Origin of the sequence: Microbacterium sp. A8/3-1, assembly GCF_040267695.1 — a bacterium.
In the GTDB taxonomy this organism is placed as follows: domain Bacteria; phylum Actinomycetota; class Actinomycetes; order Actinomycetales; family Microbacteriaceae; genus Microbacterium; species Microbacterium luteolum.
The window spans coordinates 3,385,490-3,441,301 of record NZ_CP158357.1 but is presented as its reverse complement, the minus strand read 5'-3'; the positions used below and the strand labels follow the sequence as shown (position 1 = coordinate 3,441,301).

At 68.6% G+C, this 55,812-nt stretch carries 56 protein-coding genes (2 of these 56 only partly in view); 22 read left to right on the top strand and 34 right to left on the bottom strand.

Annotated elements, in window-relative coordinates:
• The 3 genes from ABS642_RS16850 to ABS642_RS16840 all read left to right on the top strand — a co-directional run.
• Positions 1-249, top strand: the 3' portion of a protein-coding gene (locus tag ABS642_RS16850; RefSeq protein WP_350351022.1) for a glycosyltransferase. The gene continues 1,236 nt to the left of window position 1, outside the view; the window shows 249 of its 1,485 coding nt (coding positions 1,237-1,485); the start codon falls outside the window, past its left edge; it ends in the stop codon at positions 247-249.
• Between the two features lie 82 nt (positions 250-331).
• A complete protein-coding gene (locus ABS642_RS16845; protein ID WP_282215681.1) occupies positions 332-919 on the top strand; it encodes a nitroreductase family protein in 588 nt (195 codons plus the stop codon).
• A gap of 57 nt (positions 920-976) precedes the next feature.
• Positions 977-3,256, top strand: a complete 2,280-nt coding sequence (locus ABS642_RS16840; RefSeq protein WP_350351021.1) for an excinuclease ABC subunit UvrA — start codon at positions 977-979, stop codon at positions 3,254-3,256.
• Here the strand turns inward: ABS642_RS16840 and ABS642_RS16835 are convergent, their stop codons facing one another.
• Entirely contained in the window at positions 3,257-3,976 is a 720-nt protein-coding gene (locus ABS642_RS16835; RefSeq protein WP_350351020.1) for an FCD domain-containing protein, read from the bottom strand.
• 78 nt (positions 3,977-4,054) lie between these two features.
• Here ABS642_RS16835 and ABS642_RS16830 point away from each other — a divergent pair, with 78 nt between their 5' ends.
• Genes ABS642_RS16830 through ABS642_RS16815 form a run of 4 tightly spaced genes read left to right on the top strand, consistent with a single transcriptional unit; the run spans position 4,055 to position 8,860 of the window.
• Positions 4,055-4,948 (top strand): proline iminopeptidase-family hydrolase, encoded by an 894-nt coding sequence (locus ABS642_RS16830; RefSeq protein ID WP_350351019.1) that lies wholly within the window; start codon positions 4,055-4,057, stop codon positions 4,946-4,948.
• A gap of 34 nt (positions 4,949-4,982) precedes the next feature.
• Positions 4,983-6,392, top strand: coding sequence for an APC family permease (locus ABS642_RS16825; RefSeq protein WP_282215677.1), 1,410 nt, complete (start codon positions 4,983-4,985; stop codon positions 6,390-6,392).
• Positions 6,389-7,318, top strand: coding sequence for an acetamidase/formamidase family protein (locus ABS642_RS16820; protein ID WP_350351018.1), 930 nt, complete (start codon positions 6,389-6,391; stop codon positions 7,316-7,318). The genes ABS642_RS16825 and ABS642_RS16820 overlap by 4 nt, the downstream gene beginning before the upstream one ends.
• 30 nt (positions 7,319-7,348) lie before the next feature.
• The gene (locus ABS642_RS16815) at positions 7,349-8,860 is read left to right on the top strand and encodes an amino acid permease (protein WP_350351017.1); all 1,512 of its coding nucleotides are present in this window, start codon (positions 7,349-7,351) and stop codon (positions 8,858-8,860) included.
• Positions 8,861-8,864: 4 nt separating this feature from the next.
• Here the strand turns inward: ABS642_RS16815 and ABS642_RS16810 are convergent, their stop codons facing one another.
• The 16 genes from ABS642_RS16810 to ABS642_RS16735 form a co-directional block, all read right to left on the bottom strand.
• Positions 8,865-10,328 (bottom strand): nucleobase:cation symporter-2 family protein, encoded by a 1,464-nt coding sequence (locus ABS642_RS16810; protein WP_350351016.1) that lies wholly within the window; start codon positions 10,326-10,328, stop codon positions 8,865-8,867.
• Between the two features lie 48 nt (positions 10,329-10,376).
• Complete coding sequence (locus tag ABS642_RS16805; protein ID WP_282215674.1) at positions 10,377-11,744, bottom strand: 8-oxoguanine deaminase; 1,368 nt, start codon at positions 11,742-11,744, stop codon at positions 10,377-10,379.
• A 184-nt stretch (positions 11,745-11,928) separates the two neighbouring features.
• Positions 11,929-14,109 (bottom strand): AAA family ATPase, encoded by a 2,181-nt coding sequence (locus ABS642_RS16800; RefSeq protein WP_350351015.1) that lies wholly within the window; start codon positions 14,107-14,109, stop codon positions 11,929-11,931.
• Between the two features lie 126 nt (positions 14,110-14,235).
• A complete protein-coding gene (locus ABS642_RS16795; RefSeq protein WP_350351014.1) occupies positions 14,236-14,865 on the bottom strand; it encodes a hypothetical protein in 630 nt (209 codons plus the stop codon).
• Positions 14,841-15,272 (bottom strand): hypothetical protein, encoded by a 432-nt coding sequence (locus ABS642_RS16790; RefSeq protein WP_350351013.1) that lies wholly within the window; start codon positions 15,270-15,272, stop codon positions 14,841-14,843. The genes ABS642_RS16795 and ABS642_RS16790 overlap by 25 nt, the downstream gene beginning before the upstream one ends.
• 83 nt (positions 15,273-15,355) lie before the next feature.
• Complete coding sequence (gene allB / locus ABS642_RS16785) at positions 15,356-16,744, bottom strand: allantoinase AllB (protein WP_350351012.1); 1,389 nt, start codon at positions 16,742-16,744, stop codon at positions 15,356-15,358.
• Positions 16,745-16,826: 82 nt separating this feature from the next.
• The gene (locus tag ABS642_RS16780) at positions 16,827-17,552 is read right to left on the bottom strand and encodes an aspartate/glutamate racemase family protein (protein WP_350351011.1); all 726 of its coding nucleotides are present in this window, start codon (positions 17,550-17,552) and stop codon (positions 16,827-16,829) included.
• Positions 17,553-17,567: 15 nt separating this feature from the next.
• On the bottom strand, positions 17,568-19,097 hold the full coding sequence (locus ABS642_RS16775; protein ID WP_350351010.1) for an NCS1 family nucleobase:cation symporter-1: 1,530 nt from the start codon (positions 19,095-19,097) through the stop codon (positions 17,568-17,570).
• A gap of 80 nt (positions 19,098-19,177) precedes the next feature.
• Positions 19,178-20,323 carry a glycerate kinase gene (locus ABS642_RS16770; protein ID WP_350351009.1) on the bottom strand — a complete coding sequence of 382 codons (1,146 nt, stop codon included), beginning with the start codon at positions 20,321-20,323 and terminating at the stop codon, positions 19,178-19,180.
• A gap of 9 nt (positions 20,324-20,332) precedes the next feature.
• Complete coding sequence (gene gcl / locus ABS642_RS16765) at positions 20,333-22,120, bottom strand: glyoxylate carboligase (RefSeq protein ID WP_350351008.1); 1,788 nt, start codon at positions 22,118-22,120, stop codon at positions 20,333-20,335.
• Positions 22,121-22,166: 46 nt separating this feature from the next.
• Positions 22,167-23,042 carry a 2-hydroxy-3-oxopropionate reductase gene (locus ABS642_RS16760; protein WP_282215669.1) on the bottom strand — a complete coding sequence of 292 codons (876 nt, stop codon included), beginning with the start codon at positions 23,040-23,042 and terminating at the stop codon, positions 22,167-22,169.
• A complete protein-coding gene (locus ABS642_RS16755; protein ID WP_350351007.1) occupies positions 23,039-23,839 on the bottom strand; it encodes a TIM barrel protein in 801 nt (266 codons plus the stop codon). Before ABS642_RS16755 ends, ABS642_RS16760 begins: the two co-directional genes overlap by 4 nt.
• Before the next feature lie 173 nt (positions 23,840-24,012).
• Positions 24,013-24,573: an SHOCT domain-containing protein gene (locus ABS642_RS16750; protein ID WP_350351006.1), complete on the bottom strand. Its 561-nt coding sequence runs from the start codon at positions 24,571-24,573 to the stop codon at positions 24,013-24,015.
• Between the two features lie 36 nt (positions 24,574-24,609).
• Positions 24,610-25,437: a bifunctional allantoicase/(S)-ureidoglycine aminohydrolase gene (locus tag ABS642_RS16745; RefSeq protein WP_282215666.1), complete on the bottom strand. Its 828-nt coding sequence runs from the start codon at positions 25,435-25,437 to the stop codon at positions 24,610-24,612.
• Positions 25,434-26,726, bottom strand: a complete 1,293-nt coding sequence (locus ABS642_RS16740; protein WP_350351005.1) for an aldolase — start codon at positions 26,724-26,726, stop codon at positions 25,434-25,436. Before ABS642_RS16740 ends, ABS642_RS16745 begins: the two co-directional genes overlap by 4 nt.
• A gap of 5 nt (positions 26,727-26,731) precedes the next feature.
• Entirely contained in the window at positions 26,732-28,138 is a 1,407-nt protein-coding gene (locus ABS642_RS16735) for an NAD-dependent malic enzyme (RefSeq protein ID WP_350351004.1), read from the bottom strand.
• A gap of 141 nt (positions 28,139-28,279) precedes the next feature.
• Here ABS642_RS16735 and ABS642_RS16730 point away from each other — a divergent pair, with 141 nt between their 5' ends.
• Positions 28,280-29,047: an IclR family transcriptional regulator gene (locus ABS642_RS16730; protein WP_282215663.1), complete on the top strand. Its 768-nt coding sequence runs from the start codon at positions 28,280-28,282 to the stop codon at positions 29,045-29,047.
• A 16-nt stretch (positions 29,048-29,063) separates the two neighbouring features.
• A complete protein-coding gene (locus ABS642_RS16725) occupies positions 29,064-29,810 on the top strand; it encodes an SDR family oxidoreductase (protein ID WP_350351003.1) in 747 nt (248 codons plus the stop codon).
• Between the two features lie 31 nt (positions 29,811-29,841).
• Here the strand turns inward: ABS642_RS16725 and pucL are convergent, their stop codons facing one another.
• The 5 genes from pucL to coaBC all read right to left on the bottom strand — a co-directional run bounded on the left by pucL (position 29,842) and on the right by coaBC (position 33,462).
• Positions 29,842-30,735: a factor-independent urate hydroxylase gene (gene pucL / locus ABS642_RS16720; protein ID WP_350351002.1), complete on the bottom strand. Its 894-nt coding sequence runs from the start codon at positions 30,733-30,735 to the stop codon at positions 29,842-29,844.
• A gap of 7 nt (positions 30,736-30,742) precedes the next feature.
• Positions 30,743-31,084, bottom strand: a complete 342-nt coding sequence (gene uraH, locus ABS642_RS16715; RefSeq protein WP_282215660.1) for a hydroxyisourate hydrolase — start codon at positions 31,082-31,084, stop codon at positions 30,743-30,745.
• Positions 31,081-31,584 carry a 2-oxo-4-hydroxy-4-carboxy-5-ureidoimidazoline decarboxylase gene (uraD, locus tag ABS642_RS16710; protein WP_350351001.1) on the bottom strand — a complete coding sequence of 168 codons (504 nt, stop codon included), beginning with the start codon at positions 31,582-31,584 and terminating at the stop codon, positions 31,081-31,083. Before uraD ends, uraH begins: the two co-directional genes overlap by 4 nt.
• A gap of 147 nt (positions 31,585-31,731) precedes the next feature.
• Complete coding sequence (gene bcp / locus ABS642_RS16705) at positions 31,732-32,199, bottom strand: thioredoxin-dependent thiol peroxidase (protein ID WP_282215658.1); 468 nt, start codon at positions 32,197-32,199, stop codon at positions 31,732-31,734.
• Positions 32,200-32,247: 48 nt separating this feature from the next.
• On the bottom strand, positions 32,248-33,462 hold the full coding sequence (gene coaBC, locus ABS642_RS16700) for a bifunctional phosphopantothenoylcysteine decarboxylase/phosphopantothenate--cysteine ligase CoaBC (RefSeq protein ID WP_350351000.1): 1,215 nt from the start codon (positions 33,460-33,462) through the stop codon (positions 32,248-32,250).
• Between the two features lie 56 nt (positions 33,463-33,518).
• On the opposite strand from coaBC, the gene ABS642_RS16695 reads away from it, so the two are divergent.
• From ABS642_RS16695 to ABS642_RS16670, 6 genes are all read left to right on the top strand, one after another.
• On the top strand, positions 33,519-34,217 hold the full coding sequence (locus tag ABS642_RS16695; RefSeq protein WP_350350999.1) for an NRDE family protein: 699 nt from the start codon (positions 33,519-33,521) through the stop codon (positions 34,215-34,217).
• A 127-nt stretch (positions 34,218-34,344) separates the two neighbouring features.
• Positions 34,345-34,497 carry a hypothetical protein gene (locus ABS642_RS16690; RefSeq protein WP_350350998.1) on the top strand — a complete coding sequence of 51 codons (153 nt, stop codon included), beginning with the start codon at positions 34,345-34,347 and terminating at the stop codon, positions 34,495-34,497.
• Between the two features lie 84 nt (positions 34,498-34,581).
• A complete protein-coding gene (locus ABS642_RS16685) occupies positions 34,582-34,911 on the top strand; it encodes a DHCW motif cupin fold protein (protein ID WP_350350997.1) in 330 nt (109 codons plus the stop codon).
• A gap of 251 nt (positions 34,912-35,162) precedes the next feature.
• Positions 35,163-35,537: a hypothetical protein gene (locus tag ABS642_RS16680; RefSeq protein WP_350350996.1), complete on the top strand. Its 375-nt coding sequence runs from the start codon at positions 35,163-35,165 to the stop codon at positions 35,535-35,537.
• Between the two features lie 404 nt (positions 35,538-35,941).
• Positions 35,942-36,193 (top strand): hypothetical protein, encoded by a 252-nt coding sequence (locus ABS642_RS16675; RefSeq protein ID WP_350350995.1) that lies wholly within the window; start codon positions 35,942-35,944, stop codon positions 36,191-36,193.
• A gap of 331 nt (positions 36,194-36,524) precedes the next feature.
• Positions 36,525-37,130, top strand: a complete 606-nt coding sequence (locus ABS642_RS16670) for a hypothetical protein (protein WP_350350994.1) — start codon at positions 36,525-36,527, stop codon at positions 37,128-37,130.
• A 261-nt stretch (positions 37,131-37,391) separates the two neighbouring features.
• Here ABS642_RS16670 and ABS642_RS16665 read toward each other — a convergent pair whose 3' ends face one another.
• The 7 genes from ABS642_RS16665 to ABS642_RS16635 form a co-directional block, all read right to left on the bottom strand.
• On the bottom strand, positions 37,392-38,762 hold the full coding sequence (locus tag ABS642_RS16665; protein WP_350350993.1) for a reverse transcriptase family protein: 1,371 nt from the start codon (positions 38,760-38,762) through the stop codon (positions 37,392-37,394).
• A 256-nt stretch (positions 38,763-39,018) separates the two neighbouring features.
• Positions 39,019-39,858 carry a xanthine dehydrogenase accessory protein XdhC gene (gene xdhC / locus ABS642_RS16660; protein WP_350350992.1) on the bottom strand — a complete coding sequence of 280 codons (840 nt, stop codon included), beginning with the start codon at positions 39,856-39,858 and terminating at the stop codon, positions 39,019-39,021.
• 12 nt (positions 39,859-39,870) lie between these two features.
• Positions 39,871-42,243, bottom strand: a complete 2,373-nt coding sequence (gene xdhB / locus ABS642_RS16655) for a xanthine dehydrogenase molybdopterin binding subunit (protein WP_350350991.1) — start codon at positions 42,241-42,243, stop codon at positions 39,871-39,873.
• Entirely contained in the window at positions 42,240-43,727 is a 1,488-nt protein-coding gene (locus ABS642_RS16650; protein WP_350350990.1) for an FAD binding domain-containing protein, read from the bottom strand. The genes xdhB and ABS642_RS16650 overlap by 4 nt, the downstream gene beginning before the upstream one ends.
• 34 nt (positions 43,728-43,761) lie before the next feature.
• Positions 43,762-45,276 carry an NCS2 family permease gene (locus tag ABS642_RS16645; RefSeq protein WP_282215644.1) on the bottom strand — a complete coding sequence of 505 codons (1,515 nt, stop codon included), beginning with the start codon at positions 45,274-45,276 and terminating at the stop codon, positions 43,762-43,764.
• Positions 45,277-45,300: 24 nt separating this feature from the next.
• On the bottom strand, positions 45,301-45,813 hold the full coding sequence (locus ABS642_RS16640) for a nucleoside deaminase (RefSeq protein ID WP_243408775.1): 513 nt from the start codon (positions 45,811-45,813) through the stop codon (positions 45,301-45,303).
• Between the two features lie 220 nt (positions 45,814-46,033).
• Positions 46,034-47,008, bottom strand: coding sequence for a helix-turn-helix domain-containing protein (locus ABS642_RS16635; protein ID WP_282215643.1), 975 nt, complete (start codon positions 47,006-47,008; stop codon positions 46,034-46,036).
• 87 nt (positions 47,009-47,095) lie between these two features.
• Between ABS642_RS16635 and ABS642_RS16630 the strand changes: the two genes are divergently transcribed.
• The 3 genes from ABS642_RS16630 to ABS642_RS16620 all read left to right on the top strand — a co-directional run bounded on the left by ABS642_RS16630 (position 47,096) and on the right by ABS642_RS16620 (position 48,556).
• Entirely contained in the window at positions 47,096-47,257 is a 162-nt protein-coding gene (locus ABS642_RS16630; RefSeq protein ID WP_350350989.1) for a hypothetical protein, read from the top strand.
• A 31-nt stretch (positions 47,258-47,288) separates the two neighbouring features.
• Positions 47,289-47,921, top strand: coding sequence for a LysE family translocator (locus ABS642_RS16625; RefSeq protein ID WP_350350988.1), 633 nt, complete (start codon positions 47,289-47,291; stop codon positions 47,919-47,921).
• Between the two features lie 62 nt (positions 47,922-47,983).
• A complete protein-coding gene (locus ABS642_RS16620; RefSeq protein WP_350350987.1) occupies positions 47,984-48,556 on the top strand; it encodes a hypothetical protein in 573 nt (190 codons plus the stop codon).
• Positions 48,557-48,572: 16 nt separating this feature from the next.
• Here ABS642_RS16620 and ABS642_RS16615 read toward each other — a convergent pair whose 3' ends face one another.
• Positions 48,573-49,808, bottom strand: a complete 1,236-nt coding sequence (locus ABS642_RS16615; RefSeq protein ID WP_350350986.1) for a glycosyltransferase — start codon at positions 49,806-49,808, stop codon at positions 48,573-48,575.
• A gap of 14 nt (positions 49,809-49,822) precedes the next feature.
• Positions 49,823-51,037, bottom strand: a complete 1,215-nt coding sequence (locus ABS642_RS16610; RefSeq protein WP_282215638.1) for a glycosyltransferase — start codon at positions 51,035-51,037, stop codon at positions 49,823-49,825.
• Between the two features lie 121 nt (positions 51,038-51,158).
• Between ABS642_RS16610 and ABS642_RS16605 the strand changes: the two genes are divergently transcribed.
• Positions 51,159-51,746 carry a hypothetical protein gene (locus ABS642_RS16605; RefSeq protein ID WP_350350985.1) on the top strand — a complete coding sequence of 196 codons (588 nt, stop codon included), beginning with the start codon at positions 51,159-51,161 and terminating at the stop codon, positions 51,744-51,746.
• A gap of 6 nt (positions 51,747-51,752) precedes the next feature.
• Here ABS642_RS16605 and ABS642_RS16600 read toward each other — a convergent pair whose 3' ends face one another.
• Entirely contained in the window at positions 51,753-52,727 is a 975-nt protein-coding gene (locus ABS642_RS16600) for a WYL domain-containing protein (protein ID WP_350350984.1), read from the bottom strand.
• Positions 52,728-52,831: 104 nt separating this feature from the next.
• On the opposite strand from ABS642_RS16600, the gene ABS642_RS16595 reads away from it, so the two are divergent.
• Genes ABS642_RS16595 through ABS642_RS16585 form a run of 3 tightly spaced genes read left to right on the top strand, consistent with a single transcriptional unit; the run spans position 52,832 to position 54,416 of the window.
• Positions 52,832-53,233 carry a RidA family protein gene (locus ABS642_RS16595; RefSeq protein WP_350350983.1) on the top strand — a complete coding sequence of 134 codons (402 nt, stop codon included), beginning with the start codon at positions 52,832-52,834 and terminating at the stop codon, positions 53,231-53,233.
• Positions 53,234-53,286: 53 nt separating this feature from the next.
• Positions 53,287-53,745: a MarR family transcriptional regulator gene (locus tag ABS642_RS16590; RefSeq protein WP_350350982.1), complete on the top strand. Its 459-nt coding sequence runs from the start codon at positions 53,287-53,289 to the stop codon at positions 53,743-53,745.
• Entirely contained in the window at positions 53,742-54,416 is a 675-nt protein-coding gene (locus ABS642_RS16585; RefSeq protein ID WP_350350981.1) for a hypothetical protein, read from the top strand. The genes ABS642_RS16590 and ABS642_RS16585 overlap by 4 nt, the downstream gene beginning before the upstream one ends.
• 11 nt (positions 54,417-54,427) lie before the next feature.
• On the opposite strand, the gene ABS642_RS16580 is transcribed toward ABS642_RS16585, so the two are convergent.
• Positions 54,428-55,105, bottom strand: coding sequence for an NAD(P)-binding domain-containing protein (locus tag ABS642_RS16580; RefSeq protein ID WP_350350980.1), 678 nt, complete (start codon positions 55,103-55,105; stop codon positions 54,428-54,430).
• Positions 55,102-55,812, bottom strand: the 3' portion of a protein-coding gene (locus tag ABS642_RS16575) for an LLM class flavin-dependent oxidoreductase (RefSeq protein WP_350350979.1). It continues 363 nt past the right edge of the window; the window shows 711 of its 1,074 coding nt (coding positions 364-1,074); its start codon lies beyond the right edge, outside the window; the stop codon is at positions 55,102-55,104. Before ABS642_RS16575 ends, ABS642_RS16580 begins: the two co-directional genes overlap by 4 nt.

Sequence of the window (55,812 nt, the reverse complement as noted above, 5' to 3'; positions counted from 1 at the left end):
GCCATGGCGCGGCGGATCGTCGAGCTGCAGTCGATGCCGCCCGCGCAGATCGAGGGCATGCGTCGGCGCGCGATCGCCAAGGCCGCCGAGTTCTCGGATGCGGCGGTGACGGGCCGCTGGTCGCGAGAGCTGCGCGCGGCATACGACGCCAAGCTCCTCGCCGCCGCACGTGACCAGCCTCTCTCGGTGCGTCTGCGGCGGCGCGCCGGCATCCTGCGTCGAAAGGTCCTCTGGACACTCGGTCGCTGAGGAATATACATGCGCATACATGTGTTCTGACCCCTGTAAGCCGGACGACGGAGTCCGATCGACTCCTTCGAAAGGCATCACCGTGAGCACTCCCGTCATCGATCGCACCGCGCCGACCGAGCACCCCGTCCTCGACGTCCTGGCCGGGCGCTGGAGCCCCCGCGCGTACGACGCGCAGAACGCGATCGACGAGGCCAAGCTCGCCACCGCGCTCGAGGCCGCCCGCTGGAGCCCGTCCGCGAACAACTCCCAGCCGTGGCGCTTCATCGTCGCCCGCCGAGGCACCGCCCTGCATGCCCAGGTCGTGAACGCGCTGATGGGCTTCAACCAGACATGGGCCGGCAACGCGGGCGTCCTCGTCGTCGCGATCGCCGAGACCGCGGCAGCCGACGGCACGCCGATCACCCACGCCGTCTACGACCTCGGTCAGGCCGTGGCCCACTTCTCCGTGCAGGCTCACCACGACGGTCTCGTCGTGCACCAGATGAGCGGCTTCGACGCCGAGGCCGTGCGCGAGTTCGCCGACCTCGAGGCCCGCTTCGTGCCGATGACCGTCATCGCCGTCGGCGAGTTCGGCGACGTCGAGAGCCTCCCCGAGGTCCTGCAGCAGCGTGAGGTCGCCCCGCGCGTGCGCCGTCCGATCGACGAGACGGTCCTGCTCAGCGCCTGATCGCCCCGCCAGCGAGGCCCCCGGACCGATGTCCGGGGGCCTCGTTAGCGTGAGGTGATGGACTCCTTCCTCCGCATCACCGGAGCGCGGACCAACAATCTGCGCGACGTATCGCTCGACGTCCCGAAGAAGCTGATGACCGTGTTCACCGGCGTCTCCGGATCGGGCAAGTCATCGCTCGTGCTCGACACGATCGCCGCCGAGGCGCAGCGCCTCGTGAACGACTCGTACTCGACCTTCATCCGCTCTCGGCTGCCGCAGATGCCGGCTCCGGATGTGCAGGCGATGGACGGCCTGACCTTCACGGTGCTCATCGACCAGCGGCGGTTCACCGGGAACGCCCGCTCGACGGTCGCGACCGCGACCGACCTCGCCTCTCTGGTGCGGCTGGTGTTCTCGCGGATCGGATCCCCGTCCGCCGGCTACTCACCGGCGTACTCCTTCAACGACCCCTCCGGCATGTGCCCCACCTGCGAGGGACTCGGCACGGTGTACGACATCGACCTCGATGCGCTCATCGATCAGGAGAAGAGCATCGACGAGGGGCCCGTGCGCTTCAGCCTCTTCCGGCCCGGCGTGTACCGCTGGAAGCGATTCGCATACGCCGGCCTTTTCGATCGACAGAAGCCGCTGAAGGACTACACCGCCGAGGAGATGAACCTCTTCCTCTACGCGGATCAGCTCAAGCTGACCGACCCCGATCCGCGGTTCCCGCAGAGCGCGCGGTTCGACGGCGTGGTCACCCGCATGCGCGCGGTCTTCCTGAAGCAGCGCCCCGTGAAGATGTCCGCGCAGGTGCGCGAGGAGCTCGACCGCCTGGTGACCCACCACACCTGTCCCGACTGCCAGGGCGCCCGCGTGAACGCCGCGGCGCAGGCGAGCCTCATCGACGGGCACTCGATCGTCGACTGGATGCGGATGCCGGTGGCCGAGCTGCGCGCGCTGCTCGACGATCTCGCCGACGCCAGGGTCGCGCCGGCCATCGACGGCATCCGTCATGTGCTCGACGCGCTCCTCTCCGTCGGGCTCGGCTATTTGACGCTCGGCCGCGAATCATCGACGCTGTCGGGTGGAGAGGCCCAGCGGGTGAAGATCGTTCGGCACCTCGGGAGCGCACTGACCGACGTCACCTACGTGTTCGACGAGCCCAGCACCGGACTCCACCCCGCCGACATCCAGCGCCTGGTCGCGCTGCTGCAGCGCCTGCGCGATGCCGGCAACACGATCCTCGTCGTCGAGCATCATCCGCAGGTGATCGCGGTCGCCGATCATGTCGTGGACCTCGGTCCCGGCGCCGGCTCCACGGGCGGCCTGGTGCAGTTCGAGGGTTCCCCCGCCGCGCTGCGCCGGAGCGACACCCTGACCGGACGGCTGCTCGCGGAGCCGCTGCGCCCCGCGGAGACGGGCCGGGAGCCGCGAGACCGCGTCACCGTGCGCGACGCCCGCTCCCACAACCTTCAGGGCTTCGACGTCGACGTCCCCGTGGGCGTGCTCACCGCGATCACCGGGGTGGCCGGTTCCGGCAAGAGCTCGTTCGCGACGGTGGAGCTGCCGCGGCAGCATCCGGAGTTCACCGTCGTCGGCCAGGATCCGCTGCGCGGCGGCATCCGCTCGACCACGCTGAGCATCCTGCGCATCGCCGACACCGTCCGGGAGGTGTTCTCCGCAGCATCGGGCCTCGACCCGTCGTGGTTCAGCTTCAACGGCAAGGGCGCCTGCCCGACGTGCCGCGGACGCGGGCACATCACGACCGAGCTCGCGTTCCTCGACGACGTCTCGCTGCCCTGCGACGCCTGCGGGGGGCTCCGATTCAACGACACGGCGCTCGAGGTCCGCGTCGGCGGCTCGTCGATCGCCGATGTCCTCGCCTCGACCCCGGAGGCGGTCAGCGAGCTGCTGAGCGATCACCCCGACGTCGTGGCGGCGCTCGACTGGGTGCAGCGCACCGGACTCGGATACATCCCGGTCGGTCGCTCGCTCGACACCCTGTCCGGGGGCGAGAAGCAGCGCCTGCTGCTCGCGCGGCACCTCAGCGACCCGCATCGCGATCCCGCCGACCGGATCATCCTCGACGAACCGACCTCCGGGCTCCACCCGAACGACGTCGACACGATCAACCGCCTTTTCGACGATCTGCTCGACGACGGCGCGACGCTGGTCGTGGTGGAGCACAACATGCGGGTCGTCGCGCGCGCGGATCACGTGATCGACATCGGCCCGGGAGCGGGCTCCGACGGCGGGCGGCTGATGTTCGCGGGGACTCCGGCCGCACTCGCGGCCGACCGGGACTCGCTCACCGGACGCGCGCTCGCTTCGAGCTCTGTGCGTGCCGGCTGATCAGCGGGTGAGGGCGCGGCGACGGGCGGCGTCGAGGAGCTCCAGGTCGATCTCGACGTGGCGCTGCGCGATCCGCCCGGCATCGTCGACGCGGCTGTCGACGATCGCCGCGACCAGCTCGCCGTGCTCGCGTCCGGCGCGCTCCTCCATCGCCGGACGGCTCGCCGAATCGCCCCAGGGGTGGGCAGGCGCGATGATCGTGAACCGACGTTCGTGGTCGAGCACGATCGCGGACAGCGTCTCGTTGTGCGCGGCGGCGATGATCGCCAGGTGCAGAATGCTGTCGGCCTGCTGACGAGCGGCCCCGCTCTCGGCCTGCCGGAAGTCGTCGAGGCGCTTCTCGAGCCGCTCGATGTCGTCGTCGGTGCGGTTGCTCGCCGCGAGACGAGCGATCGCGCCGTGGAGGTGCGTCCCGGCGATCGCGGCGTCGACGAGCTGCGGCCACTGCTCTTCGAACCAGCGGGCGACGGCGGCGACCTCGGAGCTCGGCCACTCCTCCGTGACGAAGGAGCCGCCCGACCTCCCCCGCTGCTTCTCCAGGATGCCCCTGCCGACCAGACGTTCCAGGGCGGCTCGCGTGGTGGTGCGGCCGACTCCGAGCGAGCGAGCGAGATCGCGTTCGGCCGGCAGACGGGCTCCGGGGAGGAATTCACCGATCGCGACGGCGGTGATCAGCCGGTCGGTGATGCGATCGATCAGGGTCTCGTCGGTCTCCGTCATGGCCCTCCCAGTGTTTCATCAACGTTAACTTGTCGGCAAATGGTTTACTCGCGGACCTTTTATCGCCAACATGTGTTCATGCACGTTCATGAGTCCACCGTCCCGTTCCACGACGGCTTCACCTGGTTCCGCGTCACGACGCCCGAGGAGAGCCGCGACCTCGCTCCCGTCTTCGTTCTGCACGGCGGCCCCGGCATGGCGCATGACTACGTGCAGAACATCGCCGACCTCGCCGACGTCACGGGGCGAACGATCATCCACTACGACCAGATCGGCTGCGGACGGAGCTCCCACCACCCCGATGCCCCGGTCGAGCGCTGGACCCCCGCGTACTTCATCGAGGAGTTCGACGCGCTGCGCGCGCATCTCGGCATCGACGACTACCACGTGCTCGGTCAGTCCTGGGGCGGCATGCTCGGCGCCGAGATCGCCGTCCGTCAGCCCGAGGGACTGCTCGGTCTGATGATCTGCAACTCCCCCGCGTCGATGCCGCTGTGGGTGAGCGAGGCCGGGAAGCTGCGCGATGCGCTGCCGGATGCCGCTCGCGACGCCCTCGCAGAGCACGAGGGTGCCGGCACGCTGGATCACCCCGACTACGTGGCCGCGACCCAGCTCTTCTACGAGCGGCACGTCTGCCGCGTCGTGCCGATGCCGCAGGGCTTCGTCGACAGCGAGGCGCAGATGCTCGCCGATCCGACCGTCTATCACACGATGAACGGGCCGAACGAGTTCCACGTCATCGGCACTCTCCGCGACTGGTCGGTCATCGACCGCCTGCGCGACATCCAGGCCCCGACGCTCGTCGTCGCCGGCGAGTACGACGAAGCCACGCCGGCGACCTGGCAGCCGTTCCTCGACCGCATCCCCGGCGCCGTCGGACACGTGTTCCCCGGAGCCAGCCACTGCACCCACCTCGAGCAGCCGCAGGAGTTCCGCGGCGTGATCGCCGACTTCCTCGCACAGCATCCCTGACACCCGCAGTCCTGAACCGAACCCAGGAGACACCATGACCACCACCGCCGCCTCCGACGGCCAGCCACGGCTGGAATCCTTCGGCTACAAGCAGGAGCTCAAGCGCTCCGTCTCCACCTTCGACCTCGTCGTGTACGGCCTGGTCTTCATGGTGCCCATCGCACCGTGGGCGATCTTCGGGGTCGTGTTCAACGAGTCGAAGGGGATGGTCCCACTCGTCTACCTCGTGGGTCTCGTCGCGATGATCTTCACCGCGCTCGGATACTCGCAGATGGCGAAGTCCTTCCCGCTGGCCGGCTCCGTGTTCTCGTACGTCGGCCGCGGCACTCACCCGATCGCCGGCTTCTTCGCGGGCTGGGCGATCCTCCTGGACTACCTGCTCGTGCCCACGCTGCTCTACGTGTTCGCCGCCTCGTCGATGCGCGGGATCTTCCCCGACAGCCCCGAGTGGCTGTGGGCGATCCTGTGCGTGGCGGTCAACACCGTCATCAACGTGCTCGGCATCGGCTCGATCACCGTGGCGAACCGCGTCTTCCTCGCCATCGAGCTCGTCTTCGTCGCGATCTTCGTCATCATCGCCGTCTCCGCTCTCACCGGGCAGACGATAGAGGGCTCCTCGTTCTCGCTCGCGCAGCTCTGGGATCCGGCGAAGGTCGACCCGACCCTGATCGCCGCCGCACTCTCGATCGCGGTGCTGAGCTTCCTCGGCTTCGACGGGATCTCGACCCTGTCGGAGGAGACCACCGGCAAGAAGAACCCCGCGGGCCGCGCCATGATCATCGCGCTGTTCATCGTCGCGACGCTCTTCATCCTGCAGACCTGGCTCGCGAGCGCCCTCGCAGCGGGCACCGTCTCGTTCCCCGACGACGAGGTCAACAACGCGTTCTTCTCGATCGTCGCGCAGGCGGCAGGCAGCGGCTGGGCGACCGCGTTCCTCGCGGTCAACGTCATCGCCGTCGGTATCGCGAACGCGGTGGCGGCACAGGCGGCGACCTCGCGTCTGCTCTACTCGATGAGCCGCGACCGGCGTCTTCCGGCCTTCTTCTCGAAGATCAACGCCCGCCAGGTGCCCGTGTACGCGATCCTCTTCGTGAGCGCGCTGAGCACCGTGCTCGTGCTGTTCTTCGTCGGTCAGATCGACCTGATCTCGTCGCTGGTGAACTTCGGCGCCCTCTTCGGCTTCCTGCTGCTGCACGTCGCCGTGTTCTGGCACTACATCGTGCGCCAGCGGTCGCGCAACTGGCTCCTGCACCTCGTCGTGCCGCTGTGCGGATTCCTCATCATCGGCTTCGTGCTGATCAACGCCTCCGATCTGGCCAAGATCGGCGGAGTAGTCTGGCTCGCGATCGGGGTCATCGTTTTCGTGGTCTTCCGCATCCGCAACGGCGCCAACCCCGAACCGCTCTCGGAGCACGCCGCCACCAGCGAGGGAAGAGCCGAATGAACGGGATGGATCACTTCCTCGGCAAGAAGCTCGGCCGCCCCGGATTCCGCGCGGACGCCGAACCGGTCCTGCGCATCCACCCCGGCACCGGCGAGCGCATCGGCTTCGAGACGGATGACGCGGTCTACCGCGAACTTCACGACCACGGCGACCTGGCGGCGCTCTCGGCGCCGATCAACCCGGTCACCGGTCCGGTCTGGATCGAGGGGGCCCGGCCGGGCGACACCCTCGCGGTGACGATCCACGAGATCCGTCTGAAGGAGTGCGGATGGTCGCAGAGCCTTCCCGGCATCGGAGCCCTGCGCCATCGGATGGGCGACACCGTGGCATCGCGGCGCATCCCGATCGACGAGGACGGCGTGCATCTCACCGACCGGCACGTCGTCGCGCCGCGGCCGATGATCGGCTGCATCGGCACGGCCCCGGCATCCGGTGTCAACTCGACCGTCATGCCCACCACCGCGCTCGGCGGCAACATGGACGTCACCGAGGCGCGGCCGGGATCGATCGTGTACCTGCCGGTCGAGGTCGATGGGGCTCTGCTCTCGATAGGCGACATCCACGCGATCATGAGCGAGGGTGAGTCGTCCTTCGTCGCGATCGAGGCCGAGGGCATCGCGATCGTGAGCGTCGACCTGGTGCCCGGTCTCTCGCTGCGCGCGCCCCGCATCGAGACACCCGACGAGTGGGTGTTCGTCGGGCTCGGCGACCCGGTTCAGGAGAGCATCACCCGCGGCTACGAAGACGCGTTCGACTTCCTGGTGACCACGCACGGGTGGGAGGCGATGGATGCGTTCGCGGTGATGAGCGCGCTGGTCGACTCCGCGCTGGGCGGCCCGACAGGATCGAGCGAGCCCGACCCGCTGCATCCGTTCGCCGCGATCGGTGCGGTCACGCTGCATCGACTCCCCAAGTCGGTGCTGTAGCCGGCGGCCCGTCCTCCTAGAATCGTCCGCATGGCGATTCAGCGAAGGATCAAGTCCGTCGAGCAGTCGATGGCCGAGACCCACGACGAGAAGCGGTCGCTGAAGCGATCGCTCGGCGTGTGGGATCTGGCCGTGATGGGTGTCGCTGTGGCAGTCGGCGCCGGCATTTTCTCGGTCGGTGCCGAGGCATCCGCTCGTCATGCAGGCCCCGCCGTGATCGTCTCCTTCATCATCGCGGCCTCCGTCTGCGCGCTCGCGATCCTCTGCTACGCCGAGTTCGCCTCGTCGATCCCGGTCGCCGGCTCCGCCTACACGTTCACGTACTCGACGCTCGGCGAGTTCCTTGCCTGGATCATCGGCTGGGACCTGATCCTCGAGATGCTGATGGCCTCGGCCGTCATCGCGAAGTACTGGGGCGTGTACCTCGGGGATGCCGTGTCGCTGTTCGACCTCGACATCCCGATGACGCTCATGATCGGACCACTCTCCTTCGACTGGGGCCCTGTCGTCATCGTCGCGATCTTCACGACGCTGCTCGCTCTCGGTACCCGCCTGTCGAGCCGGGTGAACAGCGTCTTCACGGTGATCAAGGTCGCGATCGTGTTGTTCGTCATCGTGGTCGGGCTCTTCTTCATCAACGGCGCCAACTACACCCCCTTCGTCCCGCCCGCCGAGGCCGGTGCGGCATCCGAGAGCGCCTGGACGCAGTCGCTCTTCTCGCTCATGACCGGGGCCGACCCGACGATGTACGGCGTCTTCGGCATCCTCAGCGGCGCCGCACTCGTGTTCTTCGCCTTCATCGGTTTCGACGTGGTCGCCACGAGCGCCGAGGAGACGAAGGACCCCAAGCGCACGGTCCCGCGCGGCATCATGCTCGGCCTCGTCATCGTGACGGTGCTGTACGTGCTGGTGGCGATCGTGATCACCGGCATGGTGTCGTACACCGAGCTCGCGAAGCTCGACGAGCCGTCGCTGGCGAGCGCATTCGAGCTCGTCGGTGCGACGTGGGCCGCGCAGGTGATCGCCATCGGCAGCCTCATCGGTCTGACGACCGTCGTGATGGTGCTCCTCATGGGTCTCGCCCGCGTCGTGTTCGCGATGAGTCGCGACGGCCTGCTGCCGCGCTCGCTGAGCGTGACGGATGCCAAGCGCGGCACGCCCGTGCGCATCCAGGTGATCGTCGGCGTCGTGATCGCGATCATCGCCGGCTTCACCGACGTGCAGGTGCTGGGCGACATGATCAACATCGGCACGCTCTCAGCCTTCGTCCTGGTGAGCATCGGCGTGCCGATCCTGCGCAAGAGCCGACCCGACCTCGAGCGCCCCTTCACCGTGCCGTTCTCTCCGTGGCTGCCGTGGATCTCAGCGATCGCCTGCTTCTGGCTGATGCTGAACCTCAGCTCCGAGACGTGGCTGCGGTTCGCGATCTGGCTGGCCCTGGGCCTGGTGATCTACTTCGCCTACTCGCGTCGGCACTCGATCATCGGGCAGGAGCTCGCGGCCGACGCGATCGCCGGCCGCGGAACCCGTCCGCTGCGTTAGCCGATCAGTGCTCGGGGCGCTGGACCTCGACCTCTTTGCCCTCGCGGTCGACGATCCTGCCGTCGACGATCGAGTCGCCGTCCTCGAACGCGTCGAGGTAGGCGATCGGGATGCTGCGAGTGGGCGCGGCGGCCAGGACCGAGGCGTCCTTGCCCGAGGGCTTCCCGAGGTGGTTGAAGAGCAGGTTCAGCAGGATCGCCGCCACCGCGGCCGAGCTGATGCCGGAGTGGAAGATCGTGATGAACCACGCGGGCATCTGGTCGTAGATCGTCGGTGCGGCGATGGGCAGCATGCCGATGCCGATCGATGAGGCCACGATGACCAGGTTCATGTTGCCGCGGTAGTCGACCTTGGCGAGCGTGCGGATGCCGCTCGCCGCCACGCTTCCGAACAGCACGATGCCGGCGCCTCCCAGCACCGGAGCGGGCACTGCGGCGACGACGCGTCCGAGCACCGGGAGCAGGCCGAGCACCACGAGGACGACACCGCCCGCGGTGACCACGAACCGGCTCTTGACCCCGGTGATCGCCACGAGTCCGACGTTCTGCGCGAAGGCCGACTGCGTGAACGAACCGAACACGGGCGAGACCGCGCTCGAGAGCATGTCGGCGCGGAGGCCGGCGGCGATGCGCTTGGAGTCGACCTTGGTGCCGACGATCTCGCCGACGGCCAGGATGTCGGCCGTGGTCTCGGTGAGCGTCACCAGGATCACGATGAACATCGAGATGATCCCGGCGATCTCGAACGTCGGCATCCCGAAGCCGAAGATGCTGGGCAGGGCGAAGATCGGACCATCCCCCACGGCGCCGAAGTCGACGCGGCCGAGGATGACCGCCAGGATCGTGCCGAGCACGATCGCGAGCAGGATCGCGAGGCGAGAGATGGCGCCGATCCTGACCTTGCTGAGCACCAGGACGATCACGAAGGTGATCGCCGCGAGCAGCAGGTTCTGCGGGTCTCCGAAGTCCTCGGCCTGACTGTTGCCGCCCATCGCCCAGCCCGCGGCCACCGGCAGGAGGGTCAGACCGATGATCGTGATGACCACCCCGGTGACGACCGGTGGGAAGAACCTGATGATCGTGGCGAACACCGGGGCGATCAGCAGCCCGATGATCGACGCGACGATGACAGCGCCGAAGACCGCTGGCAGGCCGCCCCCGCTCGTGACGATCGCCCCCATCGTCGCCACACCCGCGAACGAGACGCCCTGCACGAGGGGCAGCTGCGATCCGAAGAACGGGATGCCGACGGTCTGGAGGATCGTGGCGAGACCGCCCATGAAGAGGCAGGCCGTGATCAGCACGCCGATCTCGGCGCCGTCGAGTCCCGCCATCGAGCCGATGATGAGCGGTGGGGCGATGATGCCGCCGTACATCGTCAGCACATGCTGGATGCCATAGGCGATGGTGCTGCCGAGCGGCATCCGCTCGTCTTCGGGTCGCGTCGCGACCGTCTTCGTCTTGTTCATGTCGACCTCTTCGTCGTCTGGGGGATGTTGCGGATTCGGGGGCGTGATTCAGGAGTGTCGGGCGAGGAGGCTGCGTGCCGCCTCGCTGTGGTGGGCGATGAGCTGGGGGACGTCGAGTCCTGTGATCTGACCGTCGAGCACGCGCCAGGTGCCGCCGACCATGACGCGGTCGGCCCGTTCCGCGCCGCACAGCAGCAGCGCGGCGACCGGGTCATGACTGCCCGAGAACCGCAGCTCGTCGAGCGTGAACATCGCCAGGTCGGCCTGCTTGCCGGGAGCCAGGATGCCGATGTCGGTGCGGCCGAGGGCACGCGCCGATCCCGCCGTCGCCCAGCCGAGTGCGCGCTCCGGTGTGACGGCCGCGGCGCCGTAGCGCAGGCGCTGCAGGTAGAGGGCTTGACGCACCTCCTGGATCATGTTCGAGCCGTCGTTCGATGCCGAGCCGTCGACACCGAGGCCCACGGGCGCTCCGGCCTGCTCGAGCTCGATGGCACGGGCGATGCCCGAGGCGAGGCGCATGTTGGAGGTCGCGCAGTGCGACACGGCCGTCCCGGCCGCTCCGAGCCGCGCGATCTCGGCATCGTCGAAGTGGATGCCGTGCGCGAGCCAGGTGCGGTCGGAGAGCCAGCCGACGCTCTCGAGGTAGTCGACCGTGCGCAGGCCGAACATCTCGCGGCAGAAGTCCTCCTCGTCGAGGGTCTCGGCGAGGTGCGTGTGCAGACGGACATCCAGTCGTTCGGCGAGTGCGGCCGTGTCGCGCATGACGCCGGTGGTCACCGAGAACGGCGAGCAGGGCGCGAGGGCGATCTGCACGAAGGCGCCGTCGCCGCGCTCGTGGTGCGCCGCGATGAGCCGCTCGCTGTCGGCGAGGATCGTGTCGGCATCCTGCACGGTCGACTGCGGCGGGAGCCCGCCGTCCTCTTCGCCGAGCGACATCGACCCGCGGGTCAGGGTCGCCCGCATGCCGAGCTTCTTCACGACGTCGACCTGCACGTCGATCGCGTCCTCGAGGCCGTTCGGGAAGAGGTAGTGGTGGTCGGCGGCCGTGGTGCACCCGGAGAGCAGCAGCTCGGCAAGGGCCGCGGTCGTCGCCAGTTCGAGATCGCGTGGCGTGAGCCCCGCCCACACCCCGTAGAGGCCCTTGAGCCACGGGAACAGCTCCGCGCTGACGACGGGCCGCCAGGCCCGGGTGAGGGTCTGGTAGAAGTGGTGGTGCGTGTTGATCAGGCCCGGGATGATCACGTGACGCGAGGCATCGACGACCTCGTCGACGGGGACCGTCGGCGCGCCGCCCGCGGGGATGACCTCGCGGACGACAGAGCCTTCGACGACGATGCCTCCCGAGGCGTCGGCGTCGCTCCCGGTGTAGATGCCGAGGGGGTTCTTCAACCACACGCTGGTGGGGTGCTGTGACATGAGCAGACTCCGTCCGTCGAGGTGGAGTCGAACGGCCGACCCCACCAGGGGGTCAGCTCAGTTTTTCCCTGTCTGCTGATCCAGGTGCTCCGACTTTGGAACACTCCAGATCTATCACGGCGCCACGAACGCGGTCAAGGATTTTTCCGAATATCGGAGTTGCACTTCCGCAATGCGGAATCAACTACCCCTCGTCGACGGTCTCTGTCGGGCTCGACGCCGTGAGCACGAGACCCGCACCGTCGGCCGCGACGTCGACCCGGACGGTGTCGCCGTCATGCACCCCGCCGGACAGCAGCGCGGTCGCCAGCTTGTTCTGCACCTCGGACTGGATGAGGCGGCGCAGCGGCCGCGCACCGAACATCGGGTCGTAGCCGCGCTCCGCCAGCCAGGACCGAGCATCCGGGGTGACAGCAAGCGTGAGCCTGCGGTCGTGGAGCCGGTCGTGCAGCTGATCGACGGAGAGCTCGACGATCTGCGCGAGGTCGTCTTCGGTGAGGGCGGCGAACATCACGATGTCGTCGAGGCGGTTCAGGAACTCCGGTCGGAACGCCTGACGCACGAGCGCCATCACCTGCTCGCGCTTCTCGTCGGGTGGGAGCACGGGGTCGATCAGGATCGGCGAACCGAGGTTCGAGGTGAGGATCAGGATCACGTTCGAGAAGTCGACCGTGCGGCCCTGACCGTCGGTGAGGCGCCCGTCGTCGAGCACCTGCAGGAGCACGTCGAACACCTCGGGGTGCGCCTTCTCGACCTCGTCGAGCAGGATCACACTGTAGGGGCGCCGACGCACGGCCTCGGTGAGCTGCCCGCCCTGCTCGTAGCCGACGTATCCGGGAGGGGCCCCGACGAGCCGCGAGACCGAGTGCTTCTCGCCGTACTCCGACATGTCGATGCGCACCATCGCGTGTTCGTCGTCGAACAGGAACTCCGCGAGGGCCTTCGCGAGCTCGGTCTTGCCGACGCCCGTCGGGCCGAGGAAGAGGAACGAACCGGTCGGACGCCCCGGGTCGCTGATGCCGGCGCGCGAGCGGCGCACAGCATCCGACACGGCCTTCACGGCCTCCTTCTGCCCGATCAGCCTCTTGCCCAGCTCGTTCTCGAGGTGCAGCAGTCGTTCGGACTCGCCCTGCAGGAGCCGTCCGACCGGGATGCCGGTCCACGCGGCGATCACTCCGGCGATGTCCTCGTCGGTGACCTGCTCGTTGACCATGCGTCCCTCGGAGGAGGTCGCCGCCTCGGCCTGCTCCGCCTCGGCGATGTCGCGCTCCAGGCGCTTGATGGTCTCGTACTCGAGCTTCGACGCCCGCGTGTAGTCGGCCTCGCGCATGGCGAGGTCGCGCTGTGTGACGGCGTCGTCGAGCTGCTTCTTCAGATCGCCGACGCGGTTGAGGCCCTGGCGCTCGCGTGCCCAGCGCTCCTCCAGGGCGGCGAGCTCCTTCTCGAGTCCGGTCAGCTGCTCGCGGAGGGTGCTCAACCGCTCCTTGGACGCGGCATCCTTCTCCTTCTTCAGCGCGAGCTCCTCGAGCTTCATGCGGTCGACCTGGCGCTTGAGCTGGTCGATCTCGACCGGCGAGGAGTCGATCTCCATCTTCAGCCGGGACATGGCCTCGTCGATGAGGTCGATGGCCTTGTCGGGCAGCTGGCGGGAGGGGAGGTAGCGGTTGGACAGGGCGGCCGCGGCCACCAGCGCGCTGTCGGCGATGGTCACTCCGTGGTGTGCCTCGTACCGCCCCTTGAGCCCGCGGAGGATCGCGATGGTGTCCTCGACGGTCGGCTCGCCGACGTAGACCTGCTGGAAGCGGCGTTCGAGCGCGGCATCCTTCTCGATGAACTCGCGGTACTCGTTGAGGGTGGTCGCACCGATCAGGCGCAGCTCACCACGGGCGAGCATGGGCTTGAGCATGTTGGATGCCGCGACGGAGCCCTCGCCGCCGCCCGCGCCCATCAGCACGTGCAGCTCGTCGATGAACGTGATGACCTTGCCCTCGGACTCGGTGATCTCCTTGAGCACCTGCTTCAGCCGCTCCTCGAACTGCCCGCGGTACATCGCGCCGGCCACGAGCGCGGAGATGTCGAGCGTGATGAGCTCCTTGTCCTTCAGGGACTCGGCGACGTCGCCCGCGACGATGCGCTGCGCGAGCCCCTCGACGACGGCGGTCTTTCCCACGCCGGGCTCGCCGATGAGGACAGGGTTGTTCTTGGTGCGACGGGTGAGCACCTGGCTCACGCGACGGATCTCACCGTCCCGCCCGATCACGGGGTCGAGCTTGCCCTGGCGGGCACGGTCGGTGAGGTTGATCCCGAACTGCTCGAGGGCTGACTGCTGGTCCTGGTTCTGCGCGCCGGTCTGCGGGTTGCTCATGCGTCCCTCCTGGGGAGACTCCTTCTTGACGGATCCGAGGCCGGATCAAAGTTGAGTTGTGATGACTCAACTTTATCAAACGCCACCGACAAAGACCAGGGCGGGACCGAGCAGATGCGGTTCGGTCTAGGAGGCGAAGGCTTTCGCCTCCTCATACGTCCGACGAAGGCCGGCGACTGCGGAACGTGTCGCCGCTTCTTCGGTGGTCGAGACCCAAGGCAGACGCCTTCGCCAGCTGGGCACGAGATAGAAGAGCATGTGCAGCGACGTGAAGACGAGAAGAGCGAGGCCCAGTATCGCGTAGGTGCCCGTGACGATCAGGGCGACGGCCAGCGCACCCGAGGCCAGTGCTCCGAACGACATCATGGCGACGCGAACGGCGATCCTGGACGTGCTGCTCATCGAAAGATCTGCGGTCACCCGCCACCCTGCGATGATGGCGAAGTTTCCGTAGAAGGCGACGAGCCCGAGAAGGAGGACGGCGTCTCCGAAGTCCCCTCCGAGGGCGAATGCCCTGGTGACGAAGAGAGCCACCGCCGCCCATATGACCGTCGGCACGACCCACGCGGCCACCTCGCAGACCACGCGCATCCGCGGTTCGGAAACGTCCTCAGCGAGAGCGATGCCCTGCTCGACGGCGCGGTCGCGCCGCTCGCGCCAGACCCTCTTGGCCGTTCGTGATCGTTCTCGCGGAGTCACGACGAACTGGATCATCTGCGCCCCCAGGAGGATCACCCAGGCGACGGCGAGCACCATGCCGACCTCCGCCAGCGCTGCGGATCCACAACGGCCACCGGGACGGTCAGCGCAGCCATCAACGCGATCAGAAGCACGCCGGCGGCAGCCGCCAGGAGGATGCGGATCTGTGTTCTCCGACTGAACTCACCTCGACGCGCCAGCCCGAAGGCGGTCGCTGCGGCCAGCGTCACCAGCACGGCACCCACCAGCGCGGCCGCATCGAAGAACCTGGTCAGCACGGGCTCGGTCCACTCGGCGATGGACGCCACAGCACCGGGCACCCGATCGAACCGGCCATCCGAAAGGACGAACGCGAGCACGAAGGGGAGCAGTGCGAAGACACCCAGCATCAGCGGCTCGGCAAGGATGAGCATCCACTTCTCGCCGGTTCCGAGCGGACGTTCCTTGCGTCTTCCGTCGGCCATGTCGCCCCTGTCTGCGCACGACGACGATAGCTTCCGCCTACGACATCGCGCCGCGGATGCCCGAGGGGAACGGATGCCGCCGCTCAGTCGGTCATGCCTCGGCGCAGCAGCCGTCCGCGCGGCGTCTCGAAGTCGATCACCTCGCCGTGCAGCCACGTCTTGCGCACCACACCCGCCAGAGCCTTGCCGTGGTACGGCGTGAGCGGGTTCTTGTGATGCAGCTTGTTCACGTCGACGACGTAGGCATCGTCCGCCGCGAACACCGAGAAGTCGGCGTCGTAGCCCGGCGCGATGCGCCCCTTGCCGGTGAGCCCGGCGAACTGCGCCGGGCGCTCGCTCATCCACGACACCACGGTCTCGAGCGTCAGCCCGCGCTGCCGCGCCTCCGTCCAGATGAGCGAGAGGCCGAGCTGCAGCGAAGCGACCCCGCCCCACGCGACCGCGAAGTCGCCGTTCTCGAGATCCTTGAGGTCGAGGGTGGACGGCGAGTGGTCCGACACGATGAAGTCGATCGTGCCGTCCTCCAGCCCCTCCCAGAGCAGCTCGCGGTTGCCCGCTTCACGGATCGGTGGGCAGCACTTGAACTGGGTCGCGCCGAGCGGGATCTCCTCCGCGGTGAGGGTGAGATAGTGCGGGCATGTCTCGACCGTGAGCCGGAGGCCGTCGTGCTTCGCGCTGCGGATCATCGCGAGGGCGTCGGATGACGACAGGTGCAGGATGTGGGCACGGGCGCCCGTCCAGCGCGCCCGCTCGATGACCTCGGCGATCGCCAGGTTCTCGGCACCACGCGGACGGGACGCCAGGAACTTGCCGTAGTCGTCGCCCTCCGGTGACGGCGCGCGGTCGATCGCGCGGGAGTCCTCGGCGTGCACGATCATGACGGAGTCGAAGGATGCCAGCTCGCGCATATCCTTCTCCATCTCGTCGGCGTCGAGCGGCGGGAACTCGTCGACGCCGGAGTGCAGCAGGAAGCACTTGAAGCCGAAGACCCCCGCGTCGTGCAACGCCCGCAGGCTCTCGGTGTTGCCGGGAACCGCTCCGCCCCAGAAGCCCACATCGACGTGCACCTGGTCGCGAGCGACATCGCGCTTGATGTTCAGCGCATCGACGTCGATGGTCGGCGGGATGCTGTTCAGCGGCATGTCGACGATCGTCGTCACGCCTCCGGCCGCCGCAGCACGGGTGGCGGACGCGAAGCCCTCCCACTCGGTGCGGCCCGGCTCGTTGACGTGCACGTGCGTGTCGACCAGCCCGGGGATGAGCGTCTCGTCATCGGCAAGTTCGATGATCTCGTCACCGGCGAGGTTGTTGCCCAGCGGCTGCATCGCGACGATGACGCCCCCGCGCACGCCGACCTCGCGGGGGCTGATCCCCGCCGAGGTGAGCACCCGCTGACCCCGGATGACGAGGTCGTAGTGCTCGCCCGTCGGGTCGGACGATGCTCCGGCGTGCTGTTCGGTTTCCTGCGACATGTCGCCTTGCCCCTCTGCCGGCGATGCGCCGACGTTCACTGCTGTCTTCGATTGTCTTCCGTATGGACCCGCTCGCGTGCGCTCAGCGCGCCAGGATCGGGAATCCGGTGATCTTCTTCGGCCGCGGCGGCGCGTAGGTGCGCACCTTCGAGGTCACGAGCCCCAGGCGGACCAGGCTCTCGGCGACCGCGACGGCCGCCTGCACCCCGTCGACCACGGGGACGCCGCAGAGCTCGACGACGCGGTCCTTCAACTCAGCCATGCCGCCGCAGCCGAGCACGATGACCTCTGCCCTATCCTGATCGACGGCGCGCTTCGCCTCCGCGGCGATGGCTTCGATCGCGCGTTCGGGATCGGATTCCAGCTCGAGCACCCCGAGCCCCGACGAGCGCACGGAGGCGCAGCGATCGTGCAGACCGGCCAGGATCAGCCGGTCCTCGATGAGCGGCACGGTGCGGTCGAGCGTGGTGACCACCGAGTAGGACCGCCCGAGGTACATGGCTGTGGAGGCCGCGGCATCCGTGATGTCGACGACCGGAACCGTCAGCAGCTCCTGCAGACCCTCGCGGCCGTGCTCGCCGTACCCCGCCTGGATGACGGCGTCGTACTCGCCCTCGTACCGCATGACCTTGTCCATGACGGCGATCGCCGCGAGGTAGCTCTCGAAGTTCCCCTCGCACGAGTCGGCGCCGAAGTCGGGCGTGAGACCGATGATCTCGGTGCCCTCCGACGCCACCGAACGGGCGGCGTCGGCGATGCCGTCGGTCATCGTCTGGGTGGTATTCACGTTCGCGACGAGGATGCGCATGATCGAACCTTCCGCTCAGTGGGCCGGGGTGACGGCGATGTCGCCGGCCGGTACGTCGTGGAATGCGCGCCGCCGGTCGGCGAGCACGGCGTAGACGATGGCTCCGAGGCCGGCGGCGAGGAACCAGGAGAACTGGCTCACGACCTGGAACGCTGGGACGAAGGTGAGCAGCAGCGCGATCGCGCCCGAGATGACCAGCGAGATGATCGCCCGGGGGTTGAATCCGCTGCGGTAGTAGTACTCCCCCGTGACGTGCTCGGAGTAGAGATCCGGGATGTTGATCCGCTGCTTCCGGAGCAGCCAGTAGTCGACCATGATGATGCCGAAGAGCGGACCGAGGAGTGCGCCGAGGCCGTTCAGGAAGATGCCGATGACGACCGGGGAGTTGTAGAGGTTCCACGGCAGGATGGCGAGTCCGATGACGGCCGAGAGCAGAGCCGCCTTTCGGAAGTTCAGCCGCTTCGGGAAGAGGTTCGTCAGCGCGTAGGTCGGGGCCACGAAGTTCGCCATCAGGTTGACCGCGATCGTGAGGATGATCAGGGCGAGGGAGGCCAGCACGAGAAGCAGCGTGTTCGGGATGGCGGCGACGACGTCGGCGGGCGAGGTGATCGCCGCGCCGTTGATCGTGAAGGAGCCGCCGGCGAGGACCACCACGATGCAGCCGAAGAACAGCATGTTGATCGGGATGCCCCAGAAGTTGCCCTTGACGATCGCCTTCTTCGACTGCGCACCGCGGGTGAAGTCGCAGAAGTTCAGCACGAATGTGCCGTAGATCGCGACCCAGGCGGAGGCGCCGCCGAGCATCTGCAGCCAGAGGGCGCCGCCGGTGAGCGGCTCGTCGTTCGACCAGGCGATCTGGAAGTCGGCCTGCACGAGCACCCAGACCGCGAGAGCGACGAAGGTGGCGAGGATGACCGGGCCGGCGAAGGCCTCGTACTTGCGGATCATCTCCATGCCATAGCTGACGATGATCGACTGGATGACCCAGAGGATGAGGAACGTGATCCACCCGAGAGCCGAGAGGCCGAGGAACGCGCCATCCTGCAGCGCGGTCGCGGACGGGATCAGCGCGATGACCACGACCTGCAGCACCTGCGACGCGAGGTAGGTCTGGATGCCGAACCAGGCGATGGCGACGCCGCCGCGGAGAAGGGCGGGGATCTGCGCGCCGTGGATGCCGAAGCTGATGCGGCTCATCACCGGGAAGGGCACACCGGTCTTCTCGCCCATGAACCCGGAGAGGGTGAGTAGGAGGAAGAGGAACAGTGCCCCGAAGGCGAGTGAGCCGAGGATCGCGCCGCCGCTCATGCCAAGCGAGAACAGCCCGATCGCCCAGACGTAGTTGCCGAGGCTGTGCACATCGTTGGCCCACAGGGCGAAGATGCTGTACGAGGTCCACTTGCGGCCCTCACGCGTCGTGGGGGCGAGGTCGTTGTTGTAGAGACGCGGGCTGATGCCGGCCTGCACGGCGAAGACGGCCGACGGCGCTTCGTCGAGCCCCTCGGACTGGCGGCTCGGGACGTGGACATACTCTTCGGTGGCCATCGGTGCCTTTCCTGGACTGCTTTGTCCGTTGGTAGGTAATTCCGCTGCGTGGAAGTTTCCTTCCGTATTTAGAGATTTCATCACAGTCGGGAACGCGTTGTCAATGAATGCGCGGCGAGTTGAGCGGCGATCTGTCGCCCCACCGACTCGAGAAGTCTCCGAGCCTCGGCCATGCTCACGGCAGGATCGGGTTCGATCGCGCTCAGCGCGTAGACCTCGCGGAACCCCGCCGCGGCGATCTCGCGCTCGTCGAGCGTGGAGCGACCGCACACCGCGATCACCGGCACCCCGGCCGCGCGTGCCGCGGCCGCCACCCCGAGCGGCGTCTTGCCGCCGAGGCTCTGGTCGTCGAGGCTGCCTTCGCCGGTGATGACGAGATCGGCATCGGCGATGCGCTCGCCGAGGCCGGTGAGCCTCTGGATGACGTCGATGCCCGGTTCCCGGCGCGCACCGAGCACGGCGAGAGCCGCGTAGCCCACTCCCCCGGCCGCGCCCGCGCCGGGGAGCTCCGCCGACGGGCGCACTCCCGCCTGCACCTCGAGAAGTGCGGCGAAGCGGGAGAGGCCCGCCTCGAGGGCGGCGACATCGTCGGCGCTCGCCCCCTTCTGCGGCGCGAACACCGCAGCCGCCCCCCGGTCTCCCAGGAGGGGGTTGTCGACATCGCTCGCGAGCACGATCGTCGCGCCGGCGATGCGCGGGTCGAGTCCCGACACGTCGATGGAGTCCAGCGCGACAAGTGCCGCTCCGCCGGGGGGCGCGTCGCCGTCGCCGGCGCGAAGCGAGACACCCAGCGCCTGCAGCATCCCCGCACCGCCATCGGTGTTCGCGCTCCCGCCCACACCGAGCACGATCGTCGTGCATCCGCGATCCAAAGCGGCCGCGATGAGCTCGCCGGTTCCCCGGCTCGTCGCCGTCAGCGCCGCCTTCACGCCGCCCGGCAGCACGTCGAGTCCGCTGGCCGCGGCCATCTCGATGACGGCGTCCGTCCCATGCACTGCAAACCGAGCGGCGACGGCTTCTCCCGTCGGGCCGGTCACGCTCACGGTGACCGCCTCGAACCCGCTCGCGAGGGCGGCGTCGACCGTGCCCTCACCGCCGTCGGCGACGGGGACCGCCTCGATCTCGGCATCCGGGATGATCTCCCGGATGCCGAGGGCGAGCGCCTCCGCGACCTCGGCCCCGGTGGCGGAGCCCTTGAACTTGTCCGAGGCGATCAGGATGCGCATGCGACGTGATCAGTCGAGCAGGGCGTAGACGGCCTCTGGCGCGTCGGCGGGCGACGTCGCGAGGTCCTCGAACTCGTTCATCGTGTCGAGGTCGGCACCCATCGCGATGTTCGTGACGCGCTCGAGGATGACCTCGACGACCACCGGCACCTGGAACTCGTCCTTCAGCCGCTCGGCCTCCGCGAAGCCGGCCGCGAGGTCTTCCGGACGCTCGACGTGGATCGCCTTGCAGCCGAGGCCCTCTGCCACCTTGACGTGGTCGACGCCGTAGCCGACCGCGACGCTGGACGAGTCCTTCGGGGTGTTGATGTTGTCGAACGCGAGCGAGACCTCGTAGTCCATCTCGAACGGACGCTGCGACTGACGGATCAGGCCGAGGTAGCTGTTGTTCACCACGACGTGGATGTACGGCAGCTTGTGCTGCGCGCCCACGGCGAGCTCCTCGATCATGAACTGGAAGTCGTAGTCGCCGCTGAGGGCCACCACCGGGTGACCCGGCTTGCCGCGGACGACGCCGAGGGCGGCGGGCAGCGTCCAGCCGAGGGGCCCGGCCTGACCGGCGTTGATCCACTGGCGCGGACCGTAGACGTGCAGCAGCTGCGCACCGGCGATCTGCGACAGACCGATCGTGGTCACGTAGGTGGTGTCGTGGCCGAAGGCCGAGAGCATCTCCTGGTACACGCGGTGCGGCTTCATCGGCACGTTGTCGAAGTTGGTCTTGCGCTGCAGCTTCGCCTTGCGGGCGCGGCAGTCCTCGGCCCAGCCGAGGTAGTCGGGCAGCGACTCGACCCGCTCGCGGGCCGCCTCGAGCAGCGCGTCGATGAAGGCGCCCGCGTCGGAGACCACACCGTAGTCGGGTGCGAACACACGACCGATCTGCGTGGGCTCGATGTCGACGTGCACGAAGGTGCGGCCCTTGCGGTAGGTGTCGAGACCGCCGGTGTGGCGGTTCGCCCAGCGGTTGCCGATGCCGAGCACGAAGTCCGACTCGAGGAAGCTCGCGTTGCCGTAGCGCTGCGAGGTCTGGATGCCGACCAGGCCCGCGGCCAGCGGGTGGTCGTCGGCGATCGCGCCCCAGCCCATCAGCGTCGGCACGACGGGCACGCCCAGGGTCTCGGCGAGCTCGACGAGCTTGTCGGAGGCGCCCGAGTTGACGATGCCGCCACCGGCGACGATGAGCGGATGAGCGGATGCCGTCAGCAGGTCGAGGACCTTCTCGGCCTGCGCGCGGGTGGCTGCGGGCTTCGCCACGGGCAGCGGCTCGTAGGTGTCGATGTCGAACTCGATCTCACCCATCTGCACGTCGAACGGCAGGTCGATCAGCACGGGACCAGGGCGACCGGAGCGCATGATCTGGAACGCCGACTGGAACGCACCGGGGACCTGCGCCGCTTCGAGGACGGTCTTGGCGAACTTCGTGACCGGCTTCGCGATGGAGGCGATGTCGACGGCCTGGAAGTCCTCCTTGTCGAGCTTCGCGACCGGCGCCTGGCCGGTGATGCACAGCATCGGGATGGAGTCGGCGATCGCGGCGTAGAGCCCCGTGATCATGTCGGTGCCAGCAGGGCCCGAGGTGCCGACGCAGATGCCGATGCGGCCGTCGCCGGTGCGGCTGTAGCCGTCAGCCATGTGCGAGGCGCCCTCGACGTGACGGGCGAGGGTGTGCCGGATGCCGCCGTTGGCGCGCATCGCGGCGTAGAACGGGTTGATCGCCGCGCCGGGAAGGCCGAACGCCTCGGTGGCGCCCTCCTTCACCAGGATCTGGCAGATCGCGTCGACTGCACGCATTCGAGTCATGAGAAGTCCTTTAAGTCAGTTCTGGGTCGCTGAGCTTGTCGAAGCGTCAGCGGCCGGAGAGTTCGTTGGTGAGCGTGAAGAGCCCGGAGTGGTCGAGTGCGCCGTCGCCGCGGGCGACGAGGGCGTTCACGAGCTGTGCGACGGCGGCACCGAGGGGGATGGTGACCCCGACGGAGCGAGCTGCCGCAGTGACGATGCCCAGATCCTTGTTGTGGAGGGCGAGACGGAATCCGGGGGCGAAGTCGCGGTCCAGCATCTTCTGCCCCTTCTGGTCGAGGACCTTGGAGCCGGCGAGTCCGCCGCCGAGGACCTTGAGGGCCGCGTCGGTGTCGACGCCGAAGGCCTCGAGGAAGACGACGGCCTCGCTGAGAGCCTGGATGTTCACGGCGACGATGAGCTGATTGGCAGCCTTGACGGTCTGGCCGGCGCCCGCGGGTCCGACGTGCACGATGGTCTTGCCGATCGCGTTGAGGACGGGCTCCGCAGCGGCGAAGTGCTCGGGCGATCCGCCGACCATGATCGACAGCGCGCCGTCGATCGCGCCCTGCTCGCCACCGGAGACCGGGGCGTCGACCGCTCCGAAGCCGGCGGCGACGGCCTCTTCGGCGAGGGTCTTGGCGACGTCGGGACGGATCGAGGAGTTGTCGATCCACAGGGCACCGGCCTTGGCGTTCGCGAAGACGCCGTCTTCGCCGCGGACGACGCCTTCGACGTCGGGCGAGTCCGGGACCATGGTGAGGATGACGTCGGCATCCTTCACGGCATCCGCGATGCTGGTCGCTCCCGTGCCGCCGGCTTCGACGAGCGCGTCGATGGGCTCCTGGCTGCGGTTGAACCCGGTCACCTCGTAGCCGGCCTTGACGAGGTTCTTGGCCATGGGGAGGCCCATGATGCCGAGGCCGATGATGGCGATGCTGGTCATGAGTTCGCTCCTTCGCGGTTCAGCCAGGCGAAGGCATCCGCCTGGGTGGCCTTGTACTCGAGGCCGATGGGTCCGGTGTATCCGCCGGCGCGAGCGGCGTCGATCCATTCGGTCAGCGGCAGGTCGCCGGTGCCGGGCTCTCCACGCCCGGGGGCGTCGGCGATCTGGATGTGCCCGAAGTCTCCGGCGTGACCGGCGATGACCGCCGCGACGTCGTCGCCGTTCACGGCCAGGTGGTAGAAGTCGGCGAGCAGGCGGATGTTGTCGACGCCGTGCTCGTCACGGACCCGGCCGATGATGGCCAGAGCGTCGGCCGCGGTCTTCAGCGGGTACGCGTCCATTCCGGAGACCGGCTCGAGCAGCACGATGCCGCCGAGCTTCGCGACCGCAGCGCCCGCGATCGCGAGGTTCTGCACGGCCAGGTCGTCCTGCGCCTGCGCGTCAGCGCCTTCGATGCGGTTGCCGTAGAGGGCGTTGAAAGCCTTCGTGCCGAGGCGCTCGCCTATGCCGACGACGACGTCGACGTTGGCGCGGAACTCGTCTTCGCGACCGATCCAGGAGACCAGTCCGCGGTCGCCGGCCGGCATGTCACCGGCGAAGAAGTTGAGGCCGGTGAGCTGCACGCCCGCATCCTGGATCGCGGCGACGAACGCGTCGACCTCTTCCTGCGCGGGGACGGCCGAGCTGAACGGCCACCAGAACTCCACGGCGTCGAAGCCGGCGGCCTCAGCGGCGGCCGGGCGCTCCAGGAGAGGCAGCTCGGTCAGCAGGATCGAGGCGTTCACGGTGTAGCTCATGGGTTCATCCTTGATTTCGGATCGTGGAAGTTAAATTCCTGTTAGTGAAAAGAGTACGCTGAACCCCGCGGCGATGTCAACGACACGGCGCGTGCTCCCATCAGCTACGGATGCGCTCCCCGCTCCAGTGGTTCAGGCGCAGCCGAGATGCGAGTGCGCCGCTACACCAGGAGTCAGTCCAGAACCTTCGCCTTCTGGGTCTCGAACTCGGCCTCGGTGATCGCGCCGCCGTCGCGCAACGCGGCGAGGCGCTCCAGCCGGCTGATGGTGTGATCCACGGCGAACATCCGGAGCCCGGACTTCTCGTCCTCGGTGAGGCGAGAGATGTCGCCGACGACCTGCACGTTGGCACCGCTCAGGAACACTTCGCCGAACAGCAGGCCGACGTCGACCGGCTCACCCCGCCGCAGGGCGGCGACGCCCTCGGCCTTGGCCCGGGCAGCATCCTTGGCCAGCACGACCTGGTCCCACAGGATCCGGTAGTCGACCGGGTTGGCCGGGTCGACCACGATCGGCAGCAGGGCGCCGGGCATGGGCCAGACCTTGCGCTTCACGGTGCCGGAGAACTCGCTCGCAAGAGGCGCGACGCCGGGAGCGCTGATCACCAGTTGCATCTCGCAGGTCTGGTTGACGCTGTCGCCGTGGTGCACCGAAACGGTCACGACTTGTGCCGTCCCGCGCACGCCGTCGGCGTCGGTCGCCGGACTGGAACGAAATCGGTCGAAGAGGCTCATGCGACGATCCTCGCACCAGCCACCGAGAATGCGGCGTCAGGTCAGCCGGATCTGGCGGTTCATGTCCTTGTAGAGCAGGTAGCGGAAGTCCTCGGGGCCGCCGGCGTAGCAGGCCTGCGGGCAGAAGGCGCGCAGCAGCATGTAGTCGCCCGCCTCGACCTCGACCCAGTCGTCGTTCAGGCGGTAGACGGCCTTTCCCTGCAGCACGAACAGACCGTGCTCCATGACGTGCGTCTCGGCGAACGGGATCGAGCCGCCCGGCTTGAAGGTCACGATGTTCACCTGCATGTCGTGCGCCAGGTCGCTCGCGTCCGAGAAGCGGGTGGTCGCCCACACGTCGTCGGTGTCGGGCATGGAGGTCGGCTCGATGTCCTTGTCACTGGTGACGAAGGATGCCGGTGCGTCGACGTCATCGAGCCACTCGTACGCCTTGCGGATCCAGTGGAAGCTCGTGATCGTGTCGCCCTCGTTGGCGAGCGACCAGGTGGCACCCGGGGCGAGGAAGGCGTATCCACCCTCCTCGAGCACGTGCCGCTCTCCGTCGAGGGTCAGCGTGAGAGACCCGGTCGTGACGAACACGACGCCCTCCACTCCCGCTTCGACCTCGGGCTTGGCTGCCCCGCCGCCGGGGGCGATCTCGACGATCAACTGCGAGAAGGTCGTCGCCGAGCTGGGCGTCGGCCGGGCGATGATCCACGCGCGGGTGTTCGTGAAGCCGGGGAGGCTGCTGGTGACGATGTCGCGCAGCACGCCCTTCGGGATGACCGTGTAGGCGAGCTTCACCACGGCCCGGTCGGTCAGCAGGGCGGACTGGCCGGGAAGACCGCCGGCGGGCGTGTAGTAGGTACGTGCGGGGGTGCTCATGAGTTCTCCTCGGATACGGCGAGCTTCGGATGCGCGAGCCTGATCAGCTCCGCGGGTGCGGCGGCAGCGGCATCCCGCACCTCCGCCTCGGTGACGGCTCCGCACTCCAGCCCGCGCACGACGAAGCGCGCGAGAGCACGGGCGGTGGCCGGCTCGTCCATGATCGTCGCGTCGCTGCCGTGCAGGTAGTTGTCGAGGCGACGCGCGGCGGCGGGGAAGCCTTCGCGGTAGAACGCGTACGTGGCGAGATAGCGGGTCGGCAGCTGGGCGGCATGCAGGTCCCACCCCTGGTAGTAGCCGCGTTCGAGCGAGCGCCGCACCAGGCGGGCGTGCAGCTGCCAGGCCGCGCGCACGTGGTCGGCATCGCCGACCGGGATGACATTGGTCGACCCGTCGGACAGACGTACGCCGGTCTCGGCGACGGCGACCTGCATGACCTGCTTCGCGTAGTCGGCGGCCGGATGCTCCATCGACTGGTGCGCGGCGGCGATCTGCAGCGAGGCGCTGTAGTCGTAGGTGCCGTAGTGCAGCGCCGTGATGCGGCCCTTCGCGCGGTGCAGCATGGTCGCCACGGGCACGGAGCCGTCGGCGGCGATGATCAGCTGCGGGGTCTCCATCTGCACCTCGAAGCGCAGACGTCCGGGCGCGAGACCCAGCCGCTCCTCGAAGCGCTCGCAGAGCACGACCATCGCCTCGACCTGCGCGACCGTGGACACCTTGGGCAGCGTCAGCACAAGTCCGGCCGGCAGGGGTCCCGCGGCCGCGAGGGCGGTCAGGAACAGATCGAGAGTGCGGATGCCGCGGCGACGCGTCGGTGCCTCGAAGCACTTGAAACGGATGCCGATGAACGGCGGCGCGGTCCCGGCGGCCACGGCCTGGGTCACGCGCTCGGCGGCGAGGATCGCGTCGGCATCCTCCTCGGCATCCGGTCGGGCGCCGTAGCCGTCTTCGAAGTCCAGGCGCAGGTCCTCGATCGGCTCGCGCTGCAGCTTGGCCTCCACGAGGGGAGCCAGCTCCTCGGCGAGGGCGCCGAGGCCGACGGCATCCGCCAGTGCCGCAACGCCCCCGAAGGCGGTGACGGCGGCTGTCGCCTCCGCGCCGACGCGTGCCGGCAGATCGGGCGTGAAGCGGTCGGCGGGAACGTAGAGCGTGTGCACCGGCTGGCGGCTGCCGTCATCTCCGGGGTATGCGGTCGAGAGGAGCGCGTCCGTTCCCGCGAGCCGGGCGTCGATGTCGGTGAGGTCGTCCTCGCCCAGAGTGGAGCTGCGCTGTTCGACACTGGCGGCCACGGTGCTCACTCCTTGCTCGAGGCGACGGAAGAGGACGAGGCGACGCGGACGATCGCCTCGGCCACCGCGCCGGCCACCAGGGGATCGAACACGCTGGGGATGATGAAGCTCGCATTGAGCTCGTCGTCTCCCACGCGCGAGGCGATCGCCTCGGCGGCTGCGACCAGCATAGGCGCGGTGATGTCGGACACGCCCGCGTCGAGCAGGCCGCGGAAGACACCGGGGAACGCCAGCACGTTGTTGATCTGGTTCGGGAAGTCGCTGCGACCGGTCGCCACGACGGCGGCATGCCGCGACGCGACGATCGGGTCGACCTCGGGCACGGGGTTCGCCATCGCGAACACGATCGCGTCGTCCGCCATGGCGGCGATGTCCGCCTCGCCGAGGATGTTCGGGGCGCTCACGCCGATGAACACGTCGGCGTCGACCAGGGCCTCCTTCAATGTGCCCTGGAACCCGCGCGGGTTCGTGGTCGCCGCGAGCTCGGTGCGGTGCGCGTCGACGTAGTCGGCATCCGAGTGGATCGCGCCGTCCCGGCCGCACGCGACGATGTCGCGTGCACCCTCGGCGAGCAGCAGCTGCACGATCGCGTTGCCGGCGGCGCCGACACCGGAGACGACGATGCGGACGTCCTCGATCCTCTTCCCGACCACCTTGAGCGCGTTGCCCAGGGCGGCGAGGGTCACGATCGCGGTGCCGTGCTGGTCGTCGTGGAAGACGGGGATGTCGAGCTCCTCGCGCAGGCGCGCCTCGATCTCGAAGCAGCGGGGCGCGGCGATGTCCTCGAGGTTCACTCCGCCGTAGACCGGGGCGATCGCCTTGACGATCGAGATGATCTCCTCGGTGTCCTTGGTGTCGAGGCAGACCGGCCACGCATCGACGTTCGCGAACTGCTTGAACAGCGCGGCCTTGCCCTCCATGACGGGAAGGGCGGCTTCGGGACCGATGTCTCCGAGCCCGAGCACGGCGGTGCCGTCGGTGACGACGGCGATCGTGTTGCGCTTGACGGTCAGCTGACGCGCCTTGCTCTTGTCCTCGGCGATCGCCAGGCAGACGCGGGCGACGCCGGGCGTGTAGGCGCGGGAGAGGTCGTCGCGATTGCGCAGCGGAACGCGCGGCACGACCTCGAGTTTGCCGCCGAGGTGCATCAGGAAGGTGCGGTCGCTGACGAGCCGGACCGTGACGCCCTCGAGCGCGTCGATCGCGGCGCGCACGCGCTCGACGTGCTCCTCCCCCGCGGTGTTGCAGGTCAGGTCGACCACGATCGTCGAGGGATGCGACTCGACGACGTCGAGCGCGGTGACCGCCGCCCCGGCATCCGCCGCCGCCACGGCGAGCTCGCTGGTGACGCTGAAGTTCGACGGCGCGTCGATCCGCAGCGTGATGGAGTTTCCGGGACCCGGATTCGCCATGATTCCTCCCATGTTTTTCGTATCGTGGACTCTATTATCTACTTTATGGAAGTATGAGGCAACCGCAGGGACGTTTGCGCGCGTTGGTTTCGACATGCCTCTCTCGCATGATGGAATGATCGCAACACGACGGAGGATCCGATGACCGATACCAAGACCCCGAAGAGCGCCGGATCCGGCGTGCAGTCGGTGGAGCGCGTCTTCGAGCTCATCGAGCTGGTGACCGACGCCGGCGGCGATGTGACGCTCAGCGAGCTCGCGGCCTCCACCGACCTTCCGCTCCCGACGATCCACCGCCTGCTGCGCACGCTGGTGTCGCTCGGATACGCGAGGCAGTTGCCCAACCGCCGCTACGCGCTCGGACCCAAGCTCATCCGCATCGGCGAAGGAGCCTCCCGGCAGTTCGGCGCCCTCGCGCGCCCGCAGCTCAAGCGCCTCGTCGACGAACTCGGCGAGAGCGCCAACATGGCGGTCCTCGACGGCGACATGGTCGTCTACGTCGCGCAGGTGCCCTCGCTGCACTCGATGCGCATGTTCACCGAGGTCGGCCGCCGCGCACACCTGCATGACACGGGCGTCGGCAAGGCGATCCTCGCCCAGCTCCCGGATGAGACCGTACGCGGCATCGTGAGTCGTGCCGGCATGCCGACGCCGACGGAGTTCAGCCTCGGCTCGATCGACGATCTGCTGGCCGAGCTCGATCGGATCCGCGAACGCGGCTACGCGATCGACGACCAAGAGCAGGAGATCGGCGTCCGCTGCTTCTCGATGGCCGTCCCCGACGCCCCCACCCCGACCGCCGTGTCGGTGTCGGGTCCGATCTCCCGCGTCGACGACGCGTTCGGCGGCCGCGCAGTGCCGCTGCTGCGCCGTGCCGCCGAGGAGATCAGCGCCGAACTCACCGCCTGATCCTGGAGATGTCAGCATGAGCGGACGCATCGCCGTCGTGACGGGCGCGGGTTCGGGTATCGGCCGCGCGGTCACCCGCGCCCTGCTCGAGGCTGATTTCCGGGTGGTGCTCGCCGGTCGCCGCGAAGACGCCCTCCGCGAGACCGCGGACGGGCATCCGCACGCCCTCGTCGTGCCGACCGACGTGACGGTCGAGGCCGAGGTCGAGGCACTGTTCGCCCGCGCCGTGGCCGAGTGGGGGCGCGTGGACCTGCTGTTCAACAACGCCGGCGCCTTCGGTCCATCCGCATCGGCGGCCGAGATCTCGCTCGACGACTGGCAGCGCACGCTCGACGTGAACCTCACCGGCTCGCTGCTGTGCGCGGGCGCCGCGATGCGCGCGATGATCGCGCAGCAGCCGTCCGGCGGCCGCATCATCAACAACGGATCGATCTCGGCACATGTCCCCCGCCCGCTCTCCGTGGCGTACACGGTGAGCAAGCACGCGATCAGCGGACTGACGAAGTCGATCGACCTCGACGGCCGCGCGCACGGCATCTCCTGCGGTCAGATCGACATCGGCAACGCGCGCACCTCGATCATGAGCGAGGTCGGCGCGAGCTCCGGTGCGCTGCAACCCGACGGGTCGCGGCGCGTGGAGCCCACGTTCGACGTGGCGGATGCCGCGCGCGCCGTGCTGTTCATGGCGCAGCTGCCCGCCGAATCGAACATCTCGACGCTGACCATCGCAGCGGCCGGGATGCCGTTCGGCGGGCGCGGCTGACCTGAGCCACTGCCGGCTCAGGTCAGCCGGCTCAGCAGAATCCGGCGACGCCGTCCCACACCCGGTGGTCGGCATCCGCTCCCTCGCGGAGGAAGGATGCCTCGATCAGGCCGTACGGGCGGTCGGCGGCGTAGAACACCTCGTTGGGGTTCTCCAGGCCGAACGGCGACAGGTCCACGACGAAGTGGTGGCTGTTCGGCGTGGAGAAGCGGATCTCGTCGATCTCGCCGTGCGCCTCGAGCACGGCTGCGGCCATGTCGTGCAGCGTGTTCTGCAGCGCGTACGAGTAGTTGGCCGAGAAGGCCTCGAGCAGCAGGCGGCGGACGTCGGCGAACGCCGCGTTGAAGTCGAGGTCGTTGCGGTTGTAGCGCCACTTCGCGGTGACCGAGGTCGCGAGGATGCGATCGGTCGTCTCCTTCAGCGTCGTGTACCGATCCTTCGGGTAGCCGACGAAGCCGCTCTCGGTCGACTTGAGCACCTTGAGGTCGGTCAAGCCGGCGATGATCGTGGTCTGGTCTCCGTCGATCTCGACGAGGGCGGTCCTGGTCTCGGTTCCGCCGCGCACGAACGAGTGGTCGTGGCCCTGTCCGTCGACGTCGATGCGCTCCCAGGTGTACTGGTCGGCCTCCCAGCGACCGCCGGTCACCCAGTCGAACTCGCCGGTGAAGTGGCGGCCGAGACGCAGCAGGTACTCCTCGGGGCTGCCGATGCCGTCCTTGGCGAAGGCGTAGACCGTGTTCTTCTGCGTGTCCGTCGCGACGACGTTCGCGTTGTCGCCGGTGAAGTGGGCGTCGGCGAAGTCGCCCCGCAGCTGCGAGGTGACATTGAGATCCTCGATCTCATGGCGGGCGGTGTCCCGCGTGACGCGGACGACACGGACCTCCGCCTTGCCGTACTGGTTCTTGCCCAGGGTGATGGTCGTCATGTTCTTCTCAGCTTCCTCGGTAAGTGGAATAGGCGAACGGGCTGAGCAGCAGCGGCACGTGGTAGTGCGCCTGCGCAGTGTCGACCAGGAAGGTCAGCACCACCTCCGGGAAGAAGGTGTCCGTTTCGATGCCGGCGAAGTAGGCCGCCGTGTCGAACCGGAGGCGGTAGGCGCCGCTCTCCAGCCGCTCGGGACCGAGTTCTTTCACCCGTCCGTCGGCATCGGTGAGGCCCGTACCGATCCCGACCCATCCGTCGCCGTCTCGGGCCTCGAGTACGACGGCGACGCCGGGCGCCGGGCGCCCGATCGATGTGTCCAGGATGTGGGTGGTCACGTGAGAGACGCTCATGCGCGTGCTCCTTCTGTCTCGATGGCCCCGGCGAGGCGCAGGGCGGCGATCTCGCGCAGCTGCTGGTCGATGACGGCCAGCTCCTGCTCGGGGGTGTTGCCGAGCCGCTGCTGCAGCAGGGCGAGGATGTCGTCGGCCGACCGGCCGGCCGCCCGGACGAGGAAGACGCGATCGAACGTCTCCTCGTAGGCGCGGTTGCCTGCGGCCAGCGCCTCGGCTGCCGCGGCATCGACGCCGGACTGCTCCTTGCGGGCGAGGGCCGCCTCGGCGCTCTCGCCCTGGGCCCGTTCGCCGATGCGCGGGTGATGCGAGAGCGCACCATCGATCTCGTCAGCGGTGAGCGGTGCCGCGACCTGTGCGGCGGCATCCGTCAGCGCGGCGATCGACGCATAGGGCCGGCCGTCGACGATCGCGTCGTACCAGCGGGGAATGTCCAAGGCGGGCTTCACGACACGGACGGCGACGTCGTGCGTACAGGAGTTGAACTCCGTGAGCAACATCTTTGATCCTCAGCACATGCTGGCATCCGGCGCGTAGGACGATACGGATGACACCTCTCCAGGAGAGGCAGCACTTCCGTATGCCGGAACTGTTATTTCAGCATGTGCAACCAGTCTGCGGAATGCCGCAGGAGTTGTCAACCCTCTTCATACACCGAGTTCGGCGCGGAGGCGAGCGACGTGCCCCGTCGGATCGACCCCGTACTCGGCGCGCTGCACGATTCCGTCGGCATCCAGGACGAAGGTCGAGCGGATCACGCCGTCGAACGTGCGCTCCCCCACGGTCTTCTCGCCCCACGCTCCCCACGCGCGCGCCGTGGCGGCGTCGGTGTCGGCGAGCAGCGGGAACGTCAGCCCCTCAGCCTCGGCGAACGCGCGGATGTCCGCGACCTCGTCGGGTGAGATGCCGAGCACCGCGTAGCCGGCGGCAGCCAGCGAGGAGAGGCTGTCGCGGAAGTCGCAGGCCTCGGTCGTGCAGCCCGGCGTCGCCGCCTTCGGATAGAAGTAGACGACGACGTTCCGGCCGCGATAGTCGGCGAGAGCGGTCGTCGCGCCGTCGGCGTCGGACAGGGTGAAGGCGGGTGCGGCGTCACCGGGGACGAGTCGTTCGGTCATGATCTCTCCGTTCAGGGATTCCGCATCGATGATTTCGTATTGCGGAAGTCAGGTTCTGTCTGGCGAAAGTGTACCGCTCACCGCATCCCAGACGGCCGAGGCGACCGCCCGCTTCGTGCCGGAAGCCTCACCCGCGATCGCGCCGCCCGGCCCGAGGACGTGCACGGCGTTGTCGGCGCTCTCGAACCCCCGCTCCCAGCCCACCTCGTTCACGACCAGCAGATCGACGCCCTTGCGCTGCTGCTTGCGGCGCGCGCGGGCGATGAGCTCGTCCTGATCCTCCGGCGTCTCTGCGGCGAACCCCACGATCAGCTGGCCCGGTCGACGCGCCGCGACCAGCGATGCCACGATGTCGGCGTTCTCGACGAGCTCGATCGACGGGATGCCGCCGCTCTCCTTGGTGAGCTTGCGATCGGACACCGCGACGGGCCGGTAGTCGGCGACCGCCGCCGCCATGATCACCACGTCGGCATCCGCGGCGGCATCCGCCATCGCGTCGGCGAGCTCGGCGGCGGATCCCGCCGTCACGATCCGGACGGACGGATGCCGGGCGTCGGCGAGCACGTCACCGGCGATGTTGGCCGCGACGAGCACGACCGAGGCGCCGCGCGCCGCAGCCTCCGCCGCGAGAGCCACCCCCTGCCGGCCGCTCGATCGGTTGCCGAGGAAGCGCACCGGATCGATCGGCTCGCGCGTGCCGCCTGCCGACACGGCCACGCGCAGGCCCTCGAGATCACGCGGAGCGAGCAAGGCCTGCGCCGCCGCGAAGATCTCCTCCGGCTCCGACATCCGTCCCGGGCCGCTGTCTCCGCCCGCGAGCTCGCCGTCCGCCGGGCCGACGATGTACACGCCTCGGCTGCGGAGGGTCTCGATGTTCGCCCTCGTCGCCGGATGGCGCCACATCTCGGCGTGCATCGCGGGCGCGATCAGGACTGGAGCCTCGGTCGCCAGCAGCGTCGTGCCGAACAGGTCGTCGGCGAGGCCTGCCGTCATCTTCGCGATCGAGTTCGCGGTGGCGGGCGCCACGATCACCAGATCGGCCGCCTGACCGAGAGCGACATGGCGCACCTTGGCGACGTCGTCGTGCACGCTCGTGGTCACCGGGTGCCGGCTGATGGCCTCCCACGTGGGAGTGCCGACGAAGCGCAGGGCATCCTCCGTCGGGACCACCGTCACCTCGTGACCGGCCTTCGTGAGCAGGCGCACCAGGTGCACCGTCTTGTACGCGGCGATGCCGCCCGTTACCGACACGACGATGTTCACACGTCCGATTCTGCCCCAGCATCCGCCCCTCCGGGGCACGACCTAGACTGACGTGCGTGTGCACGGTCGTGATCGATGTGGCAGAGGCCGGAAGCGCGCGACTGCTCGCGGTGCGGGACGAAGACCCGGAGCGGGACTGGGACGCGCTGGGGCCCTGGTGGCCCGAGCAGTACCCCGGCGTGATCGGCATCCGGGATCGTCGGGCCGGCGGCGCCTGGCTGGCGGTCGACCCGGAACAGCGTCGGCTCGCCGTGCTGCTCAACCGCGAGGACGTGGGCGGACTACCCCTGGATCGCGCCGTCTCCCGCGGCACGCTCGCTCTCGAGTCCGTCGCCGGGCGGTCACCGGTCGGCCCGCTCCCGATGCACGGGTTCAACCTGCTCGAGGTGCAGCCGGAGGGGGCGCGCGTGCTCAGCTGGGACGGCGCCGCCCTGCGCACGACCGTCATCGAGCCGGGGACGCACATGATCGCGCACGACGACCTCGATGATCCGGGGACACCCCGCATCGCCGCCTGGCTGCCCGAGTTCCGCGCCCTGGGACCCGCGGCGGCGGACGAGGACTGGGTCGACGCGTGGGTCGGCCTGCTCGCGGCATCCGCTCGCCTGTCGCCGGAGGACGATCGCGCGATCATCCGCGACAACCGCCCGCACGGCTACCCGACGCAATCCCTGCTGTACTGCACCGCGGCGGTCACTCCCGACGGCGTCGCGGTGCACGACCGCACTCTTCCCCGCCCCGGTCACTGGTCCTGACGCGAAGCCGCACCACCGACATCACTTGACGTGATGCGGTGGTCGTCATACTCTTTTCATAAAGCAGAACTTAGTTTCCGTATTATGAAATACAAGATCCCGCGCGAGAAGGACCGAGGTGACCACCATGCTGACTCCCGAATTGACACCCGCCGCGGACGATGCGACCGACGAGCGGTCGATCGTCCACATCGATCCCGACTTCTACGTCCCCTCACACGGCGAGCGCGGGAACAGCTACGTCCGCGCGTTCCGCATCCTCTTCCCGAAGGCATCCTGAACGACGACGCTCCAGACGTCGATGGTCGAACTCTCATCGGCCGTCACCGAACGGTGCTCGCGGTGACACATACACTGAACAGATATGAACCTCCCCGGCCACGCCTTCAGCACGACCACCTGGGCCGACGTCGAGCCCACGGTCTATGCGGGCATCACCGGCGAGGCCGTGTGGCGGTCTCAGCAGATCGGTGACACGCGCATCCGCATGGTCGAGTACTCACCCGGGTATCTGGCCGACCACTGGTGCACCCGTGGGCACGTGCTCTTCGTCTTCGAGGGCAGTCTCGATACGGAGCTCGAAGACGGCCGAACGTTCACCCTGAATCCCGGGGAGAGCTACCAGGTCGGCACGGATATGGAGCCGCACCGGTCGAGCACCACGACGGGTGCTCGACTGTTCGTCGTCGACTGAGGGCGCCCGCCGGTGACTTCCAGCTCAGCGCGCGGTTCCACGTTCGCTTCGCGGGCACGTTCGTTTTTGGCAGTACCGCCCTGCCGACACCACACAACGACCGGAACCGTCGTCATGGCCTCCTACGACGCGGCGCCCAGTTTACGTCGCGGCGGCGGATCACACTCTGGCTATGAAAGCCGTGGCCGGACGTTTCGGACGGTGGTTGGCTGGGCGTTGGCTGACGCGCTGTCGCGTGCCAATATGGGGCCGTGCGGATCGTCGGAAGTGTCTCCCTGGCCACCGCAGCCACTCTTATCGGACTTTTCGGCAATCTCATGCTGGGCCTAGCCGGCCTCAGCTTGGCGGGTCCAGGCGTCACGGTCATCGAGTACACCGATTCGGATGATATCGAGCGGGCGATCGGTATCGGGATGGGCATCATCGCGCTTGTGGTCTGGCACGTGCTGCTGCTCTCTGCCGTGCTTGTGGGGCTGCGCGGCGGCCGCCCGACGCGCGCGCGGCGTGCCACGGTATGGATCGTCGTGGGACTGAGCACGGTCCTCGTGCTGGGCACGCTGTTCGTAGTGCTCGCTACGCCGCCTCCCCTCAGCGAGTACCCGCCTCCGGAGTGGAACCGCGCTTAGCCCGCTCAACGGCGTCGCTTACACGGCTGCGTGGAGGCGTCCGCCCGAAAAGTCGAAAGGTACGTCAGGGTCCGGCGCGCAGGGCACGTTCCATCGCCGCCATTACCGACGACCGGTTCGACAAGTAGGCTCACGCCATGACGCGCTCTCGACCTGGTCACCGTTCACGTTGGTTTACCGTGATCCTCGCTAGCGCCTTCATCCTCGCAAGTGCGACCGGTTGCAGCGCATCCGGCGACGTGACCAACAGTGGCTCAACTGAACAGCCCGTAACGGCAACAGAAACCCCGACAAGCGGGGCGACGGCGGAGTCGATCGCAGCCGATGATGAAAGAACCTGTGCGGGAGTGGGCGACGTGCAGACCATCCTGCACAACGTCCAATCCGCGTTCTACAGCGAACGCATGGGACAAGACGAGCTGGACCAGTGGGCGGCCCGTGCTCTTCGGATTCTCCACAACCTCCCTGCCGCTGACGACGGTCAGGTCGCCGACGCCCTCGCCGTCGTGCAGGACGCTGCCACCGAGCCGCAGTCGCTCCTGACGCCCAGCGACATTCTCCTCTCCGCAGAAGAGGGCGCCCCCGGGGCTGAACTCTTAGCAGCGTGCGAAGCCGCGGGGTTCACGGTTGTCACGACCGGGTTCGTCGGAGGGTAACGCACCGGAGGGACCTAGTTGCTTGCAATGCGCCCTCCTCAGTTCGACCGCTAGTACGTGCGGTCGCGACACCAGCCGAAAGCCTCTGCAAGAACCAAGTTCCGGACCCCACTAGCGGCGACCGCCCGGGGAACCGAGTGGTACCGCGCCGCAAGCGATCGTTTCTGGCGGGATCTCTGACCTGCAGATACCCGCGTCGTGTACGACGAGGACGGCTCAGACCTATGTCCTGCCTCGGTGAACGTACGTTTGGCCATCATGGGTTCCCCAGAGGATAGAACTCAGATACAGTTCGCCCAACGCGCGAGAAGTTCAGGGACGAGGAAAAGACATGCGAGCATCGCGAGTGGTCGCTGTGACAGTAGCCGTCGGACTCATGCTCTGGGGAAGTAGCGCGGCCTTCGCTGCACCCCCATCGGCCGGAGTACCGGCCGACATCAAAGAAACCCCATCGGAAGACGGGTCGAAGCTCACCCCCGAAGAAGCTGCGCGCCAAGCCGCTCAGGAACCCTACTCGGCACTAGCCAACCAGGTCTCGCAGATCTCGGCGCAGAGCGACTCGGGGCATGTGGTTTCTGGCAAGATCGAAGTTTCAGCGAAACGATACGCCGTCACCTGGGCTGGCGAAGTACCGCGTGAACTTGCCGACCTGGTTGCCGTAGCAGGGGATCAAGGCATCAACCTTGAGATAGCACGATCCGCCCATAGTCGCGAAGACCTGCTGGCCGCTGCGATGGAACTGGCTCAGGCTGTACCGGATTTCGCTGGAATGAGCGTGTCGCTTGAGGAAGACGGATCCGGGCTGATCGTGACCCCTCCCGTGCGCAATGACGAATCCTCAAAGGAGGCGCTTGCATCCTCGGTTGAGAAGCTTCGTACTCGTGGGATCGCAGTGACCTTCGATACCACCAAGCCTCCAGCGATCGATGCGGGCTGAGCTTCGGACAACAGTGAGCCTACTTCCGCTCAACGATGAAGCTCTCGGCGCAGCCGCCGATGCCCTTCGTGCGAGATAGGGGATCGCCAGCGCGCCTTTAGCTTGCCCCGCCGAATACGCTCACCGAAACCCGTTTTCGGCGCACGTTTCTGGAGTTCGATTCAGCGCTTGTCGGCCCACTATGCCGCAAACGATCGTTTTCGGCAGGCGGAACGCAGAACTCCGGTATGGTCGACGGTTTCGTGCCCGATCGCAGCGCGGTCACCAACGGATGCGCAGAAACTCCGCACGGAGTTTCTCGCCTCGCTCGGGGTTCAGGCTCTCGACCCACGAGATGCGTCCGAGCAGATGTGCACGGAAATCGCCGAGTCGGCGGTGATTCTGTGTGCGCGGACCGTGCACGACGCAGTTGTGGATCGTCGCCTTGAGTCGGTCGTAGTCGTCCCGTGAGACATTCGTTCGCTGGTTGACGACGATTCCGGTCACGCTCTGCCTGACGCCCTGGCGTCGGACCCTCGTTTTGTGCGGGTTGGCCACGTGCCCCTCGTCCGCGATGATCCGCTGCACACCACGGATGAAGGCATCAGGGCGCTTCGCGAGTCTCGGACCGCCGCTGAACGCGAGGTCATCGGCGTATCGCGTGTAGGTCGCATCGACGGCATCCGCCCATCCCGTCAGCCGTGAATCGAGACGCCGGACGGCGAGGTTGGCAAGCATCGGCGAGGAGGGAGCGCCCTGCGGCAGATGACTCGTGGCCAGAGCCCGGCGCAGGGCGAACCGCTCGTCGGATGATCCGCCCGGTGGCATGGCAGCAAGCACGCGCGGAGGAACGGCGTTGGTGCACAGGCCGGTCACGACGTGCGCGACGGGTTCGGACAGTCCCGACTGCCGAAGTGTTCCGTAGATGCGACCGCCCGTCACGCGGGAGAAGAACGTGGTGAGGTCGAGGGATATGACGATGTCGGCCCCCGTGTGGCGCGCGGCCCCAGTGGCCGCGCTGCGACCGGGCATGAAACCGTGGGCGGCATCGTTCACGGCTATGAGGCCGAGTACCCGCTCCAGGAGACCGCGCTGCGCGCGGCGCATCCGTTGCTCCGGGATCTCTAGCAACCTGGGGATCCGCCCGTGCCGTGTGCGCCACTCGTACCGATAGTGGTGCAAGGCCTCTGAGCGTGCGCGCCGATTCCAATGTTTGGTGTCGGCGAACCACTGGAGCCGGCCGATGTCCAGATCGAGCATGGCGGCGAGATCCGGGATGCTGTCGATGCGGGGAAGAGCGCCCGAGGGCGGCTGCGACGCCGATGGACTGACGACGCGGTGGTGGATGCGCAGTGGCGAACGGCGCTCGTCGGCCTTGCGCACCGCTTCTGCAAAATCGGGCGAACGGAGGATCACCGACGTCAGCAGCCGCGGGGCATCGACAGGCGGGCGGGCGAAGGAGGCCAAAACGTCGCCGACGAGCGGAGACAGCCAACGACGGCGCGCTCCCATGACGTACGCGCCGGCCTCGACGAGCTGATCCTTCGCCCAGACCTCTGAGGCGAGGAAAGCATCGGCCAGAGAGGCGGCCACCGACGACGGCAGCGGTCGCGGCGTGCGCCGAAGCACGCGTGAGGCGGTGGAGGGCGCCATCAGAGGGCAGCCGCGGAGCGGGCGCCGGGCGTGCAATGGCCTGCGTACGACTCGTCCATCAGTGCGTGCACCGGTCTGCGCGAAGCGCAGTAAGGCGCCTGCGGCGTTTGTTCCAGGTCAGACTGCGTACCCCGGGGTGACCCCGGAGAGAGCGGAACACATCGTGAACCACTCGCCTCGTCCGCAAGCCATCGCACGGCGCCACGATAGCAAGGAACACCGACGTCCGGATGGCATCGACCGCAGCCCCGGGCGGTCAGGCGACGCCGTTCTCCTCCGGCGCTGCCTCCTCGATCAGCTGCAGCAGCCGGGCCGCGACGCTGACGGCGATCACGGCGGGCTGCTTGCCCGCGACCTCAGGGATGCCGATCGGCGTCACGACCCGCGCCAGGTCGCTCTCGGTCTGGCCGAGCTCCGTGAGCTTCTTGCGGAACCGGGACCACTTCGACGCCGAGCCGATCAAGCCGATCGAAGCGAGATCGGGAGTGCGCAGCGACATGTCGACGACCGCGAGATCCTCGACATGGTCGTGCGTCATCACCAGGACGTGGGAGCCGGCCGGAAGGCCGGCCAGCACGGCTTCGGGCACGGGTGCGAGGGTGGCGTGGATCCGTGCGACGCTGTCGGCGAAGACACCCGAAGCGCCGGGGGTGCCGATCCGCTCCTCGGCGAGCATCTCCGGACGCGAGTCGACCAGGTGCAGCTCGACCTCGTGCCTCGCGAGGATGCGGGCCAGCTCCAGCCCCACATGGCCCATGCCGAAGATCGCGATGCTGGGCGTGACGCGCACCGGTTCGAGCATGATCGTGACCTCTCCTCCGCAGCACTGCACGCCGTACTCGGTGACGGCCTTGTCGCTCAGCGTGAGCACCAGCAGCTCCGGCTCCGCCGTGCCCGCTCGGAGCATCCCCCTGGCGCGTTCGATCGCCGTGGCCTCGAGGTTGCCACCGCCGACCGTTCCGAACACGGCGTCGGGCGACACGACCATCTTCGCCCCGCCGTTGCGCGGCGCATGACCGCGCACCAGGGCGAGCGTCACGATCACCGCGGGCGTGCGCGTGGAGCGCAGCGCCTGCAGTGCATCGACCCAGTCCATGTCGGGTCCCGCTCAGCGGGTGGCCAGGAGTTCCGGTTCGGGTGCCGCGACGGCATCCGCCGCCTGCTGCGCACGGCGCAGGGCCCAGAAGACCGCCTCCGGCGTCGCCGGAGAGCCCAGCTCGACCATGTGCCCCTCGGGCCCGAATTCGCCGACAGCCTGACGGATCGCCTCGCGCGCGCTGAACGCCAGCATGAACGGGGGCTCGCCGACGGCCTTCGAGCCGTACACGGCCCCGTCTTCGCGGGCGTTCTCGAAGAGTCGCACATGGAACTCCTCGGGCATCTCCGAGAAGCTGGGCAGCTTGTAGGTGGATGCAGACTGGGTCTGCAGCCGCCCGCGGTTCGGGCCGTCGCTGCCGTCCCAGCGCAGCTCCTCCAGCGTCAGCCAGCCGACGCCCTGCACATAGGCGCCTTCGATCTGCCCGATGTCGAGCATGGGAGAGAGCGAGTCGCCGACGTCGTGGATGATGTCGACGCGGCGCACGCTGTAGAGCCCGGTGAACTCGTCGACCTCGACCTCGGTCGCGGCCGCGCCGTAGGAGAAGTACTTGAAGGGAGAGCCCTGCATGATCTCCGGGTTCCAGTGCAGACCCTCGGTGCGGTAGTACCCCGCGGCGAACAGCTGCACGCGCTGGAGGTACGCGGCGTTCGCCACCTCGGCGAAGGTGAGCCGCTGCGCGGCGTTGCCGAAGGCCGTCACGTACCCGCCTTCGAAGACGACGTCGCGCGCATCGGCGTTCAGCAGGCGACCGGCGACGTCGGCCATCCGGCCGCGGATCTGCTCGCACGCGTTCTTCACCGCGCCGCCGTTGAGGTCGGTGCCGGAGGATGCCGCCGTGGCGGAGGTGTTGGGCACCTTGTCGGTGCGGGTCGGCGCCAGGCGCACCTGGTGCAGCTCGAGCCCGAGCGCCGTGGCGGCGACCTGCATCATCTTGGTGTGCAGGCCCTGGCCCATCTCCGTGCCGCCGTGGTTGATCAGGACGGACCCGTCCTTGTAGACGTGCACGAGGGCGCCGGCCTGGTTGAAAGCCGCGAAGTTGAACGAGATCCCGAACTTGATGGGCGTGAGCGCGAGCCCGCGCTTGACGTGCGGGCTGCGCGCGTTGAACTCGGCGATCTCGGTGCGGCGCGAATCGACGTCCGCCTCGTCGCGCAGCTCGCTCCAGATCGCGCCCATCCGCGGAGCATCCTTCACGAGCTGGCCGTAGGGGGTGTGGTGACCAGGCTGGTAGAAGTTCTTCTCGCGCAGCTCGAGCGGGTCGATGCCGAGCGCCGGGGCGACGCGACCGAGGATGTCCTCGATCAGGAACACGCCCTGCGGGCCGCCGAAGCCGCGGAAGGCCGTGTTCGAGGCCTTGTTCGTCTTCGCGATCCGGCCGTACGCGTGCACGTTGGGAATCCAGTAGGCGTTGTCGAGGTGGCACAGGGCGCGACCGAGCACGGGCTCGGACAGATCCAGGCTCCATCCGCCGTCGCAGGTGAGCACGGCATCCAGGCCCTGCAGCATCCCGTCGGCGTCGAAGCCGACCTTCCACGAGATGTGGAACGGATGCCGCTTGCCGGTCATCGTGATGTCCTGCGTGCGGTTGAGCCGCAGGCGCACGGGGCGGCCGGTCAGCTTCGCACCGAGCGCGGCGATCGCGGCGAGGCCGTGCGGCTGCATCTCCTTGCCGCCGAACGCGCCTCCCATGCGCAGCGACTGCACCGTCACCTCGCTCGAGGTGATCCCGAGCACGTGCGCGATGATCTCCTGCGTCTCGGACGGATGCTGCGTCGAGCACTGCACGAAGTACTGGCCCTCCGAGTCGCGGATCGCGAGCGAGGCGTGCGTCTCGAGGTAGAAGTGCTCCTGGCCGCCGAACTCGGTGACGCCTTCGAACACGTGCGCGGCGGAGGAGAGGGCGGATGCCGCGTCGCCGCGCTGCACCGTGCGGGCGATGCCCTGGTACGACTCCGCGTCGATCGCGTCCTGCACGGTGATGAGCGACGGCAGGGGCTCGTACTCGACGGTGACCCGCTCGGCGCCGAGGCGCGCGGCCTCCTGCGTCTCGCCGAGCACCCAGACCAGGGCGTGCCCGTAGAACATCGACTCGCTCGGGAACAGCGGCTCGTCGTGCTTGATGCCCGCGTCGTTGACGCCGGGGACGTCGTCGGCGGTGAGTACGCGGACGACGCCGGGCACCTCGTAGGCACCGGAGACGTCGACGGTGACCTTCGCGTGGGCGTTCGTGGACTGCACGGGCCAGGCGGTCAGGACACCGGCGGTGTGGGCGGCGAGGTCGTCGGTGTACATGGCCGCACCGGTGACGTGCAGGGCCGCACTCTCGTGGGCGGCGCGGTGTCCCACGATGGGGTTGGCCGGTCGGTCGGCGAGAGCACTCATGCCGACACCTCCTTCGAGCTGATGACCGTGGAGCTGTACAGCTTGAGCAGCGCGGTGTTGAGCATGAGCGCTCGGTAGTCCGCACTCGCGCGGTGGTCGGACATCGGCGTGCCCTCGGCTCCGAGGATCTCGGAGGCCGCGCGCACGGTGGCGACATTCCACGGCCGGCCGATCAGGGCATCCTCCGCAGCATAGGCGCGGAGCGGGGTGGCTGCGACACCGCCGAGACCGATCTTCGCGGCGGTCACGATCCCGTCCTCGATGTCGAGTGCGAACGCGATCGCGACACTGGAGATGTCGTCGAACCGCCGCTTGGCGATCTTGTGGAACGCGGTCACCGGGGCGAGCGGCAGCGGGATGCGCACCGCGCGGATGAGTTCGTCCGGACGCCGGATCGTCTGCCGATAGCCCGTGAAGTACTCCGACAGCTCGACCTCGCGCTCCCCGTCGGCGGATGCCACGACGAGCTTCGCGCCCAGCGCGAGGAGCGCGGGCGGGCTGTCGCCGATCGGCGAGCCGGTGCCCAGGTTCCCGCCGAACGTGGCGCGGTTGCGGATCAGGCGGGAGGCGAACTGCGGCAGCAGCTGGGCCAGCAGCGGCACTGCGCCGTCGAGGCGCTTCTCGATGTCGGAGAGCGGGAGTGCCGCGCCGATCTCGAGCACGTCATCGGTGTGATGGAGGGTGCGGAGCTCGTCGAGCTGCTCGATCGCGATGACGAGCGGCGCCCGGCGGCCACGGATGTTCACCTCGACGCCCCAGTCGGTGGAGCCGGCGACCAGGAGGGCGTCCGGCTCGTCGCGGAGCAGGCGCAGAGCCTCGTCGAGGGATGCCGGGCGGAGGAAGCGCGACCCGTCGACCTCGGCATCCGTCGGGACGGCGACCGGAGCCGGAGCCGCGAGCCGCTGCTGCAGCGGATCGTCCGCTTCGGGGTCGCCGAGCGTGTAGGCGGCGTCGCGGATCGGCCGGTACCCGGTGCAGCGGCAGAGGTTGCCGCTGAGAGCGTGGAGGTCGAACCCGTTCGGGCCGTGCTCCGCGTCGTGCGAGGGGATCCCGTCGTCGTGCCCGGTGCCCGCCTGTGCCGGCGTGGTCTCGGTGGGTGTGCGTTCGGACCGGTAGTACTCCCCCGCCATGCTGCAGGCGAAGCCGGGCGTGCAGTAGCCGCACTGCGAGCCGCCCGCCTCAGCCAGCTTCTCCTGCACCGGATGCAGGGCATCCGGAGACCCGAGGCCTTCGGCGGTCACGATCTCCTGACCGTTGAGCGCATACACCGGCACCAGGCAGGCGTTGACCGGAGTCCAGGCCGTGCCGCCGTCGGGCGTCGGAGTGGCGAGCAGCATCGCGCATGCCCCGCACTCCCCCTCCGCGCAGCCTTCCTTGCTGCCGGAGAGCCCGGTGTCGCGCAGCCAGTCCAGCGCGGTCGTGTGGGCGGCGGTTCCGTCGAGCGGGCGGACCTGTCCGTTGACGTTGACGACGATGTCGCTCATGGTCGATCTCCTCCTACAGCTCTCCTGCCGCCGGTCACCCGGCGAGCAGCCCCTCGATCGGTCCGCGCACGAAGTACAGCGCGAAGCCGACCGCGACGACCCACATCAGCCAGTGCACCTTGCGCGCACGCCCCGAGAGGGTGTTCACCAGGGTCCAGGCGATGAAGCCCACGCCGATGCCGTTGGCGATCGAGTACGTCAGCGGCATCGTCACGATGGTGAGGAAGGCGGGGAGCGCCACGGCGAAGTTCGTGAACTTGATCTCCTTGATCTGCGCCATCATCATCGCTCCGACCACGACGAGCGCTGCGGACCCCACCTCGATCGGCACCACCAGCGTGAGCGGGGTGAAGAACATCGAGAGCAGGAAGAGCACGCCGACCACGACGGAGGCGAGTCCTGTGCGGGCTCCCTCGCCGATGCCGGAGGCGCTGTCCACGAACACGGTGTTCGACGAGGTCGAGGTGGCACCGCCGGCGACGGCGCCGAGGCCCTCGACGACGAACGCCGAGCGCAGCCGCGGGAACGTGCCGTCCTTGTAGGCGAGTCCGGCGTTCTTCGCGAGGCCGGTCATCGTGCCCATCGCGTCGAAGAAGTTGGAGAACACGAGGGTGAACACCAGCATGGTGGCCGCCAGGGCGCCGATGCGACTGAACGAGCCGAAGAGGTCGAACTGGCCGATGAGCCCGAAGTCGGGGATCGTCATGAACGAGGCCGGGATCTCGGGGATGGTCATGTGCCACCCGTTCGGATCCTCGAAGCTCGGTCCGAGCTTGAGGAACGCCTGCGCGATGATCGCCACGACGGTCGCCGCGACGATGCCGATCAGGATGCCGCCGGGCACCTTGCGGGCGACGAGCACGCCGATGATGAGCAGGCCGAGCAGGAAGATCAGCGTCGGGACCGAGGTGATCGATCCGCCGTCGCCCAGCTGCACGGGCGGGCCGCCGGGGGTGCGGTTGACGAAGCCGGAGTCGACGAAGCCGATGAAGGCGATGAACAGGCCGATGCCGACCGTGATCGCGGCCTTGAGCGGTGCGGGCACCGCATTGAAGATCGCTGTTCGGATGCCGGTGGCCCCGAAGAGCACGATGAGCACGCCGTTGATCACGACGAGTCCCATCGCCTCCGGCCAGGTCACCTGGCCGACGACCGAGACGGCGAGGAACGAGTTGATGCCGAGACCCGCGGCGAGCGCGAACGGGAGGCGGGCGATCAGGCCGAACAGGATCGTCATGACGCCGGCGGTCAGGCCCGTGGCGGCGCCGATCTGCGCGGCCTGCAGGGCGTCGCCGGTGACGTCGTCGACGCCGCCGAGGATGAGGGGGTTGAGGATGACGATGTACGCCATCGTCACGAACGTGACGATCCCGCCGCGGATCTCGCGCCCGAAGGTCGACCCGCGCTGGGTGATCTCGAAGAAGCGGTCGATCCGGTTACGGGGTTCGGCGTCGACGGTCGTGGTGGCCCCGGTGGGCAGCGGAGGGTGCACCGCCGCGGGGGTGGCTCCGGTCTCGGGCTCGTCCGGCAGGAAAACTGATGAAGACATCTTCGGCTCCGATCGTCGTTCGGGTCAGTAGTCGACTCGGGTGGACGTGGTGCTCCACTCCGTGAACGGAGCGATGCGCGCGGTGGGCGGAAGGGGCTCCTGCGCGACCGGCATGATCGCCCTGTCCTCTTCACCGCCTTCGAAGTAGCGGTAGAACACGGCGTCGTCGAATCCGGCGTCGGCGGCGTCGTTCCGATCGGCGGCGAAGTACACGCGATCGACGCGCGCCCACAGCGATGTGGCGAGGCACATCGGGCACGGCTCGCAGCTGCTGTAGAGCACGGCGCCGGTGAGGTCGAAGGTGCCGAGCCCCTGACAGGCGGCGCGGATCGCCGTGACCTCGGCGTGCGCCGAGGGATCGAGGTTCGCGGTGACGCGGTTCACGCCTTCGAAGACGCGGCCGTCGGCCGTGACGACGATGGCGCCGAACGGGCCGCCCTGGTTGCGGACGTTGTCGGTCGCGATGGCGACGGCGCGGGCGAGATACTCGGCCGGAGTCGATCGAAGGCCGGTTTCGGGCATAGCGGTACTGGTCATGACGGAGAGCTTCCTTGCTGTCGTCGCAGTGATACGGCTTATCTGGTCGGGCCTTGATCAGGCCGTTCCGCGAGATATACGTCGAACCGCTAGGTTGTGCTGCTTCCTGCCCGGAGGCCTCTGTTGAGGTTCGGGCTGGGAACGACTGTAACACCGGATCCGCTGCGCGTCCAGCCTTTCGGAATCTCTCTTCCACCATGCGAAATGATGGAAGGTCGGGTCAGGCTGCCGGAGCCTCCTCCTCGTCCGCACAGGAGAAGCGCGTCCGATAGGCCGTCGGGGTGAGGCCGAGCACGCGGGCGAAGTTCTGCCGCAGCACGGCCGCCGAGCCGAATCCGCACTCGTCGGCGATCTGCTCGAGGGGCAGATCGGTGCGTTCCAGCATCCGCTGCGCGTGGATGATGCGCTGGCGCGCGAGCCAGGCTGCGGGGGTCGCCCCGTACTCCGCCTTGAATCGCCGGGCGAACGTGCGCGGCGACATCAGCGCCTTGGCCGCGAGCTGATCGACGCCGAGCTCGTCACGCAGGTGCTCGACGGCCCAGTCGGCGACCGCGGCCAGCGAGTCGCTGGCGACGACGGGGATCGGACGGTCTATGAACTGGGCCTGACCGCCGTCCCTCTGCGGTGGTACGACCATGCGTCGGGCGATGCGGTTGGTGAGATCGGCGCCCAGCTCCTGACGCAGCAGATGCAGACACGCGTCGATGCCGGCGGCGGTGCCCGCACTGGTGATGATCTTGCCGTCCTGCACGAACAGCACGTCGGGGTCGATGTCGATCTGCGGGTACATCTCGGCCATGACGTGCGAGTACATCCAGTGCGTGGTCGCCTTTCGCCCGTCGAGAACCCCCGCGGCGGCCAGGATGAACGAACCGCTGCAGACGCTCATGACCCACGCGCCGCGATCGACGGCGTGGCGGGCGACGTCGAGCAGGAGCGGATCGATCTGCCCCCAGTACGCACGCGGAACCGGGCAGAAGACCACGAGGTCGGCCTCGTACGCGAAGGACAGGTCGTGCTCGACGTTGACCGAGAAGCCGATCTTCGACTGCACCACCCCGGCCCGGGGCGCGACGATGCGGAAGTCGAAGTTGGGCACGCCGTCGTCGGAGCGGTCCAGACCGAAGGCCTCGCAGGCCACTCCGAATTCGAAGGGCGCGAACCCGTCCTGGATCACACAGGCGACCGTCTTCATCAGTTCTCCCGGGTTTGGCAGTTTTCCAACGCTGTTAGTCTTTTCTGCCACTCGTGGCAGTCACGCAGCGAACGTAGTGTTTCTGCCATGGTACTCCTCATCGCACTCATCGCCCTCTCGGCGTGGGCCGCCATCGCGACCGTCGTCGAACTCCGCCGCGACGGTTACCGTCGCACCCCCACCGACTGGAGCCGCGTCACCGGTCGCGACGTCCATCAGGAGGCGCAGTCCACGCACGTCTACCGCTGAGACGGAACTCGCGTCACGGTATCGTCAGGTCATGATCCCGCTCGACAACCTGCTCGCGTTCGCCATCGCCTCTGTCGTGATCATCGTCATCCCCGGCCCGAGCGTGCTCTTCGTCATCGGTCGGTCACTCTCGCTCGGCCGCCGGGCGGGCGTGCTCAGCGTCGTCGGAAACGCCCTCGGGACCGTGCCCGCCGTCGTGGCGGTCGCGTTCGGAGTCGGCGCGATCGTCTCATCATCGGTCATCGCCTTCACCGTCATCAAGATCATCGGCGCCGCATATCTCGTGTGGCTCGGCATCCAGGCCATCCGCCACCGCCACGATCACGTGGCGAACACCGGAAGCGGTCCGGCATCCGCAGGGAAGCTGCTGCGCCAGGGGTTCATCGTCGGGGTCACCAATCCGAAGACCATCGCCTTCTTCGTCGCGGTGCTCCCCCAGTTCGTGGCGCCATCCGCCGGTCCTGCCTGGGCGCAGCTGCTGCTCCTCGGTCTCACGTTCCAGCTGCTCGCACTCGCGTGCGACAGCGTCTGGGCGCTGGCGGCGGGAACGGCACGCACCTGGTTCGCACGCTCACCCCGTCGCATGTCGACCCTCTCCGGCACCGGCGGCGTCATGATGATCGGCCTCGGCGGCACGCTCGCACTGACTGGCGCCAAGAGCTGACCATCGGCGGCCCCGAACGCGATCCTCACGCGAGCGCACACCCGGCGACTACGCTCGACCTCATGAGCGAACCGCAGCAGCCTCCTGTTCCGCCATCCGCACAGCCGAACCCCGCCTTCCCCCCGGCGCCTCCCGCGCCGCATCTGCCTGCCGCGCCGCAGTACCCGGCAGCCCCGCAGTACTCCGCAACCCCGCAGCAGCCGACGGCTCCGCAGTACCCGGCAGCTCCGCAGCACCCCGCCGCCCCGCAGTACTCCGGCGCGACGCAGCCCCCCGGCGCTCAGCCCGGGTACCCCGCCTATCCTGCCGCTCCGAAGCCCGCAGGCCCCGGCAACCCGCTCGGTCGCACCGCATTCCTCATCGCGGTGATCACCGCCGGCCTCAGCCTTCTCGTGTCGCTGTTCACGCCGTTCCTCTACATGTCGACCGGTGGTTTCGAGGCCACGACCGTCATCTCCGGCATCCTCGGCGTGGTCAGCCTGCTCGGCTACGCCGCCGCGCTGGTGCTCGCGCTCATCGCCGTGAAGCGTCAGGGATCGCAGCTGCTCGTCGGCATCGCGATCGGCATCGCCGGCGTGGGGCTGCTCGGCCTCGTGATCAGCTTCGTGTCGTCGACCTTCTACCGCTTCTTCTGAAGATCGGCGGCGGCGCTCAGCGACCGGCGAGCACGCGCTCGTAGACGCGGATCATCGCCGCGGTCCGCGAGGACTGCCGGAACGCCTCCGCGACCTCCGGGACAGGAGTCGGTGCCGTCCCGGCGGCGATGTCGGATGCCGCGCGTCGCAGCGTCTCGGCGAGTGCGTCTGCGCGCCGTGCCTCGCGTTCGCGACCGGTCGCGGTGGCGCCGGCATCCGGCACCGCCCACAGCCCGCCGCTGAGTTCCGCGGCGATATCGGGGTCGCAGATGACCGACGGCGTGCCGAGGGTCGCCGCCTCGAACGGCGTCATCCCCTGCGTCTCGAAGCCGATCGACGTCTGCACGAGCGCGTCGGCCGCGGCGATGTGCTCGAGAGTCTGCGCGTAGGTGAGCCGGCCGGCGAAGCGCACGCCTGCTCGACCCGCGACGATCTTCTCGGCCGCGGCACGCTGCGCTCCCCCGCCGATGATGTCGAGCTCGGCATCGACGCCGGAGGCCACGAACGCCTCGAGGAACGGCAGCAGCCGCTTCTCCGGGCTCATCCGTCCCAGCCAGACGAAGCGCGGGCGACCGGGCTCGCGCTGGGCCGGCGCCGCGGCGAGCGTGTCATCGCGCAGGTCGTCGTCGATGCCGTTCCAGACGACGTCGACCGTGTCGAACACGTCGTGCTGCTCGAGGCGTCGGGCGAAATGGGTCGACGGCGCCGTCACGGCCGAGGCGCCGGCGGCGAGACCCCGGAGGAAGGCCCAGCCGTCGCTGCCCGCGACCGTCTCGCCGACACCGCGCAGAGCGGTGCGCCGCCACGCGTTGAGGATCCCGAGCACAGGGCGGTGGAACGGCGTGACCGCGGCGAGGCCGACATCGACGCGGTTGTGCATCGTGTGCACGACCGGGATGCCGTGACGCGCGGCGTAGCGGTGGCCGATGAAGGCTCCCCAGAAGTCGGCCTGCACGTGCACCAGGTCGACCGCGGGACGGCGAGTCATCGCGCGATCCAGGAACCGGTCGGTCCCCCGCCCCGGCCAGCTCATCGAATACTCGCGGTCAACCGTGATCGGCACCGACGGCAGGTCGACGTACGCCGGGTTCTCGCTCAGCCGGGTCGCCGAGCCCCTCGAGGTGTGCATCCGGGGCGCGACGACCGTCACCGTGTGCCCGGCCCGTTCCAGGAACTCGCGCTGCAGCCGCATCGACACCTGCGCTCCGCCGAGGGAGTCGAGGTGCTGATCGCCGAAGAAGACGATGTGCATGTCGCGGTGCCCGTCTACTCGGGCAGCGGCTCGTCGCGGTACAGCGCTTCGAAGGTGTCGAGGGTGCGGTTGATGTCGTGGATCGCGACGCCGTCCAGCGAGGCCCGCTGCATCCGCTCGTATTCCGCCGGCGAGGCCGTGAGCACGTCGGTCAGACGCGCCGCGAGATCGTCGACGTTGCCCGGCTCGAACAGGTGGCCGTTCTCGCCGTCATGCACGAGGTGCGGCAGGGCGACGGCATCCGCGGCGACGATCGGCAGCGCCGAGGCCATGGCCTCCATGGTCGCGATGGACTGCAGCTCGGCGATCGAGGCGATCACGAAGAGGCTCGCGCGCGACAGCAGCGCGCGGAGGTCCTCGTCGGTGGTGCGGCCGTGGAAGGTGACCCGGTCGGCGAGACCGAGCTGGGCTGCGAGGCTCTCCAGCTGCTTGCGCTGGTCGCCGCCGCCGACGATGTCGAATGTGGTGTCGAGGGCGGGGTCGAGCTTGGTCATCGCCTGCAGGATGACCTCCACCTGCTTCTCGGCGGTGAGACGGCCGACGAAGACGATGCGGTTCTTCTCGCGCGGGGCGATCACGGGGGTGTACTGCGTGCGGTCGATGCCGCAGCTGACCGGGATGACACCCTGCACGGCGACCGTCTTCTCGAGGAAGTCTGCGGCACGACGGGTGGGCGTGGTGATCGCGCGGGTCAAGTCGAAGGTGCGCTTGGCATCGCCCCACGCCCATTTCAGCACCAGGTCGTCGATGAACTTCGGCATGGTGGTGTGATCGAGGATGTTCTCGGCCATGACGTGGTTGGTCGCGATGACCGGGATGCCGCGCTCACGGGCGACGTGTGCCAGCCCGCGGCCGATCACGATATGCGACTGGATGTGCACCACATCGGGCTGCACGCGGTCGAGCACGACCCGTGCATAGTGCTTCGAACGCCACGGCCAGACGAACCGCAACCAGTCGTGCGGGGGCCAGCGCACCGACGGCAGCCGGTGCAGGGTCATCGGCTCACCCTCGATCACCTCGGTGCGAGGCTGCGCGCGACGGTAGGCCTGGTTGGGGGCGGAGACGTGCACCTCATGCCCGCGCTGGACCAGCCCCGCGGCGAGGCGCTCGGCGAAGCGGGCGGCGCCGTTGATGTCGGGCGCGAACGTGTCGCACCCGATCAGGATCTTCAGCGGACGGGGCGGGGTCCCCGCTGCGTTCGTCGGATCGGAGGAAGAGGAAGACATTCTGCCTTACGGTACGGCGGCCAGGGGAGCCCGATCGGGCGCTGGCCACTCTACCCGAGGGGCCTGATCGCACCGCCGAGGCGTACCGGCATCCCCCAGGGTCACCCGTTAGCGTGGGGCCATGCGACTGACTGCCGACGCCGACCCCCGGCTGTGGATTCCCGTGACGGACTCGCTCGGGTGGCGCGGCCGGCGTCACCGCAAGGCCGCGATCCGGATGCTCCTGGGGCAGGTCAACGCGGCGGTCGGGGCCACCGAGCGCCCGGGCTCCCGCTTCGGCGCCTGGGCGATGAGCCAGGCGGCGCCGATGCTCATGAAGCGCGCCGACGGCAGGGTCCTGGTGTGGACGTGGAAGGCCGAGCCCGAGCTGGTCGTCGCGATGGCCACGGCACAGGTGCTCACGCCGGACGTGCGCGTCGCGCGTGCCTCGATGCCGATGGAGTACGACGACACGCAGTCGTTCCCGACGCGTCTGGGTGCGGGTGAGAAGCTGCTCGTCCCGCTTCCGACATCCGATGCCACACCCCCGTTCGCCACCTACACGTGGGACACCGGAACCCACCTGGTCACGCTGACCGCCGTGTGCAGCGACCGGGAGCGCTTCGGCACCTTGACCGGCGCACTCGACGACCTGGCGCGCAGCATCCGCATCGCGGACGATCTCGAGGGTGGCGAGTCCCCCGAGGTGCTCCGGCTCGACCCGGCCTGACCGGGCTCACACTGGCTCGGCGTAACGGGCGGCGACCGCGATCGCGCGGGCGCGCAGTGCCTCGCGGAGTTCGCGGGGCTCGAGGGCTTCCGCGCCGGTGCCGAGCTGCCAGAGCGCCCATTCCGCGTGTCGGAGGTCTTGGAAGGTCGCGGTCATCCGCAGCGCGCTCGTCGCGTCGATCGTCTCGTCGACGATCGTGACGGCGGTGGATGCGAGCTCTTCGCGCCGCGCCGGGTCGACGCGGGCAACCACGGTGAGCGGATCCTCCCCCTCGCGGAAGCGCGCGCTGCGCTGCTGCCACAGCTCGACCAGGTCGACGTCGGCGGCGCGCTGTGCCGGCTCCGCGAGCTCTTCGGCGGTGAGGATGCGCGAGAGGCGGTAGGTGCGGTCGCCGCCGTCGACGGTCGCGAGGAGGTAGCCCTTCTCGCGTACCGTGACGAGACCGATCGGATCGACGGTGCGCCAGACCGGCTCGCGGGCCTCGGCGGCGTAGCGGATGCGCAGTCGATGGCCCACGAGCACGGCGCGGCGCACCTCGCTCATGATCGGCGCCGGGATGATCTCGGCGATCCGACGCCGGGAGAGGAGGTCGACTTCCGGGTCGACGAGGATACGACGGGCAGCATCCGCCGCGGTGATCTGGTGACTCTCGGGCAGCGCGTCGACGATCTTCCGCATCGCGGATGACAGGGCCGAGCTGAGCCCGAACACCTCTTTCGCCCCGGCGCCGCCGGCGGTGAGCAGCGCGAGCGCCTCGTCGTGATTGAGACCGGTGAGCTCGGTGCGAAACCCGGGCAGGAGCGTGAAGCCGCCGTGACGGCCGCGATCCGCGTAGACGGGCACGCCCGCGGTCGAGAGCGCCTCGATGTCGCGCAGCACCGTGCGCGTCGAGACCTCGAGTTCTTCGGCGAGCGCCGTCGCGGACAGGCGGCCGCGTTGCCGGAGCAGCAGCACGAGGGAGACCAGGCGATCTGCGCGCATAGGAGATTCTCTCAGGAATACATGACAGAGGGTGTCGTGATTGCTTGCAAGTCTGGATGCTGAGCCTCTTCTCGAGGCGTGATCGCAGGACGAAAGGAACAGACATGACTCTCGAACGCACCGCCGTGAACCCGGTGGCCTGGTCGCAGGAGCTGGGTTTCAACCAGGGCGAGCTCGTCTCCGGCGAGACCCGCACGCTGTACATCTCGGGCCAGACCGCGATGAGCGCGGAGGGCCGGCCGGAGCATGACGGGGATATCGCAGCCCAGCTCGCGCTGAGCCTCGACAACGTCGAGGGGGTGCTCGCCGCGGCCGGCATGTCGCTGGGGAACCTCGTGCGATTGAACGTCTACACGACCGACGTCGACGCTCTCTTCCCCCACTACGGGGTGCTCGCGGCACGCCTGGCCGCCGCCGCCGTCGCCCCCACCACGACGATGCTCCAGGTCACCCGCCTGGCCGTCCCCGGCCAACTGGTCGAGCTCGAGGCCACGGCCGTCGCCTGATCGCCGCTCATCCAACTAGTGAAGTGAGGTAACTATGTAGTAGGCTCACGGATATGGAGACACTGCTGCTGGACCGGTTGCTGCTGATCGGCGAGCTCTTCCAGCGCGACATGGCGCGCGCGTTCGACGGCACCGGACTCACGACCGCCCGCGTGCACCTCCTCTGGGTGCTGCAGCACGCCGGCCCGTCGACGCAGCGTGACCTCGCTCGGCTCTGCGAGGTCACGCCGCGCAACATCACCGGCCTGGTCGACGGGCTCGAGGCATCCGGCCACGTGCGCCGCACCCCGCACCCGACCGACCGGCGCTCCGTGATCGTCGAGCTGACCTCCACGGCAGCCGACACGATGGCGCGGATGCAGGGCGAGCACGCCGAGCTCAACGACACCCTCCTCGCCGCCGTCGCCCCGGCGGACCGAGCGGCCCTCGAGCGCGGCATCGCCGCGATCGCGACCCGCCTCGAGACCCTCGTGGTGGAGGCGGCCGGCGAAGAAGACCAGGCCGCATCATGACCACCGAGACGAAGGCGAACCGCTCAGACGCACCCACACGCACGGCCCGCGCGCTGAACTTCCTCCACCGCGCGTGGATCTCCGAGCTGCGCGTCTACTCGAGCATCGGCCGCGCGATCGCTCGTCGCCCGGCCGTCCCCACCGGCGGGACCGGCATCGCGCATCACCAGCCGGTGCTGACGATCCTCATCATCTTCATCGTGCTCTCGGCCGTCGAGATCCCGATCCTCGACCTCATCGTGCACCCGTGGCCCGCCGTGCGGATCCCGATCCTCATCCTGGGCATCTGGGGACTGACGTGGATGATCGGTCTGCTGTGCGCGATGCTGATGCGGCCGCACGCGGTCGGACCCGACGGCATCCGCATCCGCAGCGGACTCGAGCTCGATGTCCCGATCTCCTGGGACGACATCGCCTCCGTCGCCATCGCGAAGCGCGTCGACGAGCCGAAGCTGCCACGGGTCACCCCGACCGAACAGGGTGCCGAGTACGCCGAACGGATGCAGGACGAGACCAACATCGAGATCGAGCTCGAACGTCCCGTCGGCATCCGCCTCCCCGGACTCCGGCCCAAGGGCGGACGGCACGAGGTCACCCGCATCCGCCTCTGGGCCGACGACCCGCGCGCGTTCCTCGCCGCCGCCCGCCCCTTCCTGCTCGCCGCGGACTGACCGCCGTACCGTCACCCGAAGGCGGGGAGCGTCAGCCGGTCCCGTTCCGGATCGAACGCCTCGACGATCGTGAGGAGCTCATCGCGCGAGACGTTCGCTCCGAAGGCCCCGGCACCGGGCTGCAGGCGGATGCCGTCGGCGAGAGCGCCGGCCGGCAGCGGGTCGAACCCCAGGCCGTCGATCAACCACGCCACCCGGGCGAGAGCGTCTTCGTCGTCTCCGGCGAGCGCGATCGCCTTGCGTCCGGCACCCCCGGAGGGTCCGGCTTCCTCCTCCATGTCGTGATAGCCCATGTGGTTGAAGGCCTTCACGATGACCGACCCCGGCAGGAACCGCTGCACGATCTCGCTCGTCGAACCGGTGAACTCCTCCCGGATGCCGTCGGTCTCCCACCAGTAGTTCATCGCGTCGATGACGACTTTCCCGCGCAGCTCCTCCACCGGGAGGGAGCGGTGCTTCCCGAGCGGCAGCGCGAGGATCACGATGTCGGCCCGGGCCGCGGCGGATGCCGCCGTGGTCGCCTCGGCGCCCGGGGCGAGCACCTCCACGGTCAGGGCGATCTTCACTGGATCGCCGGAGCCCGCGATGAGCACGCGGTACCCCGCGGCGACAGCCAGTCGGGCGAGGACCGTGCCCACCTTGCCGGCGCCGAGGATCCCGATCGTGGTCACGTCCGTGCGGCCGCTCATGCCGCCTCCTCGTTCTCGGTGCGCTGTGCGGCCAGCAGCTCCCGCACACGCGGGATCACGACCGACCCGTAGAGCTCGACCGCCCGCATCCGCGCCGCAGCCGGCAGGAATCCCATCGTGTAGATGAGGTCGAAACGGCCGACGTCGAGTGCGCCGAGCGTCTGGGCGATCTTCTGCGCCACGGTCTCGGGCGAGCCGACGTACATGGAGCCGTGCTCGATCTCGTGGTCGAACTCCTCGCGGCGGATCGGCGGCCAGCCGCGCAGCGCCCCGATCCGGTCGCGGATCACCTTGTACCGCGGCCAGAGCAGCTCGCGCGCTTCCTCATCGGTGTCGGCGATGAATCCGGGCGAGTGCATGCCGACCGGGTGCGCGGTCGTGCCGAACTGGGCGGCAGCGCGCCGATACAGATCGATGTAGCCGGCGAAGCGGTCGGGCGCCCCGCCGATGATCGCGAGCATGAGCGGGAAGCCGTAGTGGGCCGTGCGGATCACCGACTGCGGCGAACCGCCGACGCCGACCCAGGTGCTCAACCCGCCCTCGGTCTTGGGGAAGACATCCGCGTCGACGAGAGCGGGGCGCTGGGTGCCGGACCACGTGACCGGCCCCTCCTTCAGGAGCTCGGCGAACAGGTCGATCTTCTCGTCGAAGAGCACCTCGTAGTCGGCCAGGTCGTGCCCGAACAGCGGGAAGGACTCGGTGAAGGA

Coding starts and splice junctions, on each gene's coding strand:
- xdhB (WP_350350991.1), bottom strand. CDS start 42,243: ATGAGTGCTCTCGCCGACCGACCGGCCAACCCCATCGTGGGACACCGC.
- ABS642_RS16790 (WP_350351013.1), bottom strand. CDS start 15,272: ATGGCCGACGGAAGACGCAAGGAACGTCCGCTCGGAACCGGCGAGAAG.
- gcl (WP_350351008.1), bottom strand. CDS start 22,120: ATGACTCGAATGCGTGCAGTCGACGCGATCTGCCAGATCCTGGTGAAG.
- ABS642_RS16630 (WP_350350989.1), top strand. CDS start 47,096: ATGGTACTCCTCATCGCACTCATCGCCCTCTCGGCGTGGGCCGCCATC.
- ABS642_RS16750 (WP_350351006.1), bottom strand. CDS start 24,573: ATGAGCCTCTTCGACCGATTTCGTTCCAGTCCGGCGACCGACGCCGAC.
- xdhC (WP_350350992.1), bottom strand. CDS start 39,858: ATGGACTGGGTCGATGCACTGCAGGCGCTGCGCTCCACGCGCACGCCC.
- ABS642_RS16635 (WP_282215643.1), bottom strand. CDS start 47,008: ATGAAGACGGTCGCCTGTGTGATCCAGGACGGGTTCGCGCCCTTCGAA.
- ABS642_RS16690 (WP_350350998.1), top strand. CDS start 34,345: ATGCTGACTCCCGAATTGACACCCGCCGCGGACGATGCGACCGACGAG.
- ABS642_RS16800 (WP_350351015.1), bottom strand. CDS start 14,109: ATGAGCAACCCGCAGACCGGCGCGCAGAACCAGGACCAGCAGTCAGCC.
- ABS642_RS16595 (WP_350350983.1), top strand. CDS start 52,832: ATGACTCTCGAACGCACCGCCGTGAACCCGGTGGCCTGGTCGCAGGAG.
- ABS642_RS16815 (WP_350351017.1), top strand. CDS start 7,349: ATGGCGATTCAGCGAAGGATCAAGTCCGTCGAGCAGTCGATGGCCGAG.
- ABS642_RS16840 (WP_350351021.1), top strand. CDS start 977: ATGGACTCCTTCCTCCGCATCACCGGAGCGCGGACCAACAATCTGCGC.
- pucL (WP_350351002.1), bottom strand. CDS start 30,735: ATGACGACCATCACCCTGGGCAAGAACCAGTACGGCAAGGCGGAGGTC.
- ABS642_RS16615 (WP_350350986.1), bottom strand. CDS start 49,808: ATGCACATCGTCTTCTTCGGCGATCAGCACCTCGACTCCCTCGGCGGA.
- ABS642_RS16600 (WP_350350984.1), bottom strand. CDS start 52,727: ATGCGCGCAGATCGCCTGGTCTCCCTCGTGCTGCTGCTCCGGCAACGC.
- ABS642_RS16670 (WP_350350994.1), top strand. CDS start 36,525: ATGCGAGCATCGCGAGTGGTCGCTGTGACAGTAGCCGTCGGACTCATG.
- ABS642_RS16805 (WP_282215674.1), bottom strand. CDS start 11,744: ATGTCACAGCACCCCACCAGCGTGTGGTTGAAGAACCCCCTCGGCATC.
- ABS642_RS16620 (WP_350350987.1), top strand. CDS start 47,984: ATGAGCGAACCGCAGCAGCCTCCTGTTCCGCCATCCGCACAGCCGAAC.
- ABS642_RS16775 (WP_350351010.1), bottom strand. CDS start 19,097: ATGGCCACCGAAGAGTATGTCCACGTCCCGAGCCGCCAGTCCGAGGGG.
- uraH (WP_282215660.1), bottom strand. CDS start 31,084: ATGAGCGTCTCTCACGTGACCACCCACATCCTGGACACATCGATCGGG.
- ABS642_RS16645 (WP_282215644.1), bottom strand. CDS start 45,276: ATGTCTTCATCAGTTTTCCTGCCGGACGAGCCCGAGACCGGAGCCACC.
- ABS642_RS16625 (WP_350350988.1), top strand. CDS start 47,289: ATGATCCCGCTCGACAACCTGCTCGCGTTCGCCATCGCCTCTGTCGTG.
- ABS642_RS16685 (WP_350350997.1), top strand. CDS start 34,582: ATGAACCTCCCCGGCCACGCCTTCAGCACGACCACCTGGGCCGACGTC.
- ABS642_RS16650 (WP_350350990.1), bottom strand. CDS start 43,727: ATGAGCGACATCGTCGTCAACGTCAACGGACAGGTCCGCCCGCTCGAC.
- ABS642_RS16795 (WP_350351014.1), bottom strand. CDS start 14,865: ATGGTGCTCGCCGTCGCCTGGGTGATCCTCCTGGGGGCGCAGATGATC.
- ABS642_RS16735 (WP_350351004.1), bottom strand. CDS start 28,138: ATGGCGAATCCGGGTCCCGGAAACTCCATCACGCTGCGGATCGACGCG.
- allB (WP_350351012.1), bottom strand. CDS start 16,744: ATGTCGCAGGAAACCGAACAGCACGCCGGAGCATCGTCCGACCCGACG.
- ABS642_RS16730 (WP_282215663.1), top strand. CDS start 28,280: ATGACCGATACCAAGACCCCGAAGAGCGCCGGATCCGGCGTGCAGTCG.
- ABS642_RS16675 (WP_350350995.1), top strand. CDS start 35,942: ATGGGACAAGACGAGCTGGACCAGTGGGCGGCCCGTGCTCTTCGGATT.
- uraD (WP_350351001.1), bottom strand. CDS start 31,584: ATGTTGCTCACGGAGTTCAACTCCTGTACGCACGACGTCGCCGTCCGT.
- ABS642_RS16780 (WP_350351011.1), bottom strand. CDS start 17,552: ATGCGCATCCTCGTCGCGAACGTGAATACCACCCAGACGATGACCGAC.
- bcp (WP_282215658.1), bottom strand. CDS start 32,199: ATGACCGAACGACTCGTCCCCGGTGACGCCGCACCCGCCTTCACCCTG.
- ABS642_RS16585 (WP_350350981.1), top strand. CDS start 53,742: ATGACCACCGAGACGAAGGCGAACCGCTCAGACGCACCCACACGCACG.
- ABS642_RS16770 (WP_350351009.1), bottom strand. CDS start 20,323: ATGCGCATCCTGATCGCCTCGGACAAGTTCAAGGGCTCCGCCACCGGG.
- ABS642_RS16665 (WP_350350993.1), bottom strand. CDS start 38,762: ATGGCGCCCTCCACCGCCTCACGCGTGCTTCGGCGCACGCCGCGACCG.
- ABS642_RS16760 (WP_282215669.1), bottom strand. CDS start 23,042: ATGACCAGCATCGCCATCATCGGCCTCGGCATCATGGGCCTCCCCATG.
- ABS642_RS16590 (WP_350350982.1), top strand. CDS start 53,287: ATGGAGACACTGCTGCTGGACCGGTTGCTGCTGATCGGCGAGCTCTTC.
- ABS642_RS16610 (WP_282215638.1), bottom strand. CDS start 51,037: ATGTCTTCCTCTTCCTCCGATCCGACGAACGCAGCGGGGACCCCGCCC.
- ABS642_RS16725 (WP_350351003.1), top strand. CDS start 29,064: ATGAGCGGACGCATCGCCGTCGTGACGGGCGCGGGTTCGGGTATCGGC.
- ABS642_RS16745 (WP_282215666.1), bottom strand. CDS start 25,437: ATGAGCACCCCCGCACGTACCTACTACACGCCCGCCGGCGGTCTTCCC.
- ABS642_RS16835 (WP_350351020.1), bottom strand. CDS start 3,976: ATGACGGAGACCGACGAGACCCTGATCGATCGCATCACCGACCGGCTG.
- ABS642_RS16605 (WP_350350985.1), top strand. CDS start 51,159: ATGCGACTGACTGCCGACGCCGACCCCCGGCTGTGGATTCCCGTGACG.
- ABS642_RS16580 (WP_350350980.1), bottom strand. CDS start 55,105: ATGAGCGGCCGCACGGACGTGACCACGATCGGGATCCTCGGCGCCGGC.
- ABS642_RS16830 (WP_350351019.1), top strand. CDS start 4,055: ATGCACGTTCATGAGTCCACCGTCCCGTTCCACGACGGCTTCACCTGG.
- ABS642_RS16755 (WP_350351007.1), bottom strand. CDS start 23,839: ATGAGCTACACCGTGAACGCCTCGATCCTGCTGACCGAGCTGCCTCTC.
- ABS642_RS16820 (WP_350351018.1), top strand. CDS start 6,389: ATGAACGGGATGGATCACTTCCTCGGCAAGAAGCTCGGCCGCCCCGGA.
- ABS642_RS16810 (WP_350351016.1), bottom strand. CDS start 10,328: ATGAACAAGACGAAGACGGTCGCGACGCGACCCGAAGACGAGCGGATG.
- ABS642_RS16640 (WP_243408775.1), bottom strand. CDS start 45,813: ATGACCAGTACCGCTATGCCCGAAACCGGCCTTCGATCGACTCCGGCC.
- ABS642_RS16825 (WP_282215677.1), top strand. CDS start 4,983: ATGACCACCACCGCCGCCTCCGACGGCCAGCCACGGCTGGAATCCTTC.